General features: G+C 69.5%; 56 protein-coding genes, 1 tRNA gene and 1 pseudogene (2 of these 58 cut by a window edge). 31 read left to right on the forward strand and 27 right to left on the reverse strand.

All coding sequences use genetic code 11. From position 1 onward, the window contains the following. A protein-coding gene (locus ABD240_RS02595; protein ID WP_344334866.1) for a recombinase family protein crosses the window boundary here: on the forward strand, positions 1 to 305 show its 3' portion. It extends 97 nt beyond the left edge of the window; only the last 305 of its 402 coding nucleotides appear in the window; its start codon lies off the left edge, out of view; its stop codon occupies positions 303 to 305. Positions 306 to 371: 66 nt separating this feature from the next. Here the strand turns inward: ABD240_RS02595 and ABD240_RS02600 are convergent, their stop codons facing one another. The 3 genes from ABD240_RS02600 to ABD240_RS02610 form a co-directional block, all read right to left on the reverse strand. Further along, the gene (locus ABD240_RS02600; RefSeq protein WP_344334868.1) at positions 372 to 662 is read right to left on the reverse strand and encodes a hypothetical protein; all 291 of its coding nucleotides are present in this window, start codon (positions 660 to 662) and stop codon (positions 372 to 374) included. Between the two features lie 124 nt (positions 663 to 786). Then, positions 787 to 1,944: a recombinase family protein gene (locus tag ABD240_RS02605; RefSeq protein WP_344334870.1), complete on the reverse strand. Its 1,158-nt coding sequence runs from the start codon at positions 1,942 to 1,944 to the stop codon at positions 787 to 789. A 506-nt stretch (positions 1,945 to 2,450) separates the two neighbouring features. Then, entirely contained in the window at positions 2,451 to 3,026 is a 576-nt protein-coding gene (locus tag ABD240_RS02610) for a TetR/AcrR family transcriptional regulator (RefSeq protein ID WP_344334871.1), read from the reverse strand. 76 nt (positions 3,027 to 3,102) lie between these two features. On the opposite strand from ABD240_RS02610, the gene ABD240_RS02615 reads away from it, so the two are divergent. The 10 genes from ABD240_RS02615 (at position 3,103) to ABD240_RS02660 (ending at position 9,161) form a co-directional block, all read left to right on the forward strand. Next, a complete protein-coding gene (locus ABD240_RS02615; RefSeq protein WP_291799356.1) occupies positions 3,103 to 3,756 on the forward strand; it encodes a CPBP family intramembrane glutamic endopeptidase in 654 nt (217 codons plus the stop codon). A gap of 74 nt (positions 3,757 to 3,830) precedes the next feature. Next, complete coding sequence (locus tag ABD240_RS02620) at positions 3,831 to 4,256, forward strand: hypothetical protein (RefSeq protein ID WP_291799353.1); 426 nt, start codon at positions 3,831 to 3,833, stop codon at positions 4,254 to 4,256. Beyond that, positions 4,253 to 4,600 carry a transcriptional regulator gene (locus tag ABD240_RS02625; RefSeq protein ID WP_291799351.1) on the forward strand — a complete coding sequence of 116 codons (348 nt, stop codon included), beginning with the start codon at positions 4,253 to 4,255 and terminating at the stop codon, positions 4,598 to 4,600. Before ABD240_RS02620 ends, ABD240_RS02625 begins: the two co-directional genes overlap by 4 nt. 52 nt (positions 4,601 to 4,652) lie before the next feature. Continuing rightward, positions 4,653 to 5,075, forward strand: a complete 423-nt coding sequence (locus ABD240_RS02630; RefSeq protein ID WP_344334875.1) for a hypothetical protein — start codon at positions 4,653 to 4,655, stop codon at positions 5,073 to 5,075. Positions 5,076 to 5,222: 147 nt separating this feature from the next. After that, entirely contained in the window at positions 5,223 to 6,209 is a 987-nt protein-coding gene (locus tag ABD240_RS02635) for a GNAT family N-acetyltransferase (protein WP_291799345.1), read from the forward strand. Further along, the gene (locus tag ABD240_RS02640; protein WP_344334877.1) at positions 6,206 to 6,331 is read left to right on the forward strand and encodes a hypothetical protein; all 126 of its coding nucleotides are present in this window, start codon (positions 6,206 to 6,208) and stop codon (positions 6,329 to 6,331) included. Before ABD240_RS02635 ends, ABD240_RS02640 begins: the two co-directional genes overlap by 4 nt. A 47-nt stretch (positions 6,332 to 6,378) precedes the next feature. Beyond that, positions 6,379 to 7,443: a hypothetical protein gene (locus ABD240_RS02645; protein ID WP_344334879.1), complete on the forward strand. Its 1,065-nt coding sequence runs from the start codon at positions 6,379 to 6,381 to the stop codon at positions 7,441 to 7,443. Next, positions 7,440 to 8,171, forward strand: coding sequence for a hypothetical protein (locus ABD240_RS02650; RefSeq protein ID WP_291799337.1), 732 nt, complete (start codon positions 7,440 to 7,442; stop codon positions 8,169 to 8,171). Before ABD240_RS02645 ends, ABD240_RS02650 begins: the two co-directional genes overlap by 4 nt. 93 nt (positions 8,172 to 8,264) lie before the next feature. Then, entirely contained in the window at positions 8,265 to 8,813 is a 549-nt protein-coding gene (locus tag ABD240_RS02655; RefSeq protein WP_344334881.1) for a hypothetical protein, read from the forward strand. 27 nt (positions 8,814 to 8,840) lie between these two features. Then, positions 8,841 to 9,161 (forward strand): hypothetical protein, encoded by a 321-nt coding sequence (locus tag ABD240_RS02660; protein WP_344334883.1) that lies wholly within the window; start codon positions 8,841 to 8,843, stop codon positions 9,159 to 9,161. An 87-nt stretch (positions 9,162 to 9,248) separates the two neighbouring features. Here ABD240_RS02660 and ABD240_RS02665 read toward each other — a convergent pair whose 3' ends face one another. Further along, positions 9,249 to 9,710: a MarR family winged helix-turn-helix transcriptional regulator gene (locus ABD240_RS02665; protein ID WP_344334884.1), complete on the reverse strand. Its 462-nt coding sequence runs from the start codon at positions 9,708 to 9,710 to the stop codon at positions 9,249 to 9,251. A 61-nt stretch (positions 9,711 to 9,771) separates the two neighbouring features. On the opposite strand from ABD240_RS02665, the gene ABD240_RS02670 reads away from it, so the two are divergent. Both ABD240_RS02670 and ABD240_RS02675 read left to right on the forward strand, forming a co-directional pair. Beyond that, a complete protein-coding gene (locus tag ABD240_RS02670) occupies positions 9,772 to 10,551 on the forward strand; it encodes an MFS transporter (RefSeq protein ID WP_344334886.1) in 780 nt (259 codons plus the stop codon). Positions 10,552 to 10,584: 33 nt separating this feature from the next. Next, the gene (locus ABD240_RS02675) at positions 10,585 to 11,010 is read left to right on the forward strand and encodes an MFS transporter (RefSeq protein ID WP_344334888.1); all 426 of its coding nucleotides are present in this window, start codon (positions 10,585 to 10,587) and stop codon (positions 11,008 to 11,010) included. 33 nt (positions 11,011 to 11,043) lie between these two features. On the opposite strand, the gene ABD240_RS02680 is transcribed toward ABD240_RS02675, so the two are convergent. Genes ABD240_RS02680 through ABD240_RS02690 form a run of 3 tightly spaced genes read right to left on the reverse strand, consistent with a single transcriptional unit; the run spans position 11,044 to position 13,430 of the window. Continuing rightward, entirely contained in the window at positions 11,044 to 12,273 is a 1,230-nt protein-coding gene (locus tag ABD240_RS02680) for an MFS transporter (protein WP_344334890.1), read from the reverse strand. After that, complete coding sequence (locus ABD240_RS02685; protein WP_344334892.1) at positions 12,270 to 12,854, reverse strand: TetR/AcrR family transcriptional regulator; 585 nt, start codon at positions 12,852 to 12,854, stop codon at positions 12,270 to 12,272. Before ABD240_RS02685 ends, ABD240_RS02680 begins: the two co-directional genes overlap by 4 nt. A gap of 3 nt (positions 12,855 to 12,857) precedes the next feature. Then, positions 12,858 to 13,430 (reverse strand): sugar O-acetyltransferase, encoded by a 573-nt coding sequence (locus tag ABD240_RS02690; RefSeq protein WP_344334894.1) that lies wholly within the window; start codon positions 13,428 to 13,430, stop codon positions 12,858 to 12,860. 446 nt (positions 13,431 to 13,876) lie between these two features. On the opposite strand from ABD240_RS02690, the gene ABD240_RS02695 reads away from it, so the two are divergent. The 4 genes from ABD240_RS02695 (at position 13,877) to ABD240_RS02710 (ending at position 17,192) form a co-directional block, all read left to right on the forward strand. Next, positions 13,877 to 14,266, forward strand: coding sequence for a hypothetical protein (locus tag ABD240_RS02695; protein ID WP_344334895.1), 390 nt, complete (start codon positions 13,877 to 13,879; stop codon positions 14,264 to 14,266). Positions 14,267 to 14,885: 619 nt separating this feature from the next. After that, on the forward strand, positions 14,886 to 15,383 hold the full coding sequence (locus ABD240_RS02700) for a DUF3253 domain-containing protein (RefSeq protein WP_291799320.1): 498 nt from the start codon (positions 14,886 to 14,888) through the stop codon (positions 15,381 to 15,383). A gap of 103 nt (positions 15,384 to 15,486) precedes the next feature. Continuing rightward, positions 15,487 to 15,559 (forward strand) — tRNA-Ala (locus ABD240_RS02705). Between the two features lie 400 nt (positions 15,560 to 15,959). Further along, positions 15,960 to 17,192 (forward strand): MFS transporter, encoded by a 1,233-nt coding sequence (locus ABD240_RS02710; protein WP_344334897.1) that lies wholly within the window; start codon positions 15,960 to 15,962, stop codon positions 17,190 to 17,192. A gap of 9 nt (positions 17,193 to 17,201) precedes the next feature. Here the strand turns inward: ABD240_RS02710 and ABD240_RS02715 are convergent, their stop codons facing one another. Next, positions 17,202 to 18,089 (reverse strand): helix-turn-helix transcriptional regulator, encoded by an 888-nt coding sequence (locus ABD240_RS02715; protein ID WP_344334899.1) that lies wholly within the window; start codon positions 18,087 to 18,089, stop codon positions 17,202 to 17,204. A gap of 134 nt (positions 18,090 to 18,223) precedes the next feature. Between ABD240_RS02715 and ABD240_RS02720 the strand changes: the two genes are divergently transcribed. The 4 genes from ABD240_RS02720 (at position 18,224) to ABD240_RS02735 (ending at position 21,479) form a co-directional block, all read left to right on the forward strand. Next, positions 18,224 to 19,246 (forward strand): zinc-dependent alcohol dehydrogenase family protein, encoded by a 1,023-nt coding sequence (locus ABD240_RS02720; RefSeq protein WP_344334901.1) that lies wholly within the window; start codon positions 18,224 to 18,226, stop codon positions 19,244 to 19,246. Positions 19,247 to 19,346: 100 nt separating this feature from the next. Continuing rightward, positions 19,347 to 19,847 carry a DUF2127 domain-containing protein gene (locus tag ABD240_RS02725; protein ID WP_344334902.1) on the forward strand — a complete coding sequence of 167 codons (501 nt, stop codon included), beginning with the start codon at positions 19,347 to 19,349 and terminating at the stop codon, positions 19,845 to 19,847. Between the two features lie 68 nt (positions 19,848 to 19,915). Further along, entirely contained in the window at positions 19,916 to 20,488 is a 573-nt protein-coding gene (locus ABD240_RS02730; protein WP_291799304.1) for a cysteine hydrolase family protein, read from the forward strand. After that, entirely contained in the window at positions 20,481 to 21,479 is a 999-nt protein-coding gene (locus ABD240_RS02735) for a GlxA family transcriptional regulator (protein ID WP_344334904.1), read from the forward strand. The genes ABD240_RS02730 and ABD240_RS02735 overlap by 8 nt, the downstream gene beginning before the upstream one ends. Here ABD240_RS02735 and ABD240_RS02740 read toward each other — a convergent pair. Then, positions 21,466 to 21,855 (reverse strand): hypothetical protein, encoded by a 390-nt coding sequence (locus ABD240_RS02740; protein ID WP_291799298.1) that lies wholly within the window; start codon positions 21,853 to 21,855, stop codon positions 21,466 to 21,468. The two genes, ABD240_RS02735 and ABD240_RS02740, sit on opposite strands and share 14 nt — an antisense overlap. Before the next feature lie 209 nt (positions 21,856 to 22,064). Between ABD240_RS02740 and ABD240_RS02745 the strand changes: the two genes are divergently transcribed. The 3 genes from ABD240_RS02745 (at position 22,065) to ABD240_RS02755 (ending at position 24,970) form a co-directional block, all read left to right on the forward strand. Beyond that, positions 22,065 to 22,862 carry an SDR family NAD(P)-dependent oxidoreductase gene (locus ABD240_RS02745; RefSeq protein WP_291799295.1) on the forward strand — a complete coding sequence of 266 codons (798 nt, stop codon included), beginning with the start codon at positions 22,065 to 22,067 and terminating at the stop codon, positions 22,860 to 22,862. A 318-nt stretch (positions 22,863 to 23,180) separates the two neighbouring features. Then, the gene (locus tag ABD240_RS02750; protein ID WP_291799365.1) at positions 23,181 to 24,836 is read left to right on the forward strand and encodes a sodium:solute symporter family protein; all 1,656 of its coding nucleotides are present in this window, start codon (positions 23,181 to 23,183) and stop codon (positions 24,834 to 24,836) included. A 2-nt stretch (positions 24,837 to 24,838) separates the two neighbouring features. Continuing rightward, a complete protein-coding gene (locus tag ABD240_RS02755) occupies positions 24,839 to 24,970 on the forward strand; it encodes a putative transporter small subunit (RefSeq protein WP_291799291.1) in 132 nt (43 codons plus the stop codon). A 73-nt stretch (positions 24,971 to 25,043) separates the two neighbouring features. On the opposite strand, the gene ABD240_RS02760 is transcribed toward ABD240_RS02755, so the two are convergent. Next, entirely contained in the window at positions 25,044 to 25,637 is a 594-nt protein-coding gene (locus ABD240_RS02760; RefSeq protein WP_344334906.1) for a magnesium transporter CorA family protein, read from the reverse strand. Between the two features lie 168 nt (positions 25,638 to 25,805). On the opposite strand from ABD240_RS02760, the gene ABD240_RS02765 reads away from it, so the two are divergent. Continuing rightward, the gene (locus ABD240_RS02765) at positions 25,806 to 28,316 is read left to right on the forward strand and encodes a LuxR C-terminal-related transcriptional regulator (RefSeq protein ID WP_344334908.1); all 2,511 of its coding nucleotides are present in this window, start codon (positions 25,806 to 25,808) and stop codon (positions 28,314 to 28,316) included. A 3-nt stretch (positions 28,317 to 28,319) separates the two neighbouring features. Here ABD240_RS02765 and ABD240_RS02770 read toward each other — a convergent pair whose 3' ends face one another. From ABD240_RS02770 to ABD240_RS02805, 8 genes are all read right to left on the reverse strand, one after another. Further along, positions 28,320 to 28,823, reverse strand: coding sequence for a signal peptidase I (locus ABD240_RS02770; RefSeq protein WP_344334909.1), 504 nt, complete (start codon positions 28,821 to 28,823; stop codon positions 28,320 to 28,322). Between the two features lie 69 nt (positions 28,824 to 28,892). Next, on the reverse strand, positions 28,893 to 30,605 hold the full coding sequence (locus ABD240_RS02775; protein ID WP_344334911.1) for an RCC1 domain-containing protein: 1,713 nt from the start codon (positions 30,603 to 30,605) through the stop codon (positions 28,893 to 28,895). Further along, entirely contained in the window at positions 30,602 to 31,240 is a 639-nt protein-coding gene (locus ABD240_RS02780; protein ID WP_344334914.1) for a hypothetical protein, read from the reverse strand. The genes ABD240_RS02775 and ABD240_RS02780 overlap by 4 nt, the downstream gene beginning before the upstream one ends. Then, entirely contained in the window at positions 31,224 to 31,859 is a 636-nt protein-coding gene (locus ABD240_RS02785; protein WP_291794565.1) for a hypothetical protein, read from the reverse strand. Before ABD240_RS02785 ends, ABD240_RS02780 begins: the two co-directional genes overlap by 17 nt. Further along, the gene (locus ABD240_RS02790; protein ID WP_291794567.1) at positions 31,856 to 32,512 is read right to left on the reverse strand and encodes a hypothetical protein; all 657 of its coding nucleotides are present in this window, start codon (positions 32,510 to 32,512) and stop codon (positions 31,856 to 31,858) included. The genes ABD240_RS02785 and ABD240_RS02790 overlap by 4 nt, the downstream gene beginning before the upstream one ends. Next, on the reverse strand, positions 32,509 to 33,084 hold the full coding sequence (locus ABD240_RS02795) for a hypothetical protein (RefSeq protein WP_291794569.1): 576 nt from the start codon (positions 33,082 to 33,084) through the stop codon (positions 32,509 to 32,511). The genes ABD240_RS02790 and ABD240_RS02795 overlap by 4 nt, the downstream gene beginning before the upstream one ends. A gap of 29 nt (positions 33,085 to 33,113) precedes the next feature. Next, positions 33,114 to 33,827: a hypothetical protein gene (locus ABD240_RS02800; RefSeq protein ID WP_344334919.1), complete on the reverse strand. Its 714-nt coding sequence runs from the start codon at positions 33,825 to 33,827 to the stop codon at positions 33,114 to 33,116. Positions 33,828 to 33,999: 172 nt separating this feature from the next. After that, complete coding sequence (locus tag ABD240_RS02805; protein ID WP_344334921.1) at positions 34,000 to 34,947, reverse strand: SDR family oxidoreductase; 948 nt, start codon at positions 34,945 to 34,947, stop codon at positions 34,000 to 34,002. A gap of 129 nt (positions 34,948 to 35,076) precedes the next feature. Here ABD240_RS02805 and ABD240_RS17170 point away from each other — a divergent pair. The 3 genes and pseudogenes from ABD240_RS17170 to recQ all read left to right on the forward strand — a co-directional run. Continuing rightward, positions 35,077 to 35,640, forward strand: a pseudogene (locus tag ABD240_RS17170) (helix-turn-helix transcriptional regulator); the annotation flags it as partial. Positions 35,641 to 36,102: 462 nt separating this feature from the next. Continuing rightward, positions 36,103 to 37,947, forward strand: a complete 1,845-nt coding sequence (locus ABD240_RS02815) for an NAD(P)/FAD-dependent oxidoreductase (protein WP_291794616.1) — start codon at positions 36,103 to 36,105, stop codon at positions 37,945 to 37,947. A 42-nt stretch (positions 37,948 to 37,989) separates the two neighbouring features. Then, on the forward strand, positions 37,990 to 39,984 hold the full coding sequence (gene recQ, locus ABD240_RS02820; RefSeq protein ID WP_344334923.1) for a DNA helicase RecQ: 1,995 nt from the start codon (positions 37,990 to 37,992) through the stop codon (positions 39,982 to 39,984). A 127-nt stretch (positions 39,985 to 40,111) separates the two neighbouring features. On the opposite strand, the gene ABD240_RS02825 is transcribed toward recQ, so the two are convergent. The 8 genes from ABD240_RS02825 to ABD240_RS02860 all read right to left on the reverse strand — a co-directional run bounded on the left by ABD240_RS02825 (position 40,112) and on the right by ABD240_RS02860 (position 50,219). Continuing rightward, a complete protein-coding gene (locus ABD240_RS02825; protein ID WP_291794578.1) occupies positions 40,112 to 41,266 on the reverse strand; it encodes an NAD(P)/FAD-dependent oxidoreductase in 1,155 nt (384 codons plus the stop codon). Between the two features lie 134 nt (positions 41,267 to 41,400). Further along, a complete protein-coding gene (locus tag ABD240_RS02830) occupies positions 41,401 to 42,864 on the reverse strand; it encodes an NAD(P)/FAD-dependent oxidoreductase (protein ID WP_344334927.1) in 1,464 nt (487 codons plus the stop codon). Positions 42,865 to 42,941: 77 nt separating this feature from the next. Further along, on the reverse strand, positions 42,942 to 43,826 hold the full coding sequence (locus ABD240_RS02835) for an ABC transporter permease (protein WP_344334930.1): 885 nt from the start codon (positions 43,824 to 43,826) through the stop codon (positions 42,942 to 42,944). After that, positions 43,823 to 44,752: an ABC transporter permease gene (locus ABD240_RS02840; RefSeq protein ID WP_344334933.1), complete on the reverse strand. Its 930-nt coding sequence runs from the start codon at positions 44,750 to 44,752 to the stop codon at positions 43,823 to 43,825. Before ABD240_RS02840 ends, ABD240_RS02835 begins: the two co-directional genes overlap by 4 nt. After that, the gene (locus ABD240_RS02845) at positions 44,749 to 45,906 is read right to left on the reverse strand and encodes a polyamine ABC transporter substrate-binding protein (protein ID WP_291794585.1); all 1,158 of its coding nucleotides are present in this window, start codon (positions 45,904 to 45,906) and stop codon (positions 44,749 to 44,751) included. The genes ABD240_RS02840 and ABD240_RS02845 overlap by 4 nt, the downstream gene beginning before the upstream one ends. Beyond that, positions 45,899 to 47,041 carry an ABC transporter ATP-binding protein gene (locus ABD240_RS02850; RefSeq protein ID WP_344334936.1) on the reverse strand — a complete coding sequence of 381 codons (1,143 nt, stop codon included), beginning with the start codon at positions 47,039 to 47,041 and terminating at the stop codon, positions 45,899 to 45,901. Before ABD240_RS02850 ends, ABD240_RS02845 begins: the two co-directional genes overlap by 8 nt. Further along, on the reverse strand, positions 47,038 to 48,741 hold the full coding sequence (locus tag ABD240_RS02855) for an amidohydrolase (protein WP_344334939.1): 1,704 nt from the start codon (positions 48,739 to 48,741) through the stop codon (positions 47,038 to 47,040). Before ABD240_RS02855 ends, ABD240_RS02850 begins: the two co-directional genes overlap by 4 nt. Then, a complete protein-coding gene (locus ABD240_RS02860) occupies positions 48,738 to 50,219 on the reverse strand; it encodes an aminobutyraldehyde dehydrogenase (protein WP_344335600.1) in 1,482 nt (493 codons plus the stop codon). The genes ABD240_RS02855 and ABD240_RS02860 overlap by 4 nt, the downstream gene beginning before the upstream one ends. Before the next feature lie 267 nt (positions 50,220 to 50,486). Between ABD240_RS02860 and ABD240_RS02865 the strand changes: the two genes are divergently transcribed. The 3 genes from ABD240_RS02865 to ABD240_RS02875 are packed head-to-tail and all read left to right on the forward strand — an operon-like array spanning position 50,487 to position 53,857. Continuing rightward, positions 50,487 to 51,047: an Lrp/AsnC family transcriptional regulator gene (locus tag ABD240_RS02865; protein WP_344334941.1), complete on the forward strand. Its 561-nt coding sequence runs from the start codon at positions 50,487 to 50,489 to the stop codon at positions 51,045 to 51,047. Next, positions 51,044 to 52,444, forward strand: a complete 1,401-nt coding sequence (locus tag ABD240_RS02870) for an aspartate aminotransferase family protein (protein ID WP_344334943.1) — start codon at positions 51,044 to 51,046, stop codon at positions 52,442 to 52,444. Before ABD240_RS02865 ends, ABD240_RS02870 begins: the two co-directional genes overlap by 4 nt. Positions 52,445 to 52,477: 33 nt before the next feature. Continuing rightward, positions 52,478 to 53,857, forward strand: coding sequence for an aldehyde dehydrogenase family protein (locus ABD240_RS02875; protein WP_344334945.1), 1,380 nt, complete (start codon positions 52,478 to 52,480; stop codon positions 53,855 to 53,857). An 88-nt stretch (positions 53,858 to 53,945) separates the two neighbouring features. Here the strand turns inward: ABD240_RS02875 and ABD240_RS02880 are convergent, their stop codons facing one another. Next, positions 53,946 to 54,202: the 3' end of a TRAP transporter large permease gene (locus ABD240_RS02880; protein ID WP_291794597.1), read on the reverse strand. The gene runs 1,057 nt beyond the window's last position; only the last 257 of its 1,314 coding nucleotides appear in the window; its start codon lies off the right edge, out of view; its stop codon occupies positions 53,946 to 53,948.

A 54,202-nucleotide genomic window follows, 5' to 3' on the forward strand; every position in this document is an offset into this window, starting at 1 on the left:
TGACCGTCACCGAGGTCTTCACCGACGTCGGGCGCAGTCGCTACGGTCTGCAAGGCGCCCTCGATGCCGTCGAGCGAGAGGACGTGACCGGGCTCATCGTCACCGATCTCGCTCGGCTCGGCTCCAAGTACGCCGATCACGTCGCCGTCGTCCAGCAGCTCCACGACGCCGGAGTCGACATCCACGTCACCAAGGACCGCACGACGAGCTCTGTCGAGAAGAACCTGATCGCCGTCAAACAGGCACACCTCGATGCCCAGGCCCGGCGGCCGTTCCCTTCCGGTGGCAACGACTCCACCGGCTGACCCGCTACAGCCACCAGCAAGGCTCCGCTCTCAACTGAACGAGACCGGAGCCTTCTGCTTGTTCGCCTACCGCACCCGCCCGTGCGGATCACGAAGCGCGACACCCGCACGAAGCAACTGGACCCGAACGGTGCTGGCGTTGAAGCCCATCCGCTCGCCGACCCTGGCCAGCGACTCGCCCTGCTCGTAGCGGCGACACATTTCGAGCACCTGTTCCGATGAAGGCTTCTCACGGCGCAACCGCACGCCTCGCTCCCGCAATCGCTCAGCGAGACGCTGCCGACTCACGCCCAGATCGTCAGCGATCACCCGCAGAATCTCGCCGCCCTTGTAGCGGCGCTCCGCCTCATCTAGCATCGCCGCCGTCAACCGCGGAACCGGTCGCGGCAACGGCCGCGAGGAGCTCAGGCCCGACGCTGACCTGCGCCGACGACGGATCGCCCGATGCGACGAGACCACCAACTGTAGAGCCGGGGCAAGGTTAGAGCACTGTCGCGCTACCTCCACCAAACGCTTGATGTTCAAACACCGATCCGCTTACATGCGGGTCGGTGTTTGTGCTGATGAGGGCGGGTTTTCTGCCCGCGACGTGCCGCTCGGCTCGACGACTGATGCTCGGTTCGAGCATGGCGCTGAACGTGGCAGTGGGGACTGTGGAGACCTGGTCGGTTGAGGTGATGTAGATCTTCTCGAAGAACGCCTGGTTGAAGAGTCGTCGGATGCTGTCGGTGGCTCTCTCGTAGACGGTGTGGCAGTCAGTGGCGAGGTCGAGGGCTTCTTTGAGTTCTGCTTGCTCGTCTGCGTAGTCGGATGCTGCGGCTTCGAGGCGCTGCTCGATTCGGGTGAGGGCCGGGGTGATACGGTCCTGTTCTTGTTTGAGGAGATCGATCGGGATCGCTCCGGCGTAGTGGGCTTGGAGTAGCTTGTCCCGTTGTGCGAGGAGTTCGCCTTGCTGCTTGGTGAGGTCCTCGCGTTCGAATCGGGCTTGCGCGGTCAGAATGCTGAACTCTTCCGCGATGGAGGCTTCGAGCGCTTCGACTGATTCTGGCCGGGGCTGGATGCGTGCGTAGTGGTCGACGATGAGCTGTTCAACGATGTCGACGTGCATCGCTTTGCGGGTGCAGTCGTTGGCTTTGCGGTGGCGGCCTGAGCAGATGAAGTAGGGGTAGATGATGCCCTTCTTGTTCTTCGCGTGGGTGTGGATCAGACGTGATTCGCAATCACCGCAGTACAGCGACCCTTTGAGGTAGTGGTCGTGGGTTTGCGTCTTGTCTCCGGCGAGGTTGTTGGCGCGGAGCACGTTCTGCACTTGTTCCCACGTGCCGGGGTCGACGAGTGGTTCGTGCTGTCCTTCGTACTCGGCGCCTTCGAAGATGATGGTGCCCTTGTAGTAGGGGTTCTGCAGGGTGCGGTGCAGGGTGGACACGTGGATCGGCTTGGACGGACGCCGGGGTGTGGGTACTGATGTCAGTCCACGGACGGTGAGTTCGTTGAGGAGCGTGTTCAGGGTCCATTCCCCGCTGGCGTAGGCGGTGAATGCCCAGGTGATCAGTGGTGCACGGTCGGGGTCTGTTTCGACGGTGCGCACCACGCCCGGACGCCGCACCAGCCAGCGTCGACGATTCATCACGGGATTCATCCCCGAAGCCACCGGCCCGATGCCCGCCGATATGAGACATGCTCTGGATGAACTCCGGCAACACATCGAGGAACGAGCAGAAGCCCTTGCAGAGGAAGCCGTCACGACCCGCCCTGCCTGGATGAAGAGCCTTGGCACCGTGCCAAGAGAAAGCACGAACGCACGTGAGCGATGGGAGAAAACGCTCCGCGCGGTCGTCGCCTACCGGGACCGATACGGAATCGACACCCCTACGAGCTTGCTTGGTCCGGCATCGGACAACACGCAACACCGCATCGACCGGGAACGCATCGAAACGCTTCTCGCCGAGCCCGCTGAGCCCGCCTCGTCCCACGCTCCATCAGCGATGACTCGGGAAGGGGTGCAGCGGTGAGGGCTGCATAGTGCGTTGCGTCGACGACTTCGCTCACTACCTCAGGATGCTGCCCCGCTGGCTCACCTCATGCCCGTACGAAGTCCCCCATTTCCGAACGCGTCATACTGTGCTCTTGGCGGGAGGTGGATGGTCATGCAAGCACGGCGAGGCGGGCTAGGTAGGTGTCGAGTGCGGTGGTGATGCTGTCGGGGGTGAAGGTCTTGGGGGCAGTGATCGCGTTGAGCGTGAGGCCGTCGGTGAAGGCCCGTAGCAGGGTGGCTTCGCGTGCGACGTCGGCACGCGGAGCGAAGGCGTGCACGGTGACTTGGCACAGGTGCTGAAGCCCGTCGTTGACTTCTTGGACGATTGTTCGGAGTTCCGGGGTTCGCGCTGTTGCGGTGACGGCGAGCCAGACGTGGGCCTCGGTGCGGCGGGCGTCGTCCAGTGGGAGTGCCTGAAGCCACGCCTGTCGGATGTCGTCTCGTGTGCTGCCAGTCGGCGTGAGGGTGGCGAGTCGTTCAGCCTGATCATCGCGGAGCATCTGGATGGTCGAGGCGAGCATGCCGTCGCTGCTGGGGAAGTAATGCCGCAGCGTTGACGGCTGTACGCCCGCTTCGGCCGCGACTGTGCGCACGGATACGGTATGGATGCCGTCGCGTTCGATCACCCGGGCAACGGCGCGCGAGATCGCAGTCCGGCGTGCATCGTGATCAACGATCTTTGGCATCGAGTCTCCTTTGCCTGTACCCGTGCCTATTATGGTACGACTGTACTATATTACTTGGCGTCTCCGGAAGGATCCCATGTTCAAACTCTCCGCCCGTCACGTCACGGGGCTCCTCGTTGTGGGCACGACCTCGGGCATGGCCATCCCGCTGACGCTCTGGCTGCTTCGCGATCCTGTACGCTTCACTGCCGATCTCCTCGGGATCGGCCAATCCGCGGGCTTGATCCCATGGGCCTGGGGGATGGCGACGGTCATCGCCATCACTTATGTCACCTATACGTTCTGGGCGGTCCCCTTCGTGAGGGAGCACGCCACAGAGCTCACCGGCCTGAAGCTCCTTGCCGTTCCGCTGGCGCTGGTCAGCGGAACGCTAGAGGAGCTCATATTCCGGAAGTTCCTCATGGACTGGCTTGGTGCCCTTGGCGCAGCCGGCTTCTTGCAAGTCCTCGGGACCGGAGTCGCTTTCGGTGCCGCACATTCTTTGTGGGTGCTGTTCTCGCGCGATGCGCGGATCATCCTTCCCGTCACCACCGCCACCACCGTCCTCGGGGCGGCGCTCGGGATGACTTACCTTCTCGCGGATCGCAACGCGCTCCCAGTGATCGTCGCGCACATCGTCATCAATCTCATCATCGAGCCATGGCTCCTCCTGAGTGCGGTCAACAAAAGGTGGGGCGCGCCGCAACCTGTACGGGCGGTTCACGAGCGATCGCGCACAGGCTGTCCCTAGCGAGGTCCGGCATCCTCAGGGCGGCGCGCCTGGCCGGTTGGCCAGGCAGACTTTATGTCTGATAAAGTAGTTGCATGCCTGATAAGAAGTTCTCTGTTGATGATGCAACTCGTCTGGTCGCTGTGGGCGAAAAGGCTGAGGCGGACGCCCGGCGTGCGGTGCGGTGGTTCCGTGTGTTCGTGGTCATGCAGGCGGTGTACGCGCTAGCGTTCACTGTGTCGATCGATGTGGCCGGAGTGGACTATTGGAAGGCGTTCGCGCCGTTCCTGCTGGTCACGCTGTGCATCTGGATGATCGCGCTCCAGCACCGGCAGTCCGCGCCGCGGCACGGCCTGCGGAACATGGGCATCGCGGTGGCGACGTGGTTCGCGCTCTACACGCTGATGCTCGACCCGGCGCTTCAGCTGTTCAGCGCGTCTTCGCCGTGGTGGTGGGTGCTTGCCGGCATGGTTTCGGTCACACCGATCCTGGCCTGCGTGTTCGCGAGCTCGCGGCGATGAGTCATCCGCGCAAGGACATCGACACACTCATCCATTCCCCGGTGCGGTTCTCGCTGCTGGCCGCGCTGCGCAACCTCGAAGACGTCGATTTCCGGTTCCTCGCTGACCTGTTGGAGGTCAGTGACTCGACGCTTTCCCAGGCCCTGACCGTGCTGTCGGAGGCGGACTTGGTGAGCGTCCGTAAGGAGGCGGTCGGGCGTCGCACCCGCACCTGGGTCAGGATCACCAAGGTCGGGCGTGAGGCGTTCGAACAGCACCTTGCGACCCTGCAGGCCATCGTCGAAGCCGGCACCCAGACCTCACGTGGAGAAGAGAAGCCCGATGACACACCAGCTCCCGCATGATGACACGGCAAGACCTGAAGAACCTCGCTTGGAAGAGCCACGTCTTCCGGGGATGAGCTCAGCGACGATATGGCCGAGCACGCTCATCCTGACCGCGGGAATCGCGGGGCTCGCCGTCCTCAACGCAGAAGGCGATCTGAAGCTCCCCGGCTCGGAACGGTTGCAGGTCCTTGACGATCCTGAGGGGCTGATGGGGCTGATCTCCTACGCCGGAGTCGTCCTCGGCGCCATCGCCTTGGGCGCACTGGTGTTCAGCTGGTGGCGCGGGCGTCGCAAACCCGCTCATGCTCTGACCTACTGCGGATCGGGACTTGTCCTCTGCGCGCTCGGCGTGGCACTCATCATCGGTGCAGGCGGTGAGCGCCCTGTGCCTTTCGCCGCGCTGGCCTGGACCACAACGGCGATCGGCCTGATCATGACGGCCTCCTCGCTGACGCGCCTGATCAAGCCTCATCCGGCTGACCGAAGCCCCTGACTTAAGAAAAGGCCGACGCACCCGTACCTGGGTGGCGATCACCGACACCGGCTGTGATGCCTTCGCACGCCACCTGGCGACCCGCGCCATCATCAGCTCCGGCGCCACCGACCCCAGCAGCGCCGCAGACCCTCAAGAGAGTGACCGATGAACACCTCCATCCTCCTGGCACGCCCAAGCGATCTTGATCCGGCCGCCGATACGCTCAGTTCTGCGTTCGAGCAGTACCCGTGGACCCGGCACGTCATCCCCGAGACCGGATACACCGCACGACTGCGTCAGCTGCAGCGCCTCTACCTCGGCTACGCGCACGCCCACGGCCTGGTCGCCGTGACCGAGGACCTGGCAGGGGTCATCGCGCTCCTGCCTCCGACCGCTCCTGAACCGGATACGGAGATGATCGAGCAGATCATCCAGTTGCATGGCGACCGGATCGACAGGATCGCTCCTGGTGAACCGCCGGCAGGCGCATGGCGGTTGGAGACTCTCGGCGTACGCCCGGACCGGCAAGGACGCGGGATCGCCACTGCGCTGCTGACCTTCGCGCTGGCCGAGGTCGCCGACCGGGGTGGGAAGCAGGTGGTGCTCGACACCTCGGACCCGCGCAATGTCCGCCTGTATGAACGTCATGGTTTCCGTGTCACCGCGCACATCCCAGGAACTGATGGCCCACCGGTGTGGACGATGCGCGCAGCCATCGAACGACCACCCGGCCATGTAACGTCGTTCCCCGCATCCGCCGAAGTCGCCCTGAGTGAGTACCTGAAGGCGACCAACACGCATGACTTCGATCAGGTCGAAAAGATCCTTACCCCCGGCGCGGTCTACTTCTTCGGTGACGCGACCTGCGTCGGCCTCACCGAAGTCCGGGCCTACTTCGAGAGCACCTGGGCAGCGATCCCTGATGAGCGGTACTGGGCTGAGGACATCTCGTGGGTGGTTGCCGGTGCCGACGCCGCGGTGGCCGTGTACACGTATCGCTGGTCCGGGACCCTGGACGGGGCGCCACGCTCGGGAGCCGGGCGCGCCACGAACGTGTTCACCCGCACCGGCCAAGGGTGGCGACTGACCCACGAGCACCTCAGCGGCCTGCCCGTTACAGAGAACCCGAGAGCTCAGGAGGAGACCGCATGAGGACGCTGTGCGTCGTCACCCATCCCGAGGCCACACACCACGTGCATGAGCTCGTCGGGGGCTGGCACGACTCCGAACTCACCCACCCCGCTGACTACAACGTCATGACCTCATACAACTAGGCCGTCGTCTTTCCCGAGAGCCAGCCGCCGGTGAGAGAATGGTACATATGCCCACCACGACCGAGCCCGAGAGCGGGTCTGCAACAGAGTTCGACCTCTCGGCGTTGAGCGCTCCCGTGGACCGTCGAGCGGCGCGGGCGTTCTTCGACTCCGATGACCCGGCGATGATCCAGCTCGAGGAACAAGTCATGGGCCGGCATCGCCGGTACCGGATCTTCGCGATCGTCGGGGTCGTGGCTTTCCTCATGGGCCTCGCCCTTCACTTTTGTCTCCCGCTGGATGACGACGGTCGCTTGGCGCGCTTGCTCATTGGCTGCGGGTTGCTTGCGATCGTGATCTCTGTCTTCCAGTTGCGTCGCACGGGCGCGATGCGCGCCTACCAGATCGCGCGTTTCGCCGAGGCCAACGGTTTCAGGTTCTCCCACTTGAAGCAGTCCGCGGGTTATGAGGGGATGCTGTTCACGACCGGCTGGGACCATCACCGGTGGATGACTGTGAACGGGACCATTCGCGGTCGGCCCGTGGAGTTCGGTAACCTCACTTTCACCCAGGGCGGGGCCCGTCACTACACGCGGATGCGCGGCTACATCGCGATCCGGCTTCCGGCGCGGCTGCCGCGGATGCTGATCACGGCCGGGTCGAACCCGCTTTTCACGACGACGATCCCGGACTACCCGCACCGCGACGATCTTGTCGATGTCGGACAGGGGCGCGCGTTCCGGCTCTACGCGCCGGAGGGTGCGGCGGTCATCGCCCGGGCGTTGTGCACTGCTGACGCTGTGGCGCTGTTCGCGGGGCTCGCGAAACGCTACACGATCGAGATCACCGGTGACATGCTCTTCCTCACCCGCTTCCGGGAGGTCTCCGTCGGCCGTGCCCGGCAGTGGCGACGACAGCTCGCCGACGTCCAGGCCCTCACTCGGATGATCGGCGTCTCGGATGTCTGGCAGGCGATGCGGGCGCAGCCGAAGCGGTTCCTTGCGCAGCTTCCCGAGATGCGGCAGCACTTCATCTCACGGTCGCCGGTGCTGACCGCGCTGATCCTCGTCGCAGGGATCGTCGCGATCTCCGTCCTCATCGTCCTTCCACTGATCATCATGGAGTTCAAATGACGGCCGACCTGCCCGACATCGGACCGGACCCGTCGGCACCGACGGCCTGGGCGGGGAGCGTGTCGCGCTATGACCCGCACGGTCTCGACGTGCTGGAGGCCCACGTCATCGCGCATCGTACGAGCGCGGCCGAGTGGACGGTGATGTCGGTTCCTCGGCGGATCTGGACAGGGCTTGTCGAATTCGTGCCGTGGCTGGCGTCGATCGGTGGGTTCGCGATGCTGCTGGGCGATGACCGTGCGATCCGTCTGGGCAGGATGACCGAGCGGGGCGCAGAGCATATTCCCTTCGCGGCGGTCTGTTACGCGGTGGCGGCCCTCGGGGTCGTGGTGCTGTTCGTTCGATGGTTGCGGGGAGGGCGCAGGCAGACGAAGGGAATGCGTCTGCATCTGGTGCTCGTCTTCGTGTTCGGAGCCCTCGGGATCCCCGTGGCGTATATGCTCGCGACTCGCGACGGCGTCGGTATGGGGCTCATGATGGTACCGACCTACGTGATGATGGGGCTCGCCACTGTTCTGTTCGTCCTCGTGCAGCTCTCGCCACCCCCGGAGCCCAAATCGGAGATCGCGTTCGAGGACCTCGACGAGAAGACCGTGAAGCGCCTCATGACGCTGCGCGGGCGGGCGATCGACACGCTCGTGAAGCGCAGCCTGCTGCCCGACGAGAACATCGACGCGCTCAAAGCGCGCCCGCTCGGTCGTCTGCACATCGAGGATGAACCGTCATGAGCGGCGTGCGGGGCGAGAGCTTGAAGAAGGCTAAGGAGGACGGAGAATGATCGTCTGCTGTGGGCTCGAAGGTGCACGGAGCCTTTGTCGTCGGTGAGAGCCGGGCGCACGTTCCTCGCGGTCCTGGGCACCGCGCTCGTCATCAGCGCTCTCTGGGTCGGGATCGCGTGCCTCACCGCCGACTCGCCGCTGGACATCGCTCTCGTGCCCGCGATCATCGGCGTCATTGCGCTCGTCGGACTGCTCGTCGGCGCGCCGCTGCTCTCCCGTTTCGTCGAAGCACAGGAGGTCGCCGGCCGCATCGAGGTGCGGTACGTGCTGAGAGCCCGCCGCGTGATCCCCGTCCCGGACATCGACGAAGTGGTCTTGGTGCGGACCCTGCGCCTATCCTCGTGGAGCGGTAGGCCGTCCTCGGCCCCGCGGGTAGTGCTGCGGCGAGGCGGGCGTACCGTGGAGCACGGCCACATGGAGCGGATCGGTGACGACTTCTTCGAGGTCGTAGTGATCCTTGATCTCGTCCCGAACCCAATCCTTGGCTGCCTTGCGGGTCGGGAACGTCATACTGGGCAAAACTACTGGCTTCGCGACACCCATGTCTCGGCCTCCTCGCATGTCCATCCAGGAAACGTCCCGTCCCGGTGAGACGCAGGCGCTTGGCCGCCCGACAGAATGGTCGCGTTTGTCGTCGCGAACCTCGCTCACGGGGCGCTGCTGGCGACAGTGATCAGCTGGGGCAAGTTCTTCACCCCGCTGCGCGGGGCCGCCGCAGCCGCGACGGTCGCGTTCCTCACCGAGGTGTACTTCCTGTTCACCCAGCACGCGATCTTTTACACCATGGATCTGGTATCCGCGATCGCCGACACCATCATGTGGACCCTCGTCAACGCGATCGTCGGCGCCCTGGTCGCTTGGATCGTCCGCCCACGAGTCAACAGCGGTGAGCTGCAGCACGGTGCAGGGAAGGACGCTGTTCCAGGGCCGGTGGCATGAGTGGCCGGCGCGACCACGCGAGCGTACCGACGTCATAACGAACTCGTGAGCTGAGCGGACCAGAGCATACTGGCGATCACGCTGTGGTCACTGCGGTGCGGGATCGCCGGCTGCGAGGTGCTCGGTTGCCGCGCTGAGCGAGGTCACTGCGTCACGCAGCGCCCTGTCATCGATGGGCGCTGGGTCAAGCAAGCGTGCCCAGTGTCCGCGGACGCGGCGCAAATTCGTCGCCGCTCGCTCGGTCGGCCAGATCGATGTCGCCCTCCGATCCGACGGGACCGGGCGACGCTGGATGAGCCCCTTGTCCTCCAGGCCTCGCAGAGCGGTGCTCGCGTTGGTGTGCTGCAGGCCGAGACCTGCGGCGAGCTCTGTCGTACCGACCCCGGGGTGGCGGTCGATGAACTGCATCGTCGCGCCTTCGAGCTGAGTCAACCCGATCAGCTCCGGATCGTCCGCGCGTGCCGCATGCACCTGTCGGGCCAGTGTCTGCGCGAAATGCACGAGATCCGCAAGCAACTCTGCTCGCTCCGTCATGCCGGTCTGTTCCATCGCCCTCACCTCAACATGTACCCTACAATAGGTATTGATTCATACATATAGGGGAGGCTGCATGCCGATCGCCACGAACACCACACCCGACTCTCCTGTGACAGAGGCGTCACAGCGGACCGCGAAGCTCGGTGCCGCGCTCATCGGCACACTCGCGCTGCTGTCAGCGATCGCCCCGTTGGCGACCGATCTGTATCTGTCGGCGTTCCCGGCGATGACGCTCGAATTGGCAACGACCGCGACGGGTGTGCAGCTCTCGCTGACGACGTTTCTCGTCGGTGCCGGGCTCGGGCAGGTGATCTTCGGCCCGCTCTCGGATCGCATCGGCCGCCGCGGCCCGCTCCTGACAGGGCTCGTGATCTATCTGCTTTCCAGCGTCGCGGCCGCTGCGGCCCCGACGGTCGAGGTGCTCGTCGTGGCACGACTGGTGCAGGGACTGTCGGGGGCCGCCGGGATGGTGCTCAGTCGTGCGATCATCGCCGACCTCGCGAGAGGCGCTGCCGCCGCGCGGGCGTTGAGCGCGATGATGCTCGTCTCCGCGATCGCGCCGATCAGCGCCCCGTTCCTGGGCAGCGTGCTCGTCGGTGTCATCGGCTGGCGGGGCCTGCTCGGGATCGTCGCCGCCCTCGGGGCGGTGTCGATCGTCTTCGTCCTCGCCTTCGTGAAGGAGTCCCGCACCCCGCACGCACGCCGGGATGCCCAGGTGGGTGAGGGACGGCTGCTGTCGCGCCGCTACCTCGGCTACACCCTCACCTACGGGTTCGCGTTCGCGACGATGATGGCCTACATCTCCGCATCCCCGTTCGTGTACCAGAACATGATCGGGATGAGCGAGATCTAGTACGGTCTTGCCTTCGCCATCAACGCGATCGCGATGGCCGTGACCGGCGCCATCGGCGCGAAGCTCGTCGGTCGCGTCGCGCCTGCGACGCTCACCTGGGTGGGGCTGTTCATGAATCTGGGGGCGATCGTCGCGCTGGTCGTCGTGGCCGTCACCGGCGCTCCGGCGTTCTGGCTCACCGTCCCGCTGTTGTTCGCCGTCGCATCGCTGGGACTCATCGTCGGGAACACCACCGCCCTCGCGCTGGAGGCCGTGCCCGGACGTGGCGGTAGCGCCTCGGCCTGGCTGGGCTGCTTGCAGTTCGTCCTCGCCGGTGTCGTCTCCGCGCTCGTCGGTCTCGGCGGTGAGCACACCGCCATCCCGCTCGCTGTGACGATGCTCGGCGCCAGCATCGTCGCCCTCCTCGCGTTCACCGTCGCCCGTCGGGCACGGGAAGCATCCCTCGCCCCGTCACCGTGAACCTCTGTGCCCGTGGCCTGCGCCCGGCGACGCTCACTCCCGCACGGGGTCTACCTCCGTGGTCTGGGGCTGTTGCCCGGGCAGACGGAACGTAGCGATCGCGACGACGACGAGGAGGGCGGCGACGATGAGCATCGCGTTCGGAAGTCCCCAGAGTTCGCCGACGAAGCCGAGGAGGGGTGGGCCGACGAGGAAGGCGAGGTAGCCGCTGGTGGCGACGGCGCTGACGCGTTCGGCGGAGCGGTCGGGGTTGTCGCCGGCGGCGGAGATCGCGACAGGGAACCCCAGCGACGCACCGAGCCCCCACAACACGACAGCGATCATGGCCACGGCGATGTTCGGTGCGAACGCGACCGCGACGACTCCGAGGATGGCCATGATCGCGCTGACCCGCAGGACGACCTGTCGTCCGAACCGGACGACCACGGGACCTCCGGCGAAGCGACCGATGGTCATCATCGCAGCGAATCCGGCGTAGACGAGAGACCCCCACACGGGATCAGCGTCGTGGCCGTCGACGATCAGCAGCGGAAGCCAATCATTCGCAGCGCCCTCCGCGAATGCCATCGCCAGGACCACGACCCCGATCAGCACCACCACCGGTTCTCGCCACACAGACGTCTTCCGCCCTGCGGCCGCCCGTGCCGTCGCGTTGCGATTCGCGATGCCGACGCCTGCCGGGATACCCGGCACGGCCCAGAAGAAGAGAGCGAGCATTGCGACGACCGCGATCAGCAGATGCCACAGCGCGGGAAACTCGATCGCGGTGAGCCAGATGCCGGCCAGCGCTCCGATGACGGTGCCGAGGCTGAAGAAGCCGTGTAGCAGCGGCAGCACCGGCTTGCCGAGCAAGCGCTCCACCTCCGCGCCCTCGACGTTCAGGGCGATCTCTCCAAGCCCGCCGCCGAGGCCGAACAGCACCAGCCCGACAAACACGCCGACGCCGGCCGCTACTGCGGTGGAGAGAGCGATCACGGCGACACCGACGGTGACGAGCGCGATGCCGGTCAGCGCGATCGGACGGGTCCCGATGCGGGCAACCAGCGGCCCGGAAGCAAGAACCCCGACCATCGACCCGACGGACAAGCCGAACAGGATGAGTCCCATCTGCGCCGTCGACGCATCGACCGCATCCCGTACTGCCGGGGTGCGGGTCACCCAGGATGCGAGTCCGAGACCGACGATGAGCATGAGAGCAAGCAGGGACGCGCGCCGTCGGCGGACGCGCGCGATCGTATGTTCTTCCTGCGGGCGGGTCGTCATCGGGCCTCCTGGGCGGTGGTAATGCGGTCGATCGCACGCCGCACCAGCTCCCGGTTGGGGGGAGCGGTGTTCAGCGCGGCGTGGAGGGTCAGCCCCTCGATCAGCGCGTCGAGGAGCACCGTGGTCTCAGGGTCGAAGTGGCGGGTGAGGGCAGTACGGCTGCGGGCCATCCACGCGTTCGTGACCTCGCGGAACGCGGGGTCACGCGCCGCGAGGGTGTAGAGCTCCTGGGTGAGGATCAGATCACGCTGACTACCGAATACATCCCGTGTGATGATCGCCTCCACGGACGCGCGTGCTTCCGCCTGGTTGTGCGCGGCCCCCAGCCGGGTATCGAATCGGTCTGCGATCGAGTCAGCGAACCTCGCGAACGCAACCTGCAACAGTTCGCCCATGCCGTCGAAGTGGTACGTCATCGACCCGAGCGGCACGTCCGCGGCCGCAGCGACCCGCCGGTGGGAGGTTCCCGCGACGCCACGCTCGGCGATCACATCCAGGCAGGCGTCAATGATCCGGGAACGCCGATCCGGGTCGAACCGCCGGCCACCCTGTCGCACCTCGCGCGCGCCGCGCGACGACACGGGTTACAGCTCTCGGATCACGCGGGCGGGGTTTCCGACCGCGACGACATTCGCGGGAACGTCACGGGTGACCACCGCCCCAGCACCGATCACGCTGTTGTCGCCGATCGTGATCCCAGGGCACACGATCACCCCGCCGCCCAGCCACACGTTGTCGCCAATCGTGATCGGCTTCGCCGCTTCCCACTTCTCCCGCCGAGGCTCCGGGTCGACCGGATGCGTCGGAGTCAACAGCTGCACGTTAGGGCCGATCTGGCAGTCAGCACCGATGCGGATCTCGGCGACATCCAGCGCCACCAGGTTGAAGTTCACGAAGGTGCGCGCACCGATGGAGATGTTGCGCCCGTAGTCGACATACAGGGGAGGGCGAACCGTCACCTCCTCACCGATCTCACCCAACAGCGCGCTCAGCGTTGCTGGGGCGGCCGGGTCACCCGCGCGAGACTGGCGGAGGTAGTCATTGGCAAGCCGTGAAGCCTGCGCCATCTGCTCCTCGAGCTCGGGATCGGTGGCGATGTACAGGTCACCGGCCTCCATGCGCTCACGCTGGGACCGGGCATCATCGAACGAAGTCATGTGTACGATCGTACACATGACTTCGATCAAGGCAGCATCCACGAGCAGTATTGAGGCCAAGCAGCTCAACCGTGCTTAACTGGAACGACGCACGTTAGAGACGCGGGTGGGCGATCATCGCAGACCTCGCCCGAGGCGTTAGAGAAGATCCTCTCGAGGCCTTTCACCGGAGAAACGGCTCTTCTGCAGGTATTATTGGGCCGTGCCGCAATCACGCTTCAACCTCGGGTTAGCCGGCCCACAGGCGCGAGTGGCACGCAGCAGGCACGAATGGTGTTGGGTCGCGTAGAATCCGCGGAACTCCGCGCCTCCCGACGAGAACTGGGACGTATGACGGGAAGCTTGCTGACTGGAGCAAGAGTCACCATGACCATCGTGGACTTGTGTCCTATGAGCTCAACCTAGCAAGCCCTAAAGCAGGCACCGTGCCCACACAGACTTCCGACGTGTCCAGCCAGCTCATGCTCGACGCAGAAGACAACCTGAACGCTCCGACCGCTCGGGGCAGGCGCGCCGCGTGTGGCAGTTACCGCTCGGCCGCGGAACGGCTTGCGAAGCAGATTATCGCCACCGCACGCACCGAATCAGGCACCCTCTGTTCTGTAGCGGACGTTGAGATGGAAGCAAGCGTCCTCGGGCAACTCGTGCCGCTTGTTCGCGGATTCGCGCTGAGCAACGATGAGAAGGGGAAGTGGAACACGTTTTCAACCGTGCTGAATCCTGGCAATCATGACGACGATGTTCCTTCCACAACAGAACTCAAGGTCATGCGTGGGAACCTCCGTGCGATCGCGAAGTCGCACCGTGCCCACTGGACGAACGGTCTGGTGGCGTAAGCTTCCACTTCCCGACATGGCCCGTGAGGTGCGCAGTTGCTGACTATGAACGTCAAAGCGACCGCGGTACGGACGATGGGCGCATCTCCACTCCAGCGCGCACAATCTTGGACCGAACTGTTCCCGGGCTATACCCGAAACGCTCTCCGAGACGAGCGAGAGACTCACCATTCTCGTAACGACGTGCAGCATCTTTGATTTCGGCTTCGGTCATTCTCCGAGGCGGAGACGCGACGCCTGCGTCATGCAGAATCTTCCGGACCGATGTTTTCGTGACCCTCAGGCTGCTAGCGATGTCCTTGACATATGTCCCGGCGTGAAACAATCGAATGGCTTCGGCTCGGTCCGCGTCCGAAATCTTCCGTCGCGTGATCGATGTACACATCTCTCCCCGTGCGTCGACAGCCCCCGAAACGCTGGCTCGCTGGACCTTTCCGTCCCTGACACGGGATGCGGCACGGGCAAGGCGCTGAGTGGATCCGCCGTGTTTGACCGTCTTCGCGTCCATTCCACAGTGAGCAGAAGCCCTGCACCGCAGATGAGCGGTGCAGGGCTTCTTCGTCGCATTGATGGAAGCGGTGCCGTGATGGCAGCGCTCCTGCCGACTACAGTCGACGGCATGGGGAGAGCGCAGGCCGAACTGACCGAGGACGGCCGGTACATCGTGGTCGACGGGCGGCGGTGGCGGGCCGCGGATCCGGACATCCCCGCACCCCTGAAACAGGAGCTCGTGGATGAGCTGATGCGGGCGCGGCGGCTCATCGGGCGCGGTGAGACCTCGGCGCGGGCCCGCGTGCAGGATGCGAAAGTCGCTCTGGGGGAGCGCGGCCGAGCCTGGTGGGATCCGGACGAGGAAAGCAGGGACGTCCGCGCCGTCGCCGCCCTCACCGCGCTTCTTCGCGCCCGCGACGGCGGGTCTGTGCGCCTGGGCGAGGTCGCGCAGATCGTCGCCGGGAGCGAGTGGCGGAAGCACCTGCACCGTCTGGCTGCGCTGCTCGAGGAGGGAGCGCGTGCAGACCGCTGGTCGCTGTCCTGCGAGGAGCCGGAAGCGGCCGATCCGGCCGATGTGCTCATCGCTGCAGGCCCGGAGTTCGAGGCGGAGGAGACCGCCGGGTGAGGCGAGGCACCGGGTGAATGGACGAGGCAGGGCGGATTTGTCTCCGAGTAAGCCGTCGCCTATGATTGTGCGAGTCGCCAGGTGGACCTGGTGGACGCCTTTCGGGGGTATGGCGCAGTTGGTAGCGCGTCTCCATGGCATGGAGAAGGTCAGGGGTTCGAATCCCCTTACCTCCACAGCGGGCCTGGCTCGTCTCACTGAGAATGCAGTGAGACGAGCCAGGCCTTTCTGTTGCCTGCAGTGCATCAGTTTCGGCCGCGGAGACGGATGTCTGCTACCTGGGTGGTGCTGTCGAACCTGACGGTCAGGAACTCGTCCGCAGGCAGACCACCCACGAGGTGCGGATAGGGGTTGACCCTGATGCGGGGACACTGCCACCGGCCCTGTGATCCACGTCCGGAGATCGTCGGCCTCGACCCGAGCACAGGTGAAGGAGTCCCTCCCGGTACCCCTCTCGCCCGGGACTCCCTCATGGAGCGGATCCCTGGTGGGCTGGTGGATCGTGGCCGCCGGCATCCTCCGGCGCCGTGTCCCAGTGGCATCCTCACAGAGAAGAAAGCTCGTCCACCACCCCTCATGGCAACTGATACAGAACAGACCGCGCCCGCTCCCTCGCGGCTGCCCTTCGTCACGTGGATCCTCGCCGCAGGCGTGTTCCTCATGGGCACCACGGAGTTCATCGTCGCAGGCATCCTCCCGGAGACCGCTGAGGACCTGGGCATCCCCGTTGCGGATGCCGGGCTCATGATCACCGTCTTCGCAGTCGGGATGATCGTGGGGACGCCGGTCATGGCGATCGTCACCCTCAAGCTCCAGCGCAGGCTGACCCTGACGCTCGCTCTCCTCGTGTTCGCTCTCGGGCACATCATCGCAGCGCTGACCTCGGTGTTTCCGCTGATCCTCGGCGCCCGGTTCCTCACGGCTCTCGCCACAGGAGCGTTCTGGGCGGTCGCCGCCGTCGTCGCCTCGAAGGCCGCTGGCGCTCGGCTGGCCTCCACCGCGATGGGGATCGTGCTCGGCGGCGGCATGCTCGCCAATGCCCTCGGCGTCCCGCTGGGTTCGTTCGCCGGACAGGTCCTCGGCTGGCGCGGACCGTTCTGGGGTCTGGCCGTGCTCGCTCTCATCGCCGCCGTCTTCATCCACCGCCTGGTCGAGCCGGATCCGTCCGGCGGCCCGCTGCCCTCGGTGCGCCGGGAGATCGCCGCGCTCAAGGACGGGCGCGTGTGGCTGGTCCTGGCCGGAGCCGCGATCGTGTGCGGCTCCTCGCTGGCCGCCTACAGCTTCATCTCCCCGCTGCTCACGGAGAACACCGGACTGCCGGCCTCCGCTGTGCCGCTGGTGCTGCTCACCTACGGAGTGGGCGCGCTCATCGGCTCCAACGCCGGCGGTGCGCTGGGCGGGCACAGGCCGTACACGGTGCTGTTCACCTCCGCGACGATGACGTTCCTCGTCCTCGGCGCGCTCGCCCTGTTCTCCCACAACGCCGTCGTCACGGTGATCCTCGTGGGACTGCTGGGGCTGTTCGGCATGTCGACGAACCCCATCCTCATCAGCAAGGCCGTCGGCTTCGCGGACCACGCCCCCACCCTGGCCTCGGCGCTCACGACCTCGGCGTTCAACGTCGGCACCGCGATCGGTTCCTGGATCGCCGGGCTCACCCTCGCCACCTCGCTCGGTGTGACCGGACCGGTGGTCGTTGGCACCGCCATCGCAGCGCTGTACTTCCTGCCCCTGGGCTTCCTGTTCCGCAAGGAGCGCCTCAGCCCGCTGCGCCGCCGCCGCGTCGTGGAGGCTCCGGAGGAAGTCTGAGCGCGCGCTTCAGCGCAGAGGCCGCTGCTCCGCGTCCGCGGCCTCCGCGCTCTCGCTGGCGGCCCAGGAGGCCAGGAGCCGCATCCTCTCTGCGGAGGCGGACCCGGGTTCTGCGGTGTAGATCGTGAGGGTCAGCCCGCGCTCGGCCTCCATCTCCATCCCCTCGTACGCCAGGGTGAGGTCCCCGACCACCGGATGATGGAACGACTTGAACCCGGAGCCGTGGTGGCGCACATTGTGCGCACCCCACCGGGTGCGGAACTCGAGGCTGCGCGTCGAGAGCTCGCCGATGAGGTCGTGGAGCTCCTTGTTGTGCGGATCGCGGGCGGCCTCCGTGCGCAGGATCGCGACCGTGATGTCCGCGAAGCCCTCCCAGTCCGGGTAGAAGGCGAGGGCGCGTTCGTCCAGGAACGCATGGCGGGCGATGTTGGGCCGCTGCCCGGGCATCTCGTAGAGCTCCGTGTAGAACGCCCGTGCCAGCGGGTTGACCGCCAGCAGGTCCATGCGGCCGTTGCGGACGAAGGCGGGGCCGGCAGTCACGGCGTCGAGCGCCCACTGGAGGCCCGGATGGGGCCTCCAGCCCTTGGCGCTGCGGCGCTTGGGAGGGCGGGCGACGGGGCTGGCGGCATGGGCGAGGTCGAACAGATGGGCGCGCTCGGCATCGTCGAGCTGCAGTGCCTTCGCAAGACTGTCCAGGACCTCGGGTGAGGCGCCGCTGATCGCCCCGCGCTCCAGCCGGGTATAGTACTCGATGCTCACCCCGGCCAGCGCGGCGACCTCGCTGCGGCGCAGACCCTTCACCCGGCGGTTCGTGCCGGCCGGCAGGCCCACCTGCTCCGGAGTGACCCGCGCCCGGCGTGTGGTGAGGAACTCACGCACCTCTGCTCGATTGTCCATGACGGCATGGTATTCCGGCGCCGGGGCGCGAGGGAGTCCCTCCCGGTACCCCCATCAGCAGGGTCTCCCCACGCTGCTCCGGCTGTGGTGGCATGGAGCGGTATCCATCCATCCGCCTCTTCAAGGAGCACCACATGCGCGCAGTCATCATGGACGCACCCGGAACCGTCACCGTCACGGACCGTGAGGACCCGCAGATCGTCGAACCCACCGATGCCGTCATCCGCATCACGGCCGCCTGCATCTGCGGCTCCGACCTCTGGCCCTACCGCGGCGCAGAGGAAGCGGACCACCTCCTCATGGGCCACGAGTACGTGGGCGTCGTCGAGGAGGTGGGCGCGGCGGTGAAGACCGTGAAGCCCGGTGACTTCGTCGTGGGCTCCTTCGTCATCTCCTGCGGCGAGTGCGAGATCTGCACCGCCGGGTTCCCCGGCCGCTGCGTGCACGCGGAGTTCGTCCACGGCGGCATCGGCACCCAGGCGGAAAAGGCCCGCATTCCCTACGCGGACGGCACCCTGGTCGCCACCCCCGGCCAGCCGGACGCGGATCTCATCCCCTCCCTGCTCGCCGCCTCCGATGTCCTGGGCACCGGCTGGTACGCCGCCGTGACCGCCGAGGCCGGGCCGGGGAAGACCATTGCCGTCGTCGGCGACGGTGCGGTGGGCCTCATGGGTGTCCTCGCCGCCCAGCAGCTGGGCGCCGAGCGCATCATCCTCTCCTCCCGGCACGCGGATCGCCAGGCGCTGGGCCGCGAGTTCGGCGCCACCGACATCATCGAGGAGCGGGGCGATGCCGCGGTGGCGCGGATCAAGGAGCTTACGAACGGCCTCGGCGCTCACGGCACCATCGAGGCCGTGGGCACGCAGGAGTCGATGATGCAGGCACTGCGCTCCACTCGCCCCGGCGGCAACCTCGGCTTCGTGGGCGTGCAGCACGATGTCGCGATCCCCGGCGACGAGCTGTTCTTCTCACAGGTGCGGGTGCAGGGCGGACCGGCCCCGGTGCGCCGCTTCCTTCCCGATCTCATCCAGCGCATCTGGGACCGGAAGATCAACCCGGGACGGGTGTTCGACCTCACCCTGCCGCTCGAGCAGGCCGCCGAGGGCTACCGGGCGATGGACCAGCGCACCGCCACCAAGGTCCTGCTCACCGTCTGACCCGCCCGACGGAACCGCACAGACCGTCGGCATCTGGGCGGCAGGATCCCGAAGGCACGGGGACGCCCCTCACCTCCTCCCGCGCGCTACCGTCTGCTCCATGAAAGAATCGTCCCGGCCGGCACCGGCGCGCCGCACGCTCCTCGACCGGCTGTTCCGCGTGGGGCTGGTGCTGAAGGCCCTCGACGGCGTTCTCGAACTCGCAGGCGGAACCCTGCTGCTGTTCGTGAGCCCCGCACAGATCGGCACGTTCGTGGGGCTGATCACCCAGCACGAGCTGAGCGAGGACCCGCATGACCTGATCGCGAACGCGCTCCGCCATCTGGCGACGGGTCTGGACGTGTCCGCCACGCTGTTCGCGGCGATCTACCTGCTGGCGCACGGCGTCGTGAAGGTGGTCCTCGTCTGGGCGGTGCTTCGCGACCGCCTCTGGGCCTATCCTTGGCTGATCGGCTTCCTCCTCGCGTTCATCAGCTACCAGGTGTACGAGATGACGGTGCGCTTCAGCTGGGGGATGCTCCTGCTCACCCTCTTCGACGCCGTCATGGTGGCGCTCACCTGGCGCGAGTACCGGCTGCACCGGCAGCGACTGGCACAGTGACCGGATCGTGCCGCCCGGAGACCGGTTCGTGTCTGGCCTCACCGGCGGGGAGGGGCAATGATCGAAGCATGACCACAGCTCTCCTCGTCCTCGACGTCCAGGAATCCTTCCGCGCCCGGCCTCTCTGGTCCCAGGTCTCGAACCCGCAGATCGTGGATCGGGTGAACCGCCTTGTGGCGGCCGCGCGTGCCGGGGGACATGCCGTGCACTGGATCTGGCACGCGGAGCCGGGCAGCGGAACCGTCTTCGACCCGGAGCGCGGATTCGTCCGACCCCTCGAAGGACTGGACGTGGACGACGGGGAGCCGCAGCTGACGAAGACCTCGCGGAACGCCTTCACGACCACCGGGCTCGCCCAGCGGCTGACCGCGGCAGGCGTCACCGATCTCGTCATCGCGGGGATCCAGACCGAACAGTGCTGTGAGACCACCGCCCGCGTCGCCGCGGACCTCGGGTACTCCGTGACGTTCGTGACCGAGGCGACCGCGACCTTCCCCGTCACCCGCCCGGACACGGGAGCGACCCTGAGCACGGATGCGGTGATCGAGCGCACCGAATTCGCCCTCGCCGGCCGCTTCGCGCGCATCGCGACCGTCGACACGGCCTTCGCCGCCGCAGCGCTCGCCGCCGCGCATGAGTGAGGAAGGCACGAGGGAGCCGGAGGGCCCGCACACACCGGCTGCAGTTCCGCAGCGGCCTGCGCCGCCGCAGCGCGTGGAGTACGTCCTCGCGCCGGGGCTCCAGCTCCTCGACCTCGCGGGGCCCGCTCAGGTCTTCGGCACCGCCGCGGAGGCCTCGGGCCGGGGGTGGGCGCCCTCCTACATCGCCGAGGCCGCGACGGTCCTCTCGCACCAGGGGCTCCCGCTGCGCGCGGAGACGGAGTGGCAGCCCCTCCACCCCTCCGACCTCCTCGTGGTGCCGGGGTGGCAGGTGGGCGGGCAGAGACGCCCTGTGCCCCTCGGCGCAGCCCTCCTCGACCGGATCGCCGCGCACCATGCGCAGGGCGGGACCGTGATGAGCGTCTGCGCCGGCGCGTTCGCCCTGGCGCGCGCCGGCCTGCTCGACGGCCGGCGCGCCACCACCCACCATGCGCTGCAGGACGAGCTGGCGCGCCTGCATCCCACGGCCCGGGTGGTGCGGGACGTCCTGTTCGTCAGAGACGGCCGGATCCTCACCTCCGCCGGGATCGCGAGCGGCATCGACCTCGCGCTGGACCTCGTCGCCCAGCGTATGGGATCGCGGCTCGCCTCCCGCGTGGCACGGGCGATGGTGGTCTACGTCCGGCGCAACGGCCATGCCCCGCAGGAGAGCGTCATGCTCCGGCACCGGGACCACGTCGACGACCTCGTGCACCGGGCGCAGGACCTTATCGACGACCGCTACGCGGAGAGCCTCTCACTCACGCTGCTAGCGCGGGAGCTGCGCGTGAGCGAGCGGACCCTCACGCGGGCCTTCTCCCGCACCCTCGGCACCACGCCGCTGCGCTATCAGCAGAGCCTTCGCCGCGAGCGGGCGCAGCTCCTCGTCGGCGCAGGTGCGGACAGCGAGACGGCCGCTCGCGCGGTGGGGTTCCGGGACGCGCGCATGCTCCGCACGCTGCGCCGGCGATCCGGTGGCATCACCCCGCCGTGACGCCCGCCTCCTCCATGAGCAGCCTCCGGACGTCCTGCTCCAGACCCACGTACTCCTCCGCCTCGTAGGCGAGCCCGTCGCGCACCCGGACGAGGATGGTGTTGTGCATCCGGAGGGAGCCCAGCGCGAGTGTGAACTGGACGAGGAAGCCGTCCTCGGTGACACGCCAGCTCTCCCGCTCCCGAGGCGGCAGGCCCCCTCCGGAGCGGACGTTCGCGATCGCCGTGTCCACGGAGACCCAGGCGTCGTCGGTGCTGTGCCAGACCCGAGCGTCCGGGTGGCAGAGGGGTCTGAAGCTGTCCAGCTCGTCGAACGCCCGCAGCCATGCCTGCGCGAGCTCCGCCATCGTCCGGTCTTCCTGCGCGTGATCCGTCATCGTCGTCTCTCCGATCCTCTCGGTGTGCGTCGCGGCGTCGTCGCCTCGACCTCCTCAGTAGAACGGACCCGAGCACGCGGAAGGGCGGGAGAGATCCTTCCCTATCATGTATGAAACATCATGCATTATCGTCGCGGACAAGGTCGCGACCGGGCCCGTGCGGCACGGAGCACCTGAACAGAACTCACGCGGTACGAAGGAGTGCGAACATGCTGAGCTTCGAGGGAAAGGTCGCGCTCGTCACGGGCGCGGGTCAGGGCCTGGGACGGTCCCATGCGCTGGAACTCGCCGGCGGCACTGCCGCGGTGAGCCGCGGCGATGTGACCCAGGACGCCGAGGCCATCGTCCGGACGGCGCTCGACGAGTTCGGGCGCCTCGACGTCGTCGTCGACAATGCCGGGGTGAATACCCCGAAGGCCTTCGGCCCGGGCATCGAGGAGGAGGTGCGGCGGCACATGGAGGTCAACTACCTCGGGACGGTCGCCGTCACCGCGGCCGCCTGGCCGCACCTCGCGGCCAGCGGTGCCGGACGCGTGGTGAGCACCACCTCGCCCACCATCGTCGGCTGGGAGGGGCAGGTCCCCTACGTGGTCTCCAAGGCCGCGGTCTTCGCATTCACCCGCACACTGGCGATGGAGGGTCTGGCGCAGGGCATCAAGGTCAACGCCATCGCCCCGACCGCCTACACCCCGATGGCCGCTGCGGCGGAGCTGCCGGAGGAGCTCAAGGAGAACCTCCGGGCGAACATGACGACGGAGATGGTCTCTCCGTTCGTCGCGTACCTCGCGCACGCGGACTGCGAGGTGACGGGGGAGTCCTTCCTCACCCAGGGCGGGCTCATGCAGCGCATCACCCTGGCCGTCAACGACGGGTATGCGAATCCGCAGACCACGGCGGAGGACATCCAGGCCCACCTCGCGACGATCCTCGACGACGCGACGAGCACGCCGCTCGGCCGCATCGGCACCGAGGACGCGGGCTCCCTCCTGGACATGCTCGGGAGCTGAGGCCCCACGGTGCGCACGCCCGGTCCTCGGCGCGCAGCCGGCGAGGACCGGGCGCGTTCTCCGTTGACAGAGTTCATGAAGTGGATATTGATGAAACTGTGTGGAAACATCGCATAGTCACCACGTCGCATCGCCGGATACCGCGCATTCCGCAGGGCTGTGCTCCCGCTGCGCGCTGGCCGGGGGACGCGGCGCGCTGACGGTCCCTTCTGTCTGTCGAAAGGAGAGTCCGTGCTGTCAGCTTCCGACAGTTCGCACCTCACCCAGCTGGGCACTCCCGGCGTCCTCGCACTCCTCCTCCTCTTCTACGGGGGCACGATGTGGATGTCCGTCGCGATCTCCAGACGCAAGGAGAACGCGGACGGCTACATGACGGCCGGCAACAGGATCGGCTTCGGCATCTCCGCCGCCTCCATGACCGCCACCTGGATCTGGGCATCCTCCATGTACGCCTCCGTCACCGCGGGCTACACCTACGGCGTCTCCGGCCCCATCCACTACGGGCTCTGGGGTGCGCTGATGATCCTGTTCATCTACCCCTTCGGCAAGCGCATCCGTGCGGTCGCCCCCAAGGCGCACACCCTCGCAGAGGTGATGTACGCCCGCCACGGCCGCTCCTCGCAGCTCATGCTCGCCGGCTCCAACGTGCTGGGCTCCGTCATCTCGCTCACGTCCAACTTCATCGCCGGGGGCGCGATCATCGCGATGCTCTCGCCCCTCAGCTTCGGCGCGGGCATCCTCATCGTGGCCGGCGGGGTGCTGCTGTACACCCTGTGGTCCGGCTTCCGCGCCTCCGTGCTCACCGACTTCGCGCAGGTCATGGCGATGCTGGGAGCCGCGGCGATCGTCATCCCGGTGATCTTCTTCGCCGCCGGCGGACCGGACATGTTCGAGGCCGGACGCGCGGCCGGCACCGTCACTCCGCAGCAGGAGAGCTTCCTCTCCTCCGAGGCCTTCATGAACCAGGGCGCACCGTACATCGCGGCGGTGCTCGCCTATGCGATCGGCAACCAGACGATCGCCCAGCGGCTCTTCGCGGTGCGCGAGGACCTCATCAAGCCCACGTTCGTCACCGCCACCGTGGGCTACGGCGCCACCGTGATCGGGATGGGCATGGTGGGCGTCATGGCCCTCTACCTGGGCGTCCAGCCGCTCGACGGGGACGTCAACAATCTGCTGCCCCAGATGGCCGGCGAGTACCTGCCGGTGATCCTCCTGGCGCTGGCGTTCGTCATGATCGTGGGGTCGCTGTCCTCGACGGCGGACTCCGATCTTGCCGCGCTCAGCTCCATCGTGATGGCGGACGTCTACGGGCAGTCGGTGGGCCGGGACAAGGCCGACCCCAGGAAGATGCTGCTGATCGGCCGCATCACGATGGTCGTGGCGACGGCGGCGGCGCTGTACTTCGCCACCGCCCGGTTCGACATCCTCGATCTGCTCGTCTTCGTGGGTGCGCTGTGGGGCTGCCTCGTGTTCCCGGTGATCGCCTCCTTCTACTGGAAGAAGGTCACGAACCTCGCCTTCACCGTCTCCGTGCTCGCCGCCCTCGCGGTGTTCATCCCGGTGCGCTTCGAGCTCATCGCGCCCACCGGCGTCTGGGCGCTCGTGGTCGAGGCGCTCTCGATCCTCGGCGTGGGCGTGGTGCTGGGCATCATGGCGTTCGGCTTCTTCGGCAGGCGCACCGCGGTGATCGTGGGCGTCCTGGCCACACTGGCCGTGCTGCCCTTCGGCTTCGGACACCTGCGGGACTACGCGGTCCTGTCCGGTTCACTGGTGGCCTACGCGGTCTCGTTCCTCGTGTGCTGGGGCCTGTCCGTGCGGTCGCGGATGAACTTCGACTTCGACCGGATCCGCACGGTCACGGGTGACTTCGACACGCGGACGGCCGCGGCCGAAGCCCCCACGGGCACCGCGCACGGCTCCGCCGCCGTGGCGAGCGCGCGCCGTCTCACCGACAACGACGAAGGGAACTGACCATGTCCGCAGCCGTCCTCACGGTGTACGTCCTCGTCTGGCCCGTCCTCGTGGCGGGCATCCTCGTGACGATCGCCCGCGGCTTCGCCAAGGACGCGAAGGAAGCGCGCGACGAGGGCCGTCCCCTCATCTGAGCGGGACACCACCCCGGGTTCGCCGAGGCCCTTCTCCCCGTCCGCACGGAGGGGGAGAAGGGCCTCGGCCGCGTCATCGGCCCTGCACGGCCAGGACGGAGTCTGCGGCTCCGCGGGCGCATCGCTCCGGCACCCCGTCGGCCTCGTCGAGAGGGACCTCAACCGCGGTGAAGGTCGTGTGCTCGCCCACCTGCACCGTGCCCAGCGGGTCGGCGGTGACGGAGGGGCGGTCACCGCGCAGGACGAACTCGGTGCCCTCCGGGAAGACCGCGAGCCGTGGGCGCTGCTCGTCCCCGGCACCGTCGGACACCACGGACAGGCATGCGCCGGGGCCGACGACGAGGCGGCCGGAGACCTCTGCGGCCTCACCCTCCGTCTCCTCGACGGGGGAGGCGGCGGTGAGACCCATGGGGCCTTCGCCCTCGGCGGCGACCGTGAGGCCCGCGGCTCCGGAGCCGGTGGCCGGTCCCATGCTCGCCCCGGCGTCCGAAGCCGTTTCCCCCTCTGCCCCGGGAGAGGCCTCCGCCGTCCGCTGCGGCACCTCCTCGGGAGCCTCGGTGGGGTCCGCCTCTCCTGCCGGGCCGGTGCAGGCCGCGAGTGCGAGCGCGAGGGTGAGCCCTCCCAGCACGGTCCGGGATGCGCGTCCCGCCTTCAGCACCGTCGTCATACCAGTCCTCTTCCCTTCCTGTTCGTGCCGAACCGTCGCCGCACCGCACGCCTCGTGCGCCGTGGTGCGGACCGCCCAGTCCATCACAGGGGACACGGCCGGCGCGAACCCGCCCTATTCTGTGGGGATGGACATGACGGGTGGGTGCTCCGGCGGAACGGGCCTCGGATGATCCTCGGCGAGGAGATCGAGCTGGCGCGCGACGCACTCCGCGCAGGATGGAGCGTACGGATCACCGGCAGCCGGGGGAGCGGCCGCTCACGGGTCGCCCGGGAAGCCGCGGACGCGCTGGAGCGGTCCGGGGCACCGGTGCTCCGCTGCCGTGGTGAGCACTCGACCGCGGACAGCCCCGGCTCCGTGCTGCGGCAGCTTGCGGCGGAGCTGGGACTGCGCCCGCGCGGAGCGGACGGCCGGTCCCCGGCGGGGCAGGGCGCGGAGGACCTCGCGGGAGCCCTCGACCAGGTGACGCAGGGACTCACGGCGTCGATGCTCCTCGTCGTCGACGACCCTCACCGCATGGACCCGGTCTCCCTCCGTGCGCTCGCCACACTCCGGGAGCGCACCGGTGCGCGCACGGTCATGAGCGAGGTCACCGGCGCCTCGGCCGCGGAGAGGCTGCCGCTCCACTGGCCGGAACGCGTCGTGACGGTCCGCCCCCTCGACCTCCCTGCGGCGGGAGCGCTGGCCCACGCCGTCCTGGGCGCTCCGCTCTCCCCGGCGGTGCTCACCCGCGTCCTCACCAAGACCGGCGGCTCGCCGCTGCTGCTCACCGCGCTGCTGCAGAGCGCACGGCACCGCGGGCTGCTGCAGGTGTACGAGGGCATGTGGACGCAGTCGGGCTTCGCCCTCTGGAACGACGACATGGCGCCGGTGATCGACGAGATCCTCACCGGGGAGGGCCCGCAGGGAGTGGCACTCCTGGGCGACCTCGCGCTCGAACCCGCACGCTCCGAGGCAGAGCTGGTGCGGGCCCACGGGGAGGGGACGCTGCGCGGGCTCCGGGAGAGGGGCCTCGTCCGCTCGACCGCGGCGCAGGGGAGCCCCGGCCTCGTCGTGTGGCCGCCGCTTCTGGCGGAGCGCTTCAACCGCGAGCGGATCCCCGCCCTCACGGTGGAGGAACCCGTCAGCGATGTGCCGGACTGGTGCGGCTCCGCGGACAGGCTCGCTGCGCTCGCCGCCCGCTTCGTCGAGTCGTCCCTGGCGCAGGCCGGACGCGCGCTGGCGGCCTGGCGGGCGGACCCCACGGTGGAGCACGCGCTCGCCTACTGCGCCGCGGCCTCCGGCGACCCGCGTCAGCAGGACGACCTCGAACGCGTGCTGGCGGACACGCCGACGGCCGGACGTCCCGCGGACGCCGCTCTGTTCCGCCTGGCGTACGCGCGGGCGCAGTGGACGGCCATCCGGCACCACGATCCGGAATCGGCCCTCTCCTCACTGCGGGAGTTCGGGCATGCCCATGCGCCCTGGCGGGAGTCGGCGGAGTCCGCGAGCACACTCATCGACCTCTTCACCGGCAGGGGAGTGCCCGCAGACCTCGACGGGGTGCTGCGACCGGGACCCGATCCCACCGGTGTGCGCGAGGCCGCCGCCCTCGTGGCCCTGCTTGCGGCCGGACGGATCGGGCGTGCCCGGCGGGAGGCGGACGCCCGGCCCGGTGCGGAACGGGCGGTCACGGACTGGGCGCGGCAGGTCCTGCCGCTGTTCGAGGGCGACTTCCTCTCCGCCCTGCGGATCGCGGCGCAGGAGATGCGCCGAGGGGAACGGGAGCTGGACAGGGTCGCGTTCGTCTCCGCCGGCTACACGGCGGTGCTCGCGCATCACTCGCTCGGCAGGTACCGGGCGGTGCAGGAGTGCGTCGACGCGATGGTGATGGTGGGGCGGCCGCAGGTCGACTACACGTCGATGTACGCCGCGGCGCTGAATGTCCAGGGGCTCATCGCGGTGTTCGGCGGACAGCCGGAGGCGCGGGACTCCTTCCTCAGCGAAGCAGCCGTGCTCATGCCGCAGCCCGGACCGTTCCTCGGCATGGGGACCGACTCCTTCCAGCCGCTCCTGGACCTCCGCAGTCCGGCCGCCGTGTCCGACGGCGCGGCCGCGGAGACGGTGCGGAGGCGACGGCGGCTGGGCTACCTCGCGGGAGCCGCGCAGACCGGCGCGGCGCTGCTGACGCTCGCCTACGGCCGGGAGACGACGGAGGAGCTGCGCACGGTGCTGCGCGAGGCCGATCTTCCGGCCTATCGCACGGCGGGGGAGCTCACCGCGCTCATCGACGCCGGTGCGGGCGTCTCCCGGCTCGCAGAGCTGCTCGGCACGGGTGCGGGCCGTCAGGACGGCGCGCTGCTCCGCTCGCTGCTGCGCTCCGCGGCGAGACGCATCCGCGCCGACGGCGAACCGCACCGCGCGGATGAGCTCGAGTCCGTGGCACGCACCGCCTTCGACAGCGCCGCCGGTCCGGACCTCGACCCGCTCGAGCTCGACCTCCCGGCGCGGGGGACCCAGGTGCTCACGGCGCGCGAGCGGGAGATCGCCCTGCTCGCAGGGTCTCTGGGGAATCGGGAGATCGCTGAGCGCCTCAGCCTCAGCGTGCGCACCGTGGAGAACCACCTCGCCCGCGCCGGGCGCAAGCTGGGGTCGCCCGGCCGCGGGGAGCTGGCGCGGCTGGCGGAGCGGACGGCCTGATCCTCAGCGCCGCGCAGCGCTGCGGGACCGCCGGTGCGGTGCCAGCAGCAGGAAGGCCGCTGCGAAGAGCGCGAGAGCACAGGCGATCCCCGCCGGCGTGCGCAGGACGAGGGCGGCCCAGCCGAGGAACGGCAGGGTGAGGACGTGGGCACCCACCTGCCGCACCGCGTAGGGGCTCGGATCGTCGGAGGAGTTGGCGTCGCCTCGCAGCGTGAGCGCGACGATGCCGTCCTCGCCCTTCTCCGCGGCCACGACCCGGTGGGTGAGCAGACCCTCGCCGCCGGGGCGGGGGACCGTGACGATGTCGCCGGGGCCCACCTCGGCGGCGGGGACGGATCTGAGGAGGACCAGCGAGCCGACGGGCAGCGTGGGCTCCATCGACCCGGACACCACGACGGAGGGACGGATTCCGAGGACGGCGGCGAGGACGAAGAGGACGACGCAGAGCACGCCGGCGACCGCGCCGGTGGTGAGCAGGACTGAGCGGATGATGCCGAGGATGCGCATGGGGACCTCCGGGGCCGGTGCGATTCGTGTGGGGGACGGGCCGGGTCGTGGGCTGCGGTGAGTGGGGTCTCAGCTCCGCACGAGCACCGTGGGAGTGGCGGCTCCCGTGATCGGGGTGCCGAACGGATGGGCTTCGTCGGCCTCGGTGTGGCGGTAGATCCTGTAGCCGCGCAGTGAGGGGGAGGCGGGGACTCTGCACTGGGAGAACAGGTGGCCGCCGGCCGTGCCGGCTCCCCAGGCGTAGGTGCGGCCGTCCGCGAGCCGGGCCCATGCCGCGCACTGGGTGAGGGCGATGTGCTCCACCCGGACGTCGCGGGGCACTCCGGACACGGCCAGCGGCTCGAGGACCGTCGTCCGGTCCGAGGGTGCCGCGTCGTTCGCGCAGTCCGTCCCGCTGACCGTCCCTCCGGCGGTCTGTGCCCCCACCGCCTGGCAGACGTTGTTCGCGCCCCAGCCGTAGACGCGTCCGTCCCTGCCCAGTGCGAGCACGGAGCTCACCCCCGCCGCGACCGCGTCGTACCGGCGGTCGCCGCTCACAGGAGCAGGCCGGTCCGCGGGAGCGTCGGAACGGTCCGGACGCCCCAGGAACTGCCGGCCCCAGGCACTCTTCGTCGTCCACGTGAGGAGCTCGCCGTCCTGGGTGAGGAGCCGTGCGGCGCCAGCGCTGAATCCCAGCTGGCGGACCGGGCACCGGCCGGAGTCGACGGCCTCGGCGCCCAGCACTCCGTCACACGCGTCCAGGGAGCGGGTGCGCATGTGCGCGACGATGTCCGCGTACCGCTCGTGCCGGGCGCTCTCGGAGGTCAGCGCGTCCTCGTCGTAGACGAGGCCGTCCGCGGTCGTGTAGAGCTCCGGATACCGCTGGAAGAGCGCGCGATTGGCTCCTTCGTTGAGCGCTGGGCAGCGGGTGCTCACGGCGGGGGAGCCGGTGCCGTCGGAGTTGTCGAACCCCCACGTGTAGACGAGCCCGTTGCGGGCCACCGCGCCCGCGGCGTTGGGACCGCTCCACACGGAATGCCAGTGCACCTCGCCCAGGCTGTTCCCGCCGTCGGCAGCGCAGCCGCTCCCCGAGGGAACGGCGGTGGTGCGCTGCGCGGGGAACGGGAGGGGTGCGTCCCCGGCACCGGCGGGAGCGGGCAGGTTCTCCCCGCCGTATCCCCACGCCCACAGGATCCCGGCGCGGTCGAGAGCGAGGAACTGGTTCTCGATCCGGGCGATCCGCGCGATGGCGGGGAGCTCGCCGCCACCGGCGGTGCGCGTCACCCTTCCCGCGGAGCGGCTGGCGGCGACGGAGATGTCACCGCGCCCTATCAGCTGCGGGCCCGCCGGAGACCTGTACGTCATGCCCCAGGTCCAGACTCCGCCGTCGTCGTCGAGCGCCATGAAGGACGTCGTCTGCGTGTGGGGAGTGTGGAAGTCGTTGGTGGAGCCCGCCGCGTCGACGATGCGGACGCCCCGGGGCAGATCCACTCGGGTGGGATCCGTGCGCGGGCCGGGCACCGCGCCGTTGCCGTCACCGGTGCTGCGGAGTCCGCCCACATAGAGGTCCCCGCTCGGGGTGAGGAAGACGGCAGCCGCCGCGGACTGGTCGTAGGCGACCGGGGCGGCGTCGGGTCCTGCGGACGTCCGCAGCGACACGGACCCGTAGGTGGGATCGGTGAAGCCCGCCGTGGTGAGGGTGCTGCCGAGGCCGGTGGCCCCCGCCGTCGCTGCGAGACAGAGCAGGAGCAGGGCGGCGAGGGTCCGCTGCCGGCTGTGACCCGTGCGGATGCTGGTGCTCATGTGTGGGAGGTTCCTTCGAGTGAGAGGTCGATCGTCCAGGAGGCGTGCGAGAGGCGACGGAGGTCCGCGTCGTCCGTGAGGGTGAGGCGGACGGTGAGGACGGCAGAGGACCGGCTCCCGCCGGAGAAGTGCTCGCCGGCCGCCTGCGCGGCTCCCGTCCGGGGAGCGAGCTCCGGCGGAGCCACGGAGATCTCCTGCCGCAGGTCGGGAGAGTCCTCCGGATCCGCGGGGTCACCGGTGAGGACCGTGGCCGTGCCGTCCTGTGTGTGGGAGACCGCCAGGCGGAGATGGCCCAGGAGAGCCGCCTCCGGGCCGGTCGCCTTCACCCGGAGGACGGGGGCGAATGCCGTCCCGGGGCTGTTGTTGGCGATGCGGACGGGGAGCTCGAGGGTGGTGCCGGGCATCAGCTCCGCGGTCGAGGTCCGGGTGAGGGGCTGCCCGGGCGCACGCGTGAGCGCCGCGATCGCCCCCTCGTCGTCCAGCACCGCGATCTCGAAACGGCTGGAGGGCTCCGTCCGGAGGCGCGCGGCATCGGTGAATGCGGCACTCACCAGCACGGCGAGGACCAGGCACGCCGCGAGGAGTGCGCCCGTGAGAGGGAGAACGAACCGTGTGCGCTCATGCCGGCGTGTCATCGGGGCCCTCCTCCTGCGGCCGCTCCGTCTGTGCGGCGCGGTACAGACGTATGCCGGCGAGGATGAGCGCGAGTGCGACGAGGAGCGCCGTGAGCACGCCGGCGGCCCCTGTGCGGGGCAGGTGCCCTCCGTCCGGAGGTCCGAACGCGCCGTCGTCCTCCGGAGCCGCCTGGGAGAGGAACCGGAAGCGGAGCACCGCGGAGGTGCCGCGGTACTCGTCCCCGGCCTGCAGGGGGCGCCGCGCGCGGGCGCGGACAGTCGTCCAGCCCTGGGACGGGGTGGCCGCGACGGTGATCGGAGAGCCGCGGAGCTGTGCGGCAGTGCCTTCTGCCAGCATCTCGCCGTCGTCGTCCTCCAGCGTGAGGATCAGCCCACCGGGGCCGTCCAGTGCGGCACCGGTCGCGGAGACGAGGACGAGGTCGAATGCGGACGCCCGGGCCGACGATGCGCGCACTCCCATCTGCCAGTCCACGCTGTGCCCCGGCGCCGGAACCGTCAGCGAGATCTGCTCGCCCCGGGTCTCCAGGGCGGGCCGGGCCTCGGCGGCGGTGGAGGGGAGCACGCCGCAGAGGCAGGCGGTCAGCACGGCGAGAAGGACTGCCCGTGGAGCTAGCCTCATGCCCAGGCTCCTTCTATCCGGACCGGCTCCTCCGGTGCCTGCGTCTCCCCGCTCACGCGAATGAGGACGTCGAGGCCGGCATTGCGGGCGGAGGCGGGGGCGTCGGCCGCGAGCCAGAAGCTGAGACTCAGCTCGGTCTCCTCGTCCGGTTCCAGACCGCGGAGGAGCACGAGCCCCTCCGGGTGTGACGCGAACCAGGATCCCGAGACCGTGGTGCCGTCCGGCACCGGTGTGCCTCCCTCCGCCTGGGCGGCAATGCGCAGGTGCTCCAGGATCTCGTCCGGCTCGACCTCCTCCAGCGCCACCGAGACCTCGACCGCTGCGGCCGAGGAACGGCTGATCACGGGGAAGCTCACCACCGCGGTGGCCGCACCGGGGGAGCCGTCCGCTCCGGCAGGAGCCGCGGCCCTGCCGTTGGAGCTCAGGGCGCTGGGGGCATCCGGTGCGGCGAACTGGCCCTCCGGCTGTGCGATGTCCACCTCGCCCGAGGCCGAGACGGCGGTCGAGAACCCCGCCGTGAAGGCGGAATCGGCCGGGGCAGCCGCGGCGAGCGCCCCCAGGAGGGTCGCTGCGGCGGCGAGAGCCGCTGTGGCCGCGGTGAGGCCGTGTGCGGTGCCGGCCGTCCGGACCGTGCGGTCCCGTGGCTTCGTCATCGTGATTCTCCTTCCAGGGTGACGAGCACTCCCGTGGGTGCCGCGGTCGTCTCCGCTCCGTCCGGCAGGTCCACCCGGAGCCGGAGACGGCGGACCTCACCGGGTTCCAGTGCGCGACTGCTGCAGCCCCGTGAGGCGGACTCCGTGTGCGGGCCGATGGTGATGAGAGGGCCGTGGGCGTCCGTGAGGCGCACCCGCGAGCCCGCCCAGTCCGTTCGCGCGCTCCCACCCGCTGCTCGAGGGGCGAGCTCCGCGCACAGCCGGGCGCCGATGTCAGGCGGCGAGCTTCTCACCGCGAGGGTGTAGACGTTCTCGGATCCGGACGTCCACGGATTCGCGTCGTCGGCGGCGCTGAGCGTGATCGGCACGGGATTGCCCTGCTGCCAGTCGTCCGCGCGCGGTGACCAGCCGGACGCGGCCCCCGCAGCCGCCTGCAGGTCGAAGCCAGCGTCCTCGCGCAGCTCGACGACGACGTCCGCGGACACGAGGCCGAGTCCCGCGGTGAGGAGCGCGCACGCGCCGGCCAGCAGGCCGAGGGAGAGGACGGGGCGGGTGCGCTGGATGCGGAGCACGGGCTCCTCGGGCGCGCCCGAGGAGCGCATCACCTGCTGGAGCCGTCGAAGCGGGCCTGGATCGCGGTGCCCCCTCCGTTCGCGGCGTTCGTGGCCTCCTGGTCCGCGCCGTCCGCCAGGGAGATGCGCAGGACGACGACCCGGCCGCTCTCCGGTGCGAGGTCGCCCAGCTTCACGGTGGAGGTGCTGCCGGAGGCGCCGAGCACACCGCTGCCCACCGGCTTCCACTGGGCGGGGGCGGAGGAGGCGTCGTCGACCTCCGCATAGGAGAACCGGAGCAGCCCGGTGTAGGCGCGGTCCGCCGCAGACGGGTTCTCGGTGGTGTTCTCGAGCGTGAGCGAGAGGGTGGAGTCGAGCTTTTCCGAGGCGTTGCGCACGGGGAGCCTCACCGTCAGCGGGCCGCCGCCCGGCGACAGGGAGTCGGAGCCGGGGATGGTCACCGCCTCGGCATCGGGGTTCGCCTCCACCCAGCGGGCCACGGAGCCCACGGTGGGCTCCTGCCCGGTCGAGACCTGGATGTTGTAGCCGTTGGACTCACCGCCCAGTCCGCCTGCGCCCAGATCCAGCAGGGCGAAGTCCGTGAATGCGGCTGCGGTGGCGAGCGCGCCGATCCCCAGGAGCACACCGCCTCCCACGAAGAGGCGCCTGCGTCCGTTCCGGTGCTCCTTCTCCTCCGCAGGCCCGGAGGCGGTGGGGCCGAGGCCGTCGGTGGGGACTGTGGTCGTTGCGGGAGTGTCGCTCATGGTCAGTGCTCCTCACTGGGTGTGCGCCGGGCCGTCCGGCGCACACCCAGAGTGGGAGGCGGGATGAGCGGATGAGTGTGCCCTCAGCGGCGAGGGCGGCGCAGTGAGGTCGCGGAGCGGCCGGAATGAGTGTGCGCACGGCGGCCGGCGTGCGCATCGCATCACCGTGTGCTCAGCGGTGGTCGTCGACCTCCGGCTCGGCGCCCTGGGCGGATTCCAGCGCCTCGATGAACGACCAGGAGTCCGGCAGCGAGCCGTCCGCGTCCGTGAGGCCGTAGTGCCGTCCCAGCTCGAACGAGCTCACCGACTGCGTGTTCCACCGGTGCCGGTCCGGGTCCGAGGCGAGTGCCCGGACGCCGCGGGCCAGCAGGGCGGGCGTCTCCGAGATCGCGAACGCGTACGGCGGGAGGGCGTCCTCGCGGCCCCTATTGGCCTCGGCCGCGGCCCGCCACGTCTCCTCCGTGACGCCGAAGTGCTCGAGCATCATCTCCGACCGCAGCCAGCCCGGGGTCACGGAGACCGCCGTCCCGCCGTACGGGGCCAGCTCGTGCCCCTGCGCGTAGGCGAGTCGGTCCACCGCGGTCTTCGTCACGTCGAGGAACACGGTCGAGCGGAAGTGCGCTGCGTTGTACGCGCGCGTGCCGTCCGTCACCTCGACGACGAGGCCGCCCCGGTGCCGGACCAGCAGGCCGAGAGCGGCGTGGCTGGTGAGGAGGTGGGTCAGGAATCCGGTCTCGAACAGCCGCATGCCCTCGTCCCAGTCGTACTCCCACAGGGGCGTGTCGAACTCCACGTAGGCCTCGCCGCCGATGTCGTTGACGAGTACGTCCAGGTGTCCGTGAGTGGCGTCGATCCGCTCGATCAGCGTCCGCACCTGCGCACGGTCCCGGTGGTCGACCGTCACGGCGTGGGCGGTGCCGCCGTCCGCGCGGATGAGCTCCGCCGTCTCCGCCACGGTCTCCGGGCGCCCGTAGTCGGAGGGCGCGGCTGTGGTCGAGCGGCCGGTGCAGTACACCTCCGCTCCGCCCGCGGCCAGCTCCCGTGCGATGGCTCGGCCCGCGCCGCGGGTGGCGCCCGTCACCAGTGCGATCCTGCCGTGGAGTGGAGTCGTCTCCGTCATCGTCCTGTCCTCTCGTCCTCTCCGGCGGGTGTGCCGGGTATGAGCCACTCTCACAGGAGTTGACGACATCCGCTGTCGTGAATGCGGGATAGTGTGACGCGCATGACCGCTTCGAGGCTGCTCGGGATGATGCTGGAGCTCACGCGCGTGCCCGCCACCAGCGTGGAGAGGCTGGCCCGGAGGTTCGAGGTCTCCGCACGGACGGTGCAGCGTGACCTCGCCGCGCTGCGGGAGCTGGGTGTCCCGCTGTGGACGCGCACCGGGCCGGCCGGCGGTGTGGGCGTGGTCGACGGCTGGCGCTCGCCCGTCCTCGGGATGACCGGTCCGGAGGTGCAGGCGCTGCTCCTGGGGGAGGCCGGTGCCCGGGACCTGGGGCTGGGAGAGGCCCATCTCACGGCGCAGCTGAAGTTCGGGGCCGCGGCTCCCGGCGGCGATCCCTCCGTGCGGGAGAGGTTCCTGCTCGACAGCGAGGGGTGGTTCTCCTCCGTGGAGAGGCCGGCGGCCCTGCTCGAGGTGGCGGAGGCGGTGCGGACGGGACGGCGCGTGCGCCTGCGGTACGCCCGGTACGGCGGCGACCCCGCGGAGGGTGCGCCGAGGCTGCTCGATCCGCTCGGCCTCGTGCGCAAGGCCGGTGCGTGGTATCTCGTCGCCGCCGGCACAGGACGGGTGCGCACGTATCGGGTCTCGCGGATGAGCGACGTCGTGGTGTGTGAGGACGGGGCAGCCCGGCCGCCGGGATTCTCCCTCGCGGAGTACTGGCAGCGGGCCTCGGCGGAGTTCGAGGCCTCGGTCCTCGTGTGTGACGTGCACCTGCGGATCCCGGAGGGCTCCGTCGCGGCGCTGCTGGCGACGGTGCCGGGCCCGGCCACGGCGCAGGCCGTGGACGCGGCAGTGCGCGAGGACGGGTGCCTGAGCCTCCGGCTGCGGATGGAGAGGGAGGACATCGCCGCAGGGCAGCTGCTGGCCGTGCCGGGAGCCGAGGTCCGCAGCCCCGCCTCCCTCCGCCGTGCGCTGCACGCGCGGGCCCGTGCGATCGCGGCGGCGAACGTCCCGCCCGCAGCGTCTGGCCGGGCGCGTGCAACGACGGTGCAACCTCTCCGGGAAGAGACTGTGTCCTGCGTCATGGACGGACGTCGAGGACACGAAGGAGTGGACATGACCGAGACGGTGACAGCGCACACACAGGACACGCAGACCCACGCGCCGGGCCCGGATGAGCGGGTGGAGACGTGGCTGAGCGCACTGGACGAGGCGCTCACCGCCGGTGACGCGGATGCCGCGGCGGAGCTCTTCGAGGAGGACGGGTACTGGCGGGACTTCGTCGCCTTCACCTGGAACCTGCGCACGCTGGAGGGCCGCGAGGAGATCAGGCAGATGCTGCGTGCACAGCTGGCGCACGTCGCTCCCTCCGGATGGCGGCTGGACGAACCGGCGACGGAGGCGGACGGCGTGACCGAGGCGTGGATCCGGTTCGAGACGGGCGTCTCCCGCGGCTGGGGGCACCTCCGTCTGCGGGAGGGCAGAGCGTGGACGCTGCTCACCACCATGCAGGAGCTCAAGGGGTTCGAGGAGAAGAAGGGGAGCGCCCGGGAGAAGGGCGTGGACCACGTCATCGAACGCGGCAGGAAGACCTGGCTGGAGCGGAAGCAGGAGCATCAGGCGCGGTTCGGCTACGAGGAGCAGCCCTACGTCGTGATCGTCGGCGGCGGGCAGGGCGGGATCGGACTCGCCGCTCGCCTCAAGCGGCAGGGCGTGCCCGCACTCGTCGTCGAACGCAATGAGCGGGCCGGGGACTCCTGGCGCAACCGCTACAAGTCGCTCCACCTGCACGACCCGGTCTGGTACGACCACCTGCCCTACCTCCCCTTCCCCGACGACTGGCCCGTCTTCGCGGCGAAGGACCGGATCGGCGACTGGCTGGAGCACTACACGGCACTCATGGAGCTGGACTACTGGTCCGGGACGGAGTGCCTGGGCGCGGAGTTCGACGAGGCCGCCGGCACCTGGCGGGTGCGCGTGGACCGCCGCGGTGAGGCGGTGGAGCTCAGGCCCACCCACCTCGTCTTCGCGCTGGGGGTCTCCGGCTATCCGAACATCCCGGAGTTCGAGGGCGCGGAGAGCTTCGAGGGTGAGCAGACGCACTCCTCGGCCTTCACCGGGGAGGGCGAGTACGAGGGCCGGCGCGCCGTGGTGATCGGCTCGAACAACTCCGCCCATGACATCTGTGCCGCACTCTGGGAGAAGGGCGCAGAGGTGACGATGGTGCAGCGTTCGTCCACGCACATCTCCCGGAGCGAATCCCTCATGTCGCTCGCGCTGGGTCCGCTGTACTCGGAGGAGGCGCTGGCGAACGGGATCACGACCGAGAAGGCGGACATGCTCTTCGCCTCATGGCCGTACCGGCTCCTGCCGGGGGTGCAGATCCCGGTCTACGAACAGATGGCGGAGCAGGACGCGGAGTTCTACCGGCAGCTGGAGGAGGCGGGATTCGAGCTCGACATGGGCGAGGACGGCTCCGGGCTGTTCCTCAAGTACCTGCGCCGCGGCTCCGGCTACTACATCGACGTCGGTGCCAGCCAGCTCGTCATCGACGGCCGCATCGCACTCGCCCGCGGACAGGTGACGAGGATCGAGCCGGACGCGGTCGTGGTGGACGACGGCAGCGCGGAGGGCAGGCGGCTGCCGGCCGACCTCATCGTCTACGCGACCGGCTACGGATCGATGAACCAGTGGCTGCGGGACCTCGTCTCCCCGGAGATCGCGGACCGGGTGGGGAAGGTCTGGGGCTTCGGTTCGGACACCGCCAAGGATCCCGGCCCCTGGGAGGGGGAGCTGCGGAACATGTGGAAGCCCACCGCTGTGGACCAGCTCTGGATCCACGGCGGCAATCTCCACCAGTCCAGGCACTACTCCCGCTACCTCGCGCTGCAGCTCAAGGCGCGCCTCGAGGGCCTCGACACCCCGGTCTACGGACAGCAGGAGGTACACCACACGAGCTGAGGGGCGGTGGGCCGTGTCCCGCCCACGCCGTAGGCTGAGGGCATGGATCACCAGGACCTCGCCGCACCCGTCCAGCCTCCCGCCGCATCTGCGCCGGAGGCGGCGCCGCAGGCGCTCGAGGTCCTCTCCCGCGTCTTCGGCTACGAGTCCTTCCGCGGCAACCAGCAGGCGATCATCGAGCACGTGACCGGCGGGGGAGACGCCGTGGTGCTCATGCCCACCGGCGGCGGCAAGTCGCTGTGCTACCAGATCCCGGCGCTCCTGCGACCCGGGACCGGGATCGTGGTCTCCCCGCTCATCGCGCTCATGGCGGATCAGGTCGCCGCCCTGGAGGCGGTGGGGATCCGGGCTGCGTACCTCAACTCCACACTGGAACCCCACGAGGCCGCGGCCGTGGAGCAGCAGCTGCTGGCGGGTGAGCTGGACCTCCTCTACATGGCACCGGAGCGCCTCGTCCTGCCGCGCACGCGCGATCTCCTCCAGCGCGCGCCGCTGGCGCTGTTCGCCATCGACGAGGCGCACTGCGTCTCCCAGTGGGGCCACGACTTCCGGCCGGACTACATGGGGCTCGCCGTCCTCGCCGGCGAGTTCCCCTCCGTTCCGCGCATGGCGCTCACCGCCACCGCCACCCGCGCCACGCACGAGGAGATGACCCAGCGGTTGCGCATGGAGCGGGCGGAGCACTTCGTCTCCAGCTTCGACCGGCCCAACATCCAGTACCGGATCACGCCCAAGGACCGGCCGCGGGACCAGCTGCTGACGCTCATCCGCACGGAGCACGAGGGGGAGGCGGGCATCGTCTACTGCCTCTCCCGCAGGAGCGTCGAGCAGACGGCCGAGTGGCTCGCCGCCCGCGGTGTGCCGGCGCTGCCGTATCACGCGGGCCTCGACGCCACGGTGCGCCACCGGCACCAGGAGCGCTTCCTCCGCGAGGACGGCCTCGTGATGGTGGCGACGATCGCGTTCGGCATGGGCATCGACAAGCCGGACGTCCGCTTCGTCGCCCATCTGGACCTGCCCAAGAGCATCGAGGGCTACTACCAGGAGACGGGGCGCGCGGGCCGTGACGGCCAGCCCTCGACGGCCTGGTTGGCCTTCGGGCTGCAGGACGTCGTGAACCAGCGCCGGTTCATCGACGCTTCGGAGGGCGACGACGCCTTCAAGCGCAACGCGCGCAGCCATCTCGACGCCATGCTCGCGCTGTGCGAGACGGTGACCTGCCGGCGCGTGCAGCTGCTGCGGTACTTCGGCCAGGACTCGCAGCCCTGCGGCAACTGCGACACGTGCCTGCATCCGCCCGTCACCTGGGACGGGACGGTCGCCGCGCAGAAGCTGCTGTCCGCGATCATCCGGCTGGACCGGGAGCGCGAACAGAGGTTCGGCGCCGGCCAGGTGATCGACGTGCTGCTGGGCAGGGAGAGCGAGCGCTCCACCCGGTCGCGGCACCAGGAGCTCAGCGTCTGGGGGATCGGCCAGGAGCTCAGCGACCGGCAGTGGCGCACCGTGACGCGCCAGCTCGCCGCGCGCGGGATCGTGGAGGCCGTGGGGGAGTACGGGGTGCTGGTGCCCGGCAGCGAGTCCGGACCGGTGCTGCGCGGCGAGGTCACGGTGGAGCTCGCGGAGGACCGTGCTCCGGTGCAGGGCCGTGCCCGAGGCGGCTCCTCCTCGGGTGCGGGCGGCTCCTCCGGCGCCGGCAGGGCTCGGGCGGCAGACGGGCTGGAGCCCGCGCAGAAGGAGGTCTTCGAGGCCCTGCGCGCGTGGCGGACCTCCGTGGCCAAGGAGAAGCAGATCCCGCCCTACATGGTCTTCTCCGACGCCACCCTGGTGGGCATCGTCGAGGCCCGGCCGGCGAGCACCGGGCAGCTGGGGACCGTGAGCGGTGTGGGTGCGAAGAAGCTGGCGGAGTACGGCGACGCGATCCTGGAGGTGCTCACCGAGGTGGACTCGCCTGCCGCGCAGGAGGGCAGTGCGGAGACGCGGCGGGTCCTGCCGGTGTTCGGTCCCGGCAGAAGCGCCCCCGGCGGACGCGAGGAGTGAACGCGGAGGGGCCGCGCCGTGATGACGGCGGCGGCCTGCCGGTCGCGACGGTTCTGCTCGACATCGCCGAACGCGGGGGTCTGGGCCGCGCTCACGTCCACGTGGCGAACTGAGCGGGCGGCTCTCCTCACACGATCGTGAGCTCGCGGCGCAGGTCCGCCTCCGCGCCGTGGAACCGGTCCGCGCTCAGGCCGCGCACGTCCACGAAGGGCTCCGTCCCCAGCACCAGGTCGCGCATCACCTCGCCCACGGCAGGCCCCTGGAGGAAGCCGTGGCCGGAGAACCCCGCGGCGTAGTAGAACCCCTGCGCCTCCGCCGCCGCGCCGATGAGCGCATTGTGGTCCGGGGTGCACTCGTAGAGCCCCGCCCATCCGCTGCGCACCTGCACATCGGCCAGCGCCGGCGCACGGTGCTCGAGGAACGTGCCCAGGTGCTCCAGCCAGCCGGGGTCACGCCGCTGGTCGAAGGTGCGCCGGTCTTCCGCCTCCGGTGCTCCCATCAGGAGCCCGGTGCCCTCCGCGTGGAAGTAGAACGAGGTGGAGAAGTCGATGGTGAACGGCAGCGACCGCACGTCGAAGCCCACCGGCTCCGTCACGACGATCTGCCGGCGCAGGGGCGTGATGGGCAGCTGGACTCCCGCCGTCCGTGCGAACTCCGGCGACCACACCCCGGCCGCGCAGACCACGGCGGGGGTGCGGACGGTTCCGCGTGAGGTCTCCACGGCCTCGACCTCCCCGCCGGACATGCGCACCCCGGTGGCTTCCGTGTGCGTGAGGATGCGCGCTCGCGCATTCCGGGCCGCCGCGGCGAAGGCCGCCACCGCGGATTCCGGCGTGCAGTGGCCGTCGTGCGGATTGAACGCCGCGGCGACGAGCCCCTCCGTGCTGATGTGGGGGTTGAGCGCCTGCGCCTGCGCGGGCGTGAGCATGCGGGAATCCTGCCCCAGCGAGTTCTGCAGGGCGACGTCGCGTTCGAACCGGGCTGCGTCCTCCTCCGTGCTCAGCAGGAAGAGATAGCCGGAGCGCACGAGGTCGATCTCCTGCCCCGTCTGTGCGGTGATCCGGGCGAAGGCCTCCAGGCTCCGCGCGCCCAGCAGGATGTTCGTCTCGTCCGAGAACTGCGTCCGCAGTCCGCCCGCCGCCCTGCTCGTGGAGCCCGAAGCCAGCTCGCCCCGCTCCACGAGGACCACGGAGCGGCCGGCCTCGGCCAGCCGGTGCGCCGTGCACACCCCTGCGATTCCGCCGCCCACCACCACGACGTCCGCCCTGTCCGGAAACTCCATCGTCCCCTCCTCAGCCCGCCTGCGGATCGGCCTGCCTGCGACCGGTGCATGCGGCCAGTCTGGTGGCCTGATCGCCCGCGCACAAGGGAGGCGGCGGGAACGGGTCAGGACCGGCCGGGCCGCGCCCGGCCGGGTCAGGAGTCGAATCCCACCCCGAACGCATCGAGGACCCTGAGGAGGGGACCGCGGCGCCCGGAGTTCTCGTCCGCGCGGATGAGCGCCTTGGTGGTGAGTGTGATCCCGGCCCAGGCGAAGGGCTCCGGCGGGAAGGGAAGCGGAGTCCTGCGCACCATCTCCAGCTCGGTGAGCTCCGTGGTCTCCCCGGACAGGAGGTCGAGCATCACCCGTGCTCCGAACCGGCTGGCTCCCACGCCCAGACCGGTGTACCCGGCGGAATAGGTGACCCTCCCGCCGTAGGCCGTCGAGAAGAACGGGAAGAAGCGGGTGCAGGTGTCGATCGCGCCGCCCCATTTGTGGGTGAACCGCAGACCGGCGAGCTGGGGGAACGTCTCGAAGAACTGACGGGCGAGCGTCTCGAAGGTCTCCGGCCGCTGATCGTACTTCCACGAGACCTGACGGCCGTAGTGATAGACGGCGTCCCATCCGCCCCAGAGGATCCTGTCGTCGGCTGTGAGGCGGAAGTAGTGGAAGCGATTGGCGGAGTCGGAGAGCCCCTCACGGCCCTTCCAGCCGATCGCCTCCAGCTGCGCCGCACTCAGCGGCTCCGTCATGAGGGCGTAGTCGTACACGGGCACGGTGTGGAAGCGCGTGCGCGCCAGCAGTGAGGGGAAGACATTGGTGCCCAGTGCCACGTGTGCGGCCCGGACCTCCCCGGCATCCGTGCGGGCCAGGACGCGGCGGCCCGGCCCGGACGCACCGCGCGGCGCCCACCCCAGGTCCCGCACGACCGTGTGCTCGTACACCTCGACGCCCAGCTCGCGGATGACGCGGAGCAGTCCCCAGCACAGCTTCGCGGGATGGATCATCGCCGCGACGCGGGGTTCCCACAGCCCGCCCAGGTAGGAGGGCGAATCGATGTGCGCGCGCAGCTCCTCGCGGTCCAGCCAGTGCGCGCCGCCGGCAGGATCGTGGCCGGCCCGCAGGTTCTCGGCCTGATACCGCTCCGTCGCGACGTTGATGACCCCGGTCCGCTCGAACTCACAGTCGATCCCGTAGCGGCGCACCGCGTCCTCGATCGCGTCGAGGTTCTCCATGCCCAGCTCCGCGAGCCGGGCGTTCTCCTGCGGCAGGTGCTTCTCACCGTTCTCATGGCCGTGCGTGAGGCTCGCCTCGCAGAAGCCGCCGTTGCGTCCGGAGGCGGCCCAGCCCACGGTGCCTCCCTCGAGGAGCACCACCCGGCGCTCCGGATCCGCCTCCTTGGCCAGCAGCGCCGTCCAGAGTCCCACGAACCCGCCGCCGACCACCAGCAGATCCGTGTCGATCTCACCGTGGAGCGGGGGCAGCGGTGCCGGCCTGGCCGGGTCGTCCAGCCAGAAGGGGACGGTGGACGCACCTGCGAGGGAGGCGGAGATCTCCGCCGCCGAGGCCGGGGCTCCCGCCGCTGCGGGCGCCGGACTGCTGGAAGAAGCTGAGGTCATGGTTCCTGCCTTGTGGAAGGGGAGTGGGGTTGTGCGCGAGGCGGGCGGAACCCGCTCGCACCGGCCGTCCGGAGCGTTCAGCTGCCGGCCATGGTCTTGACGATCCCGGTTGCGGAGTCGCCGGAGCGTTTGAGGACGAGCGCCACGACCGCCAGGGCGACGAGCGTGAGCAGCAGCATGATGGTGGACATCGCCGCGACCTCTGGCCGGAGTGCCACGCGCACGGAGGCGAAGATGTACACCGGCCACGGTGTGTAGCCCGGCTGTTGGACGAAGCTGGACAGGATCGTGTTGTCGAGGCTGAGGGTGAAGGACATGAGCGCGCCGGCGAGGATGCCCGGCCCCGCGATGGGCAGGGTGACGGTGCGGAAGGCCTCGAACCTCCCCGCGCCCAGGTCTGCGGCGGCCTCCTCGAGTGAGGCGTCCACCCCGGCCATCCGTGCGCGGATGATGAAGGTGACGACGGCGACGGAGAACATGGCGTGGGCGACGATCAGCCTGACGAGGCCGTTGTTGAACGGGCCCAGTCCCGCGTCCACCCCCAGCGTCACGAACCAGGGGAGGAACGCGATGCCGTCCACGATCTCCGGGGTGATGAGCGTGAGCGCGAGGAGGCCCATGAGTCCTCCGGCCCACCACGTCCCGCGCCGCGCCCGGGCGAGCGCGATCCCGCCCAGAGTCCCCAGCAGCGTGGAGAGCAGCGCCGCACCCACCGCCGCCTGGAGCGAGGTCACGACGGAGGAGACGATGACGCTGCTGTTGACGGCGTTCACATAGGCGCCGAACCCGAACCCGTCCCAGCTCGCCAGCACCCTGCCGGAGTTGAAGGAGTAGACGACGATGACGGCGATGGGAGCGAAGAGGAAGAGGAAGACGAGCGCGCCCCAGGCGGAGAACAGTCCGTTGCGCAGCCCCGTCCGCTTCCTGCCGCGCATCTTCTGCGGTGCGCCCGTGGTGCTCATGACCGTGCTCCTTCCATGACTGCCACCTCAGAGGTGTCGATCCGCACCCGCACCGCGCGGTCGAAGACCCGGCGTCCGGCCCACAGCAGCAGCCCGGCGGCCGCCGCCACGGCGAGGGTGACGAGGATGAGGGAGACTGCCATCGCAGATCCCAGTGCCCAGTTCTGCGCGGTGTTGAACTGGTTGGCGATGATCTGGCCGATCATCGTGCCGCTGGCGCCTCCCAGCACGTTCGCGGTGACGTAGTCGCCGGTGAGTGGGATGAAGACCAGCATGCAGCCGGAGATCATCCCCGGCATCGCCAGCGGCATCGTCACGCGGAAGAAGGTGGAGAAGCGGCCGGCGCCGAGGTCGTAGCTGGCCTCGCGCAGATGCCTGCCCGCCGCGTCCATGCCCACGAACAGCGGCAGGATCATGAGCGGCAGGTAGTTGTAGACCACGCCGATCTGCACGGCGGTGCGGGTGTAGAGGATGTCCAGCGGGCCGCCCAGCAGGCCCAGGGCCTGGCCCCACTCGGAGAGGAAGCCGTCCGGGGAGAGCATGATCTGCCAGCCCAGGGTGCGGACGAGGAAGTTCGTCCAGAACGGCACCATGACGAGCATGAGGAGCAGTCCTCGCCGCTCGGGCGGGACCTTCACGGCCAGCCAGTAGGTGAAGGGCACGGAGATGAGCAGGCACAGGAGCGTGCCGACGATCGAGATGCGCAGCGTGGCCAGGAGCGTGGAGAGGACGGAGCCGGTGAAGACCTCCCCGTAGCGGTCCAGGCTCAGCCGGTCCGTGGCGACGGTGGTGAACTCGTCCGGTTTGTAGCCGAAGCTGTAGAAGAGCACGAGTGCCACCGGCACCACGAAGAAGAACAGGGCGTAGCCCCAGGTGGGGAACGACAGCGCTCCCGGCCCCAGGACGCGTGCGGCGACTCGTCTCATGCTCCGCTCCTCGTCTGCGCATCTGTGAGGATCTCCACCCGGCGCTGCATCCCCTCGTTCATCTCCGAGGCCACGAGCCGGTCCAGCACGTGCTGCTCGGGGAAGATGATCTCCGCCAGCTCGAACCCGTCCTCGATCCCCGGCTCCGCGAACGCCGTGGAGCCGGTGGAGTAGCCGATGTAGTCCGTCTCCGCCAGTGCCTGCTCCGGCCCGATGATCCAGTCGATGAAGGCGTGTGCGGCGTCCGGGTTCTGGGCGCCCGTGGCGATGCACCAGGTGTCCATCCAGAGATTGGCGGACGGTGTGGGGAACACGAACCTCCAGCGCTCCGGGTCGTCGGCCTCGAGCATTCCCTGCCGGGCGTCGCCGTTGAATGCCTGCATGAGCGCGAAGCTTCCCTGCGCCATCGCCGTGTTGGCGTTGCCCATGTAGGCGCGGACGTGCGGAGCGAGCCGGTCGACGACGATCTCCGCCGCCTCGTCGAGCTCCGCGGGCTCCACCGTGTTGAGGTCGTGCCCCAGTGCGGCGAGCGCGATCGAGCACACCTCCCAGGCGTCCTCGAGCAGCATGGTGGCACCGGAGGCCTCCCCGGCGGCGAGGTCGATGAAGTCCTGCCAGCTCTGAGGATCGCCGCTGATCCGGTGTGCGTCGTACACGAACCCGGTGGTGCCCCAGGCCTTGCACACCGAGTGCACGTTGCCGGGGTCGAAGGTCTGGTCCATGAACGCGGGATCCATGGTCGCGAGGTTGGGCAGGAGGGAGTGGTCGAGCCTCTGCAGCAGACCGTGCTCGACCATCGTGGGGATGTAGATGCCGGTGGGCACCACGATGTCGTAGCCGGACGTCCCGCGGGAGGCGGCCAGCTTGGCCATCATCTCCTCGTTGGAGCCGAAGGCGTCCACCTGGAGCCGGACGTCGTTGTCCGCGGACCACGCCTCGAGCAGCTCCGGCGGATCGTAGTCTCCCCAGGAGTACACGTTGAGCCGTGATTCCAGCTGCCCGTCGGGTGCCGGGCTCTCCGCCATGCCCCTCTGCCCGCAGGAGGCCAGCAGGCTGAGTCCCGCAGCACCCATGCCCGCGAGCACGGTCCTGCGGCTGAGTCTGCCGATCGTGTCGTGTCCGGCGAGGACGCGGACCGGATTCCGCTCACTCATGGCTGAACACCTGCACAGCTGCCGCCTCCCAGGTGAGCACCACGTCATCGCCCTCGTGTACGTCCGGGGCCGTGGACGTGCGCACGCGGGAGAGCAGCTCGTGGCCGTCCGCGGCGCGGACGAGGTACTGGACGACATCGCCCAGGAAGGACTCTCCCACCACGCGTCCGGCCACGGCGTTGACTCCGCCCGGGGCACCCTCCGCGGCCGGACGGATGCCCATGCTCTCCGGACGGATGGCCGCGCGCACCTGTGTCCCGGCGGTGAATCCCGCGGCGGTCGCCCGGAGGTCGCAGCGCGGCCCCCGCAGCAGGAGACCGTCCGCGTCTGCCTCCACCACCTCGGCGTCCACGAAGTTCTGCTTGCCGATGAAGCCGGCGACGAATGCGTTGGCGGGACTGCCGTAGACCTCCTCCGCGCTGCCCACCTGCTGGATGCGGCCCTCACTCATCACCACGATCCGGTCGCTCATCGCGAGCGCCTCCTCCTGGTCGTGGGTGACGAAGACGAAGGTGAGCCCGAGGTCCGTGTGGAGGCGGATGAGCTCCAGCTGCATCTCCTCGCGCAGCTTGCGGTCCAGCGCGCTCATCGGTTCGTCGAGGAGGAGGACGCGGGGGCGGTTGACGAGGGCGCGGGCGAGCGCCACGCGCTGCTGCTGCCCGCCGGAGAGCATGTCCGGCTTCCGGTCCGCGAAGCGGCGCATCTGCACGAGGTCGAGCGCCTCCGCCACTCGCGGGGCGAGGTCCCTGCGCGGAACCTTGGCGCGCTTGAGTCCGTAGGCCACGTTCTCCGCCACGGTGTAGTGGGGGAAGAGCGCATAGGACTGGAACACCGTGTTGACCGGCCTGCGGAACGGCGGGAGCCCGGTGAGGTCCTCGCCGTCCAGGGCGATCGCGCCGGAGGTGGGATCCTCGAAGCCGCCGATCATCCGCAGCAGCGTCGTCTTCCCGCAGCCGGAGGGGCCGAGCAGGGAGAGGAACTCCCCGGCGCGGATGTCGAGGTCGACGCGGTCGATCGCCGTGTGCTCACCGAAGCGCTTGTGCACCGCGGAGAGCCGGAGCGCACCGCCGGTCGCGGAGCCGCCGGCGCCCGTTCCGCCCGCCGTCTGCGCGGGGGTCTGCTGTCGAGCTGTCACTGTGTGGTCCTTCCGGAAGGGGCGGCGTGCACCAGGCGGCCGCCTGCGACGGTGAGGAGGTTGCGGACCGTGTGGATCTGCGCCCGGGCGAGTGCGAAGGGGTCGGCCGAGGCCAGAGCGAGGTCCGCGGGTGCGCCGACTGCCAGCCTGCCCGCCGTGCGGGTGCGGCCGAGGTGTGCGGACCCCGTCGTGTAGGCCCGCAGGGCACAGGTGAGGTCGAGGGCCTGATCCGGGCCCAGCGGCTCCGGACGGGCGCCCGTGGGGTGGGTGCGGTTGACGGCGACGTGGATCGCCTGCCAGGGATCCGGCGTGCTCACGGGCCAGTCGGAACCCATCGCGAGGTGGGCACCGTCGCGCTGCATATCGCCGAACGGGTACTGCCAGCGGCTGCGCTCGCCGCCCAGCACCGGCAGGTTGAGCTCCACCATCTGTTCGTCGAAGTGCGCCCAGAGCGCCTGCAGGTTCGCAGACACACCCAGCTGCGCGAACCGCGGCACGTCAGTCGGGTCCACGACCTGGACGTGGGCGATGTGGTGGCGGTGATCCGCAGCGGCGTCCCCGCCGCTCCGTGCGCGCAGGGTCGCGAAGGCATCGAGTGCATCCCGCACTGCGCGGTCGCCTATCGCATGGCAGTGGATGTCGAAGCCCGCCCGCTGCACCGCGGCGAAGGCCTCCTCGAGGTGCGCCGGACTGAAGTAGCGGGTGCCGGTGGTCGCCTCCGCCACGCCGGTGACCTGCTCGCAGCGGCAGTAGGGAGCGCTCATCGCCGCGGTCTGCGATTCGACGATCCCGTCGAGCATCAGCTTCACATTCGTGGTCCGCAGCCGTTCCCGGTCGAACCGGTGCCCGGCGAGCTCCTGCACGGCGGCCTCCGGATCGTGCACGTCACGCGGCCACCACAGCGAGCAGGTGACCTCCATCGTGAGGGTGCCTGCCGCCTCGGCGCGCAGATAGACGGGCAGGGCGTCGGACATGCCGCCGTACTCGCCCACGATCGCGTCGTTCCAGCCGGTGACGCCCAGTGCATGCAGGCGGCGCTGAGCCTCCGTCAGAGCTGCGTCGAGCTCCGCGTCGGCCGGTGCCGGCAGGTGTGCGCTCACGAGGTCCATGGCGGATTCGTGGAGCGTGCCCACCGGCTCTCCGTCCCCGTCGCGCTCGATCACGCCGCCGGGCGGCGCGGGCGTGTCGCGGCCGATCCCGGCCAGTCGCAGAGCCGCCGTGTTCACCCAGGCGGAGTGATGGTCGGCATTGATGAGGTACACCGGACGTACGCTGGCGGGATCGAGCGCGTCGAGCTCCGCGGCGGTGGGAACCCCGCCGGGGAAGTCGGACATCCTCCAGCCGCCGCCCGTGAGCCAGCCGGAGCCGGCCGAGAGCGCGCGGCGCACTGCCTCAAGCGTCTCCGCCCGGCTGTCGCAGCCGCTGAGATCGAGGGACAGAGCCTCCACCCCGGCGGCGACGGGATGCGCGTGGGCGTCCACGAAGCCGGGGGTCACGAGTCCGCCCGCGGCCTCCACGACAGGGGCGCCCGGGACGGGTGACAGCCCGCTGCCGATCCCGGTGACCACCCCATCCTCGACGGTGACGGTGTCCGCCGACGTGCGCGTGCGGCCGTCGAACACGCGCGCGCCGCGGATCGTGAACGAGGTGCGCTCGCCGCGCTGTGCGAGCGGAGCCAGAGCTGCCAGGCCTGTGCTCATGCGGAGAACACCGCCGACTGCCAGGCGCGGACGGGGCCCTCCGTCCGGTCGATGAGCACGTGCTTGATCTGCGTGTACTCCTCGAAGGAGTAGTGCGACATGTCCTTGCCGAACCCGGAGGCCTTGAAGCCGCCGTGGGGCATCTCGGACATGATCGGGATGTGCTCGTTCACCCACACCGTCCCGGCCTCGATCTCGTCGGCGGCGCGCAGCGCACGGTTGGTCGAGGTGGTCCATGCGCTCGCCGCCAGCCCGTAGGGGGTGTCGTTCGCCAGCTCGATCGCCTCGTCGTCCGTCTCGAATGGGACGGCGACGAGGACGGGGCCGAACACCTCCTCCCGCCAGATCTCGGAGTCCCGGCCGACCCCGGTGAGGAGGGTGGGGGAGTAGAAGGCGGTGGGTGCCGAGGCGGTGCCCGCCGCGGGCTCCGGGATCCCGCCTCCGGTGACGACAGTGGCTCCCTCGGCCCGGGCACGGTCCACGAAGCCGGCCACGCGGTCCCGGTGCCCCGTGCTGATGAGCGCTCCCATGTCCGTGGCGAGATCGGAGGGGTCGCCCACGCGCACGCTCTCCATGAGCGCGCCGACCCGGGAGGTGAACGCCTCGAACAGGGAGGAGTGGACGATCGCACGGGTGGCGGCGGTGCAGTCCTGCCCGCCGTTGATGAGGGAGCCCGCCACGGCGCCGCGGGCCGCGGCCTCCACGTCCGCATCTGCGAACACCACCAGCGGCGCCTTGCCGCCCAGCTCCAGGTGGACGCGGGAGCCCTTGGCGCTCGCGAGCTCCATCACTCTCCGGCCCACCCGTGTGGAACCCGTGAAGGAGGACATGACGACGTCCGGGTGGGAGACGAGCGCCTCGCCGCACTCCGGCCCGTCTCCGGCGAGGACGTTGAGGACACCGGGCGGGAAGCCGGCCTCGGCGGCGGTCTGCGCGAGCAGGAGAGAGGTGCCCGGAGTCATCTCCGAGGTCTTGAGCACGATCGTGTTCCCCGCCGCCACGGCGGGGAGGACCTTCCACGCCGCCATCTGGAGTGGATAGTTCCACGGTGCGATGGAGCCCACGACGCCCAGCGGCTCGCGCCGGATCATCGAGGTGGCGCCGTCCCAGTAGGTGGAGGCCGCCAGGCCGTGGAGCTGCCGGGCGGCGCCGGCGAAGAAGCGGACGTTGTCGATGCTGCCGGGGACGTCGAACTCCTGTGCCAGTCGCAGAGACTTGCCGGTCTGCCGGGATTCGAGCGCGGCGAGCTCGCCGGCGCGTGCGGCCAGGCCGTCCGCGAGCGCGAGCAGGAGGTCCGCGCGCTCCGCGGGCGTGCGGCGCCTCCAGGCCGGGTAGGCGCGGCGGGCCGCTGCCACGGCCGCGTCCACGTCTGCGGCGGAGGCGAGCGCGTAGGTGCCCAACACCTCTCCGGTGGCGGGGCCCACGAGGGTGTGGGTGCGGCCAGTGCCGCTCGTGCGCTGCCCGTCGATGAACTGCATGGGCTGCATCTCTCTCCTGGTGTGTGCGAGGGGGTGTGTCCGGATGCGGTGAGTGCGGCGGTGCACCGCTCCGCGTGTGACCGCTGACACGTTCGAGTGGCCACACGCTAACACGTGCAGGCCGGACAGAGAAGAGGAATCCGAAGAAGATCTTTGGTGAAACGATTGGATCCGCAGAAGTTTGACCTTGCAAAGGCGGAATCAGTGGGTGATAGTGGATCGTGAGCAGCGAGCGGCCGCTGGGTCGCCGGAGAGGAGACCTCGACGATGACCGAACACGGCGAGTCCGCACGGGGAGAGGCGGAGAGCCCGTCCGCAGAACGGGGACGCCGGGGCGCCGGACGGGACCGCGGCCACGCGGACGCCCGTCTGCGCAGCCACGACCTCCAGCTGGACGAGCGGTCGAAGGCGATCATCGAGGCGCTGCAGCACGACGGCCGGCGCTCCTACGCGGACATCGCGAAGGAGGTGGGCCTCTCCGAGGCCGCTGTGCGGCAGCGGGTGGCGAAGCTGGTGGAGAACGGGACGATGCAGATCGTCGCCGTCACCAACCCCATGCAGCTGGGCTTCCAGCGGCAGGCGATGCTGGGCCTCCAGGTCACCGGCGACCTCGCTCCGCTCGCGGATGAGATCTGCGGGATGGAGCAGGTGGACTACGTCGTCGCAGCCGCCGGCACCTACGACCTCCTCGTCGAGGTGGTCTGTGAGGACGACGAGGAGCTCCTCGCGCTGCTGGGCCGCATCCGGACGCTTCCGCAGGTGCTCCGGACGGAGGTCATGACCTATCTGAAGCTGTGGGATCAGCGCTACAACTGGGGGACACGATGAGCAAGGCAACGACGGACGCTGCAGGCAGGACGGGGGACGCTCTGCAGGCCGGGATCCGGGACCACCTGTGGATGCACATGGCGGGCCACCGCCACCTCTACGAGGGCGGGCGCACGCCCGTCATCACCCACGGCGAGGGCCACCACATCTTCGACGACCAGGGCCGGAGGATCATCGACGGCCTGGCGGGTCTCTTCGTGGTCCAGGTGGGACACGGGCGGGAGGAGCTGGCCCAGGCGTCCTACGAGCAGGCGAAGAAGCTGGGATTCATGCCGCTGTGGTCCTATGCGCACGAGCCGGCGATCGAGCTGGCGGAGCGGCTCGCAGGCTATGCGCCCGGCGATCTCAACCGCGTGTTCTTCACCTCCGGCGGAGGCGACTCCGTGGAGAGCGCGTTCAAGCTCGCCAAGAACTACTTCAAGCTCCAGGGCAAGGGAGAGAAGCACAAGGTGATCTCCCGTGCCACCGCCTACCACGGCACGCCGCACGGAGCGCTCACGGTCACGAGCCTGCCGGGACTGCGCAACCAGTTCGGCCCGCTGGTGCCCGGCGGGCACAAAGTCCCCAACACCAACTTCTACAGGGCGGACGAACGCTTCGCGGGTGACGAGAAGGCATTCGGCAGGTGGGCCGCGGACCGGATCGCGGAGGCCATCGAGTTCGAGGGCGCGGATTCTGTGGCGGCGGTCTTCCTCGAGCCGGTGCAGAACTCCGGCGGCTGCTTCCCGCCGCCCCCGGGATACTTCGAGCGGGTGCGCGAGATCTGCGACGAGTACGATGTGCTGCTCGTCTCCGACGAGACCATCTGCGCATTCGGACGGGTGGGGTCGATGTTCGCCTGCGCCGACTTCGACTACGTGCCGGACATCATCACGTGTGCCAAGGGCATCACCTCCGGCTACGCCCCGCTGGGCGCGATGATCGCCTCGGACCGCCTGTTCGAGCCCTTCGGCCGCGGCGGGGAGACCTTCTACCACGGCTACACCTTCGGCGGGCATCCCGTGGCGTGCGCAGTGGCGCTGAAGAACCTCGACATCTTCGAGCGCGAGGGCCTCAATCAGCACGTCCATGAGAACGCCGGAGCCTTCCGCAGCACGCTGGAGAGGCTGCACGACCTGCCGATCGTGGGCGATGTGCGCGGAGCCGGGTACTTCTACGGGATCGAGCTGGTCAAGGACAAGGAGACGAAGGAGACGTTCACGGCCGAGGAGTCGGAGCGGGTGCTCAAGGGATTCGTCTCCGAGGCGCTCTACGAGAACGGCCTGTACTGCCGCGCCGACGATCGCGGAGACCCGGTCATCCAGCTCTCCCCGCCGCTCACGGTGGGACAGACGGAGTTCGACGAGATGGAGGCCGTCCTGCGCACCGTGCTCACGCAGGCGTGGGACCGGATCTGAGGGAACGCACAGCAGAACGGGAGAGGAATCGGCATGAATGAGACGGGATACCGCGTCCAGAACCCCGCCACCGGGGAGGTCGTGGAGCGATTCGAGACGCTCACGGACGAGGCGCTCGAGGCGGTCCTCGAGGCTGCGGCCCGCGCACAGAGGAGCTGGGCGGAGACGCCCATCGAGGACCGCGCGGCGCTGGTGAGGAGAGTCGCCGCGCTGTTCGAGGAGCGGAAGGAGGAGCTCGCGGCGATCATCGGTGAGGAGATGGGCAAGCGGGTGACGGAGGGCCGCGAGGAGGCGGAGTTCTCCTCGGAGATCTTCGGGTACTACGCAGACAACGGCCCGTCGTTCGCCGCGGACCAGCCGGTGGAGACTGCGAGCGGGACGGCCGTCATCGAACGCAGGCCCGTGGGTATGGTCCTCGGCATCATGCCGTGGAACTTCCCGTACTACCAGGTGGCTCGCTTCGCAGCCCCCAATCTGGTGCTGGGCAACGGGATCGTCCTCAAGCACGCGGAGATCTGTCCGCGCTCAGCACTCGCGATCGCGCAGATCATGGCTGACGCCGGGCTGCCGGAAGGCGTGTACTCCACCATCTTCGCCTCTCACCAGCAGGTCTCCGAGATCATCGCGGACCGGCGGATCGCCGGCGTCTCCCTCACCGGTTCGGAGAGGGCCGGGGCGCAGGTGGCGGCACAGGCCGGAGCCGCGCTGAAGAAGGCGGTGCTCGAGCTGGGCGGTTCCGATCCCTACGTCGTGCTGGACGCGGACGACGTGGCCGCAGCCGCAGAGCTCGCCTGGGGCACGCGGATGTACAACACCGGTCAGGCCTGCAACTCGAACAAGCGCCTCATCGTCATGGACGACATCTACGACGAGTTCGTGGAAGCGCTGGTGGGCCAGGCACAGGCGATGCGGCCGGGGCAGTGGTCCGATGAGGACGCACAGGTCTACCAGCCCCTGTCCTCGCGTGCGGCGGCCGTGCGGCTGCGGGAGCAGCTGGAGCGGATCGAGGCGGCGGGCGGAACGGTGCGCACGGGCGGTGAACTCGCCGCCGGAGACGGTGCCTACGTGTCCCCGGCCGTCGTCACCGACATCCCGGTGGGATCGGAGGTCTACTACGAAGAGCTGTTTGGCCCGGTGGCCGCGGTGTTCCGGGTCTCCAGCGACGAAGAGGCCCTCGGACTCGCCAACGACACCCAGTACGGCCTCGGCGGTACAGTGTTCTCCGCGGACGAGGAGCGCGCCAGGCGGGTGGCCTCCCGCCTGGCGGTGGGCATGGCGAACGTGAACACTCCCGCCGGCGAAGGCGCGGAGCTGCCCTTCGGCGGGGTGAAGAACTCCGGCTACGGGCGGGAGCTGGGGCCGGTGGGCATGGACGAGTTCGTCAACAAGCGGCTCTTCTACGTCGAGGGATGAGCCCGGCGTCGGCGCCGCGGACGCACTGCGGGGGCAGGTCGTGCCGACGACCTGCCCCCGCAGTGCGTGTGCGGATCCTCCCGCGGGTTCAGCCCGCAGTGAGGGAGGGGAACCAGGTGGCGATCTCCGGGACGAAGACCATGAGGACCACCAGCCCCGCCTCGATCGCGAGGTAGGGCAGCGCGCCGCGGATGATCGCCGCGATGTCCAGCTCCGGCACCACGGACTTCATCGCGTAGAGGTTGAGCCCCACCGGCGGCGTGATCACCGCGGTCTCCAGCGTCACCACGAGGATGACGCCCACCCAGAGCGGGTCGTAGCCCATCGCCTCGAAGATCGGCAGCA

The sequence above is a fragment of the Brevibacterium salitolerans genome, from assembly GCF_039531405.1.
In the GTDB taxonomy this organism is placed as follows: domain Bacteria; phylum Actinomycetota; class Actinomycetes; order Actinomycetales; family Brevibacteriaceae; genus Brevibacterium; species Brevibacterium salitolerans.

Excerpts from the sequence above, each read along its gene's own strand:
- ABD240_RS02620 (WP_291799353.1), top strand. The coding sequence starts at position 3,831 with ATGCCTGATAAGAAGTTCTCTGTTGATGATGCAACTCGTCTGGTCGCT.
- ABD240_RS02840 (WP_344334933.1), bottom strand. The coding sequence starts at position 44,752 with ATGAGACGAGTCGCCGCACGCGTCCTGGGGCCGGGAGCGCTGTCGTTC.
- ABD240_RS02860 (WP_344335600.1), bottom strand. The coding sequence starts at position 50,219 with ATGCAGTTCATCGACGGGCAGCGCACGAGCGGCACTGGCCGCACCCAC.
- ABD240_RS02660 (WP_344334883.1), top strand. The coding sequence starts at position 8,841 with ATGGTCGCGTTTGTCGTCGCGAACCTCGCTCACGGGGCGCTGCTGGCG.
- ABD240_RS02640 (WP_344334877.1), top strand. The coding sequence starts at position 6,206 with ATGAGGACGCTGTGCGTCGTCACCCATCCCGAGGCCACACACCACGTG.
- ABD240_RS02710 (WP_344334897.1), top strand. The coding sequence starts at position 15,960 with ATGGCAACTGATACAGAACAGACCGCGCCCGCTCCCTCGCGGCTGCCC.
- ABD240_RS02630 (WP_344334875.1), top strand. The coding sequence starts at position 4,653 with ATGAGCTCAGCGACGATATGGCCGAGCACGCTCATCCTGACCGCGGGA.
- ABD240_RS02870 (WP_344334943.1), top strand. The coding sequence starts at position 51,044 with ATGAGCAAGGCAACGACGGACGCTGCAGGCAGGACGGGGGACGCTCTG.
- ABD240_RS02805 (WP_344334921.1), bottom strand. The coding sequence starts at position 34,947 with ATGACGGAGACGACTCCACTCCACGGCAGGATCGCACTGGTGACGGGC.
- ABD240_RS02755 (WP_291799291.1), top strand. The coding sequence starts at position 24,839 with ATGTCCGCAGCCGTCCTCACGGTGTACGTCCTCGTCTGGCCCGTCCTC.
- ABD240_RS02610 (WP_344334871.1), bottom strand. The coding sequence starts at position 3,026 with ATGCCAAAGATCGTTGATCACGATGCACGCCGGACTGCGATCTCGCGC.
- ABD240_RS02670 (WP_344334886.1), top strand. The coding sequence starts at position 9,772 with ATGCCGATCGCCACGAACACCACACCCGACTCTCCTGTGACAGAGGCG.
- ABD240_RS02720 (WP_344334901.1), top strand. The coding sequence starts at position 18,224 with ATGCGCGCAGTCATCATGGACGCACCCGGAACCGTCACCGTCACGGAC.
- ABD240_RS02675 (WP_344334888.1), top strand. The coding sequence starts at position 10,585 with ATGGCCGTGACCGGCGCCATCGGCGCGAAGCTCGTCGGTCGCGTCGCG.
- ABD240_RS02650 (WP_291799337.1), top strand. The coding sequence starts at position 7,440 with ATGACGGCCGACCTGCCCGACATCGGACCGGACCCGTCGGCACCGACG.
- ABD240_RS02645 (WP_344334879.1), top strand. The coding sequence starts at position 6,379 with ATGCCCACCACGACCGAGCCCGAGAGCGGGTCTGCAACAGAGTTCGAC.
- ABD240_RS02815 (WP_291794616.1), top strand. The coding sequence starts at position 36,103 with ATGACCGAGACGGTGACAGCGCACACACAGGACACGCAGACCCACGCG.
- ABD240_RS02875 (WP_344334945.1), top strand. The coding sequence starts at position 52,478 with ATGAATGAGACGGGATACCGCGTCCAGAACCCCGCCACCGGGGAGGTC.
- ABD240_RS02625 (WP_291799351.1), top strand. The coding sequence starts at position 4,253 with ATGAGTCATCCGCGCAAGGACATCGACACACTCATCCATTCCCCGGTG.
- ABD240_RS02735 (WP_344334904.1), top strand. The coding sequence starts at position 20,481 with ATGAGTGAGGAAGGCACGAGGGAGCCGGAGGGCCCGCACACACCGGCT.
- ABD240_RS02615 (WP_291799356.1), top strand. The coding sequence starts at position 3,103 with ATGTTCAAACTCTCCGCCCGTCACGTCACGGGGCTCCTCGTTGTGGGC.
- ABD240_RS02750 (WP_291799365.1), top strand. The coding sequence starts at position 23,181 with ATGTGGATGTCCGTCGCGATCTCCAGACGCAAGGAGAACGCGGACGGC.
- recQ (WP_344334923.1), top strand. The coding sequence starts at position 37,990 with ATGGATCACCAGGACCTCGCCGCACCCGTCCAGCCTCCCGCCGCATCT.
- ABD240_RS02855 (WP_344334939.1), bottom strand. The coding sequence starts at position 48,741 with ATGAGCACAGGCCTGGCAGCTCTGGCTCCGCTCGCACAGCGCGGCGAG.
- ABD240_RS02770 (WP_344334909.1), bottom strand. The coding sequence starts at position 28,823 with ATGCGCATCCTCGGCATCATCCGCTCAGTCCTGCTCACCACCGGCGCG.
- ABD240_RS02785 (WP_291794565.1), bottom strand. The coding sequence starts at position 31,859 with ATGAGGCTAGCTCCACGGGCAGTCCTTCTCGCCGTGCTGACCGCCTGC.
- ABD240_RS02635 (WP_291799345.1), top strand. The coding sequence starts at position 5,223 with ATGAACACCTCCATCCTCCTGGCACGCCCAAGCGATCTTGATCCGGCC.
- ABD240_RS02680 (WP_344334890.1), bottom strand. The coding sequence starts at position 12,273 with ATGACGACCCGCCCGCAGGAAGAACATACGATCGCGCGCGTCCGCCGA.
- ABD240_RS02740 (WP_291799298.1), bottom strand. The coding sequence starts at position 21,855 with ATGACGGATCACGCGCAGGAAGACCGGACGATGGCGGAGCTCGCGCAG.
- ABD240_RS02730 (WP_291799304.1), top strand. The coding sequence starts at position 19,916 with ATGACCACAGCTCTCCTCGTCCTCGACGTCCAGGAATCCTTCCGCGCC.
- ABD240_RS02690 (WP_344334894.1), bottom strand. The coding sequence starts at position 13,430 with ATGACTTCGTTCGATGATGCCCGGTCCCAGCGTGAGCGCATGGAGGCC.
- ABD240_RS02760 (WP_344334906.1), bottom strand. The coding sequence starts at position 25,637 with ATGACGACGGTGCTGAAGGCGGGACGCGCATCCCGGACCGTGCTGGGA.
- ABD240_RS02865 (WP_344334941.1), top strand. The coding sequence starts at position 50,487 with ATGACCGAACACGGCGAGTCCGCACGGGGAGAGGCGGAGAGCCCGTCC.
- ABD240_RS02830 (WP_344334927.1), bottom strand. The coding sequence starts at position 42,864 with ATGACCTCAGCTTCTTCCAGCAGTCCGGCGCCCGCAGCGGCGGGAGCC.
- ABD240_RS02605 (WP_344334870.1), bottom strand. The coding sequence starts at position 1,944 with ATGAATCCCGTGATGAATCGTCGACGCTGGCTGGTGCGGCGTCCGGGC.
- ABD240_RS02835 (WP_344334930.1), bottom strand. The coding sequence starts at position 43,826 with ATGAGCACCACGGGCGCACCGCAGAAGATGCGCGGCAGGAAGCGGACG.
- ABD240_RS02845 (WP_291794585.1), bottom strand. The coding sequence starts at position 45,906 with ATGAGTGAGCGGAATCCGGTCCGCGTCCTCGCCGGACACGACACGATC.
- ABD240_RS02825 (WP_291794578.1), bottom strand. The coding sequence starts at position 41,266 with ATGGAGTTTCCGGACAGGGCGGACGTCGTGGTGGTGGGCGGCGGAATC.
- ABD240_RS02765 (WP_344334908.1), top strand. The coding sequence starts at position 25,806 with ATGATCCTCGGCGAGGAGATCGAGCTGGCGCGCGACGCACTCCGCGCA.
- ABD240_RS02780 (WP_344334914.1), bottom strand. The coding sequence starts at position 31,240 with ATGACACGCCGGCATGAGCGCACACGGTTCGTTCTCCCTCTCACGGGC.
- ABD240_RS02800 (WP_344334919.1), bottom strand. The coding sequence starts at position 33,827 with ATGAGCGACACTCCCGCAACGACCACAGTCCCCACCGACGGCCTCGGC.
- ABD240_RS02715 (WP_344334899.1), bottom strand. The coding sequence starts at position 18,089 with ATGGACAATCGAGCAGAGGTGCGTGAGTTCCTCACCACACGCCGGGCG.
- ABD240_RS02775 (WP_344334911.1), bottom strand. The coding sequence starts at position 30,605 with ATGAGCACCAGCATCCGCACGGGTCACAGCCGGCAGCGGACCCTCGCC.
- ABD240_RS02600 (WP_344334868.1), bottom strand. The coding sequence starts at position 662 with ATGCTAGATGAGGCGGAGCGCCGCTACAAGGGCGGCGAGATTCTGCGG.
- ABD240_RS02700 (WP_291799320.1), top strand. The coding sequence starts at position 14,886 with ATGGGGAGAGCGCAGGCCGAACTGACCGAGGACGGCCGGTACATCGTG.
- ABD240_RS02790 (WP_291794567.1), bottom strand. The coding sequence starts at position 32,512 with ATGACGAAGCCACGGGACCGCACGGTCCGGACGGCCGGCACCGCACAC.
- ABD240_RS02745 (WP_291799295.1), top strand. The coding sequence starts at position 22,065 with ATGCTGAGCTTCGAGGGAAAGGTCGCGCTCGTCACGGGCGCGGGTCAG.
- ABD240_RS02665 (WP_344334884.1), bottom strand. The coding sequence starts at position 9,710 with ATGGAACAGACCGGCATGACGGAGCGAGCAGAGTTGCTTGCGGATCTC.
- ABD240_RS02725 (WP_344334902.1), top strand. The coding sequence starts at position 19,347 with ATGAAAGAATCGTCCCGGCCGGCACCGGCGCGCCGCACGCTCCTCGAC.